The 55,972-nt window shown below is 55.5% G+C and carries 58 protein-coding genes and 3 tRNA genes (1 of these 61 cut by a window edge); 37 read left to right on the top strand and 24 right to left on the bottom strand.

Annotated elements, in window-relative coordinates:
- The 4 genes from TH5_RS07020 to TH5_RS07005 all read left to right on the top strand — a co-directional run.
- Window positions 1-374: the final stretch of an ABC transporter substrate-binding protein gene (locus TH5_RS07020; protein ID WP_114121258.1), read on the top strand. It extends 898 nt beyond the left edge of the window; only the last 374 of its 1,272 coding nucleotides appear in the window; its start codon lies beyond the left edge, outside the window; its stop codon occupies window positions 372-374.
- Between the two features lie 61 nt (window positions 375-435).
- The gene (locus tag TH5_RS07015) at window positions 436-1,344 is read left to right on the top strand and encodes a carbohydrate ABC transporter permease (protein WP_244204845.1); all 909 of its coding nucleotides are present in this window, start codon (window positions 436-438) and stop codon (window positions 1,342-1,344) included.
- The gene (locus TH5_RS07010; protein WP_062959225.1) at window positions 1,344-2,171 is read left to right on the top strand and encodes a carbohydrate ABC transporter permease; all 828 of its coding nucleotides are present in this window, start codon (window positions 1,344-1,346) and stop codon (window positions 2,169-2,171) included. Before TH5_RS07015 ends, TH5_RS07010 begins: the two co-directional genes overlap by 1 nt.
- A gap of 88 nt (window positions 2,172-2,259) precedes the next feature.
- Window positions 2,260-3,183, top strand: coding sequence for an ArsR/SmtB family transcription factor (locus TH5_RS07005; protein WP_114121257.1), 924 nt, complete (start codon window positions 2,260-2,262; stop codon window positions 3,181-3,183).
- Window positions 3,184-3,316: 133 nt separating this feature from the next.
- Here TH5_RS07005 and TH5_RS07000 read toward each other — a convergent pair whose 3' ends face one another.
- Window positions 3,317-3,781 carry a c-type cytochrome gene (locus TH5_RS07000; RefSeq protein ID WP_114121256.1) on the bottom strand — a complete coding sequence of 155 codons (465 nt, stop codon included), beginning with the start codon at window positions 3,779-3,781 and terminating at the stop codon, window positions 3,317-3,319.
- Window positions 3,782-3,998: 217 nt separating this feature from the next.
- Here TH5_RS07000 and TH5_RS06995 point away from each other — a divergent pair, with 217 nt between their 5' ends.
- From TH5_RS06995 to TH5_RS06980, 5 genes are all read left to right on the top strand, one after another.
- Window positions 3,999-5,504 carry an NAD-dependent succinate-semialdehyde dehydrogenase gene (locus tag TH5_RS06995; protein ID WP_244204844.1) on the top strand — a complete coding sequence of 502 codons (1,506 nt, stop codon included), beginning with the start codon at window positions 3,999-4,001 and terminating at the stop codon, window positions 5,502-5,504.
- Window positions 5,505-6,028: 524 nt separating this feature from the next.
- Window positions 6,029-6,187, top strand: a complete 159-nt coding sequence (locus TH5_RS25460; RefSeq protein WP_156484639.1) for an RSP_7527 family protein — start codon at window positions 6,029-6,031, stop codon at window positions 6,185-6,187.
- A gap of 167 nt (window positions 6,188-6,354) precedes the next feature.
- A complete protein-coding gene (locus TH5_RS06990; protein WP_062959223.1) occupies window positions 6,355-7,140 on the top strand; it encodes an alpha/beta fold hydrolase in 786 nt (261 codons plus the stop codon).
- Between the two features lie 13 nt (window positions 7,141-7,153).
- Window positions 7,154-7,780, top strand: coding sequence for an NUDIX domain-containing protein (locus tag TH5_RS06985; protein ID WP_114121255.1), 627 nt, complete (start codon window positions 7,154-7,156; stop codon window positions 7,778-7,780).
- Between the two features lie 28 nt (window positions 7,781-7,808).
- On the top strand, window positions 7,809-8,537 hold the full coding sequence (locus TH5_RS06980) for a class I SAM-dependent methyltransferase (RefSeq protein WP_114121254.1): 729 nt from the start codon (window positions 7,809-7,811) through the stop codon (window positions 8,535-8,537).
- A 10-nt stretch (window positions 8,538-8,547) separates the two neighbouring features.
- Here TH5_RS06980 and TH5_RS06975 read toward each other — a convergent pair whose 3' ends face one another.
- On the bottom strand, window positions 8,548-9,288 hold the full coding sequence (locus TH5_RS06975) for an SDR family NAD(P)-dependent oxidoreductase (RefSeq protein ID WP_114121253.1): 741 nt from the start codon (window positions 9,286-9,288) through the stop codon (window positions 8,548-8,550).
- A 143-nt stretch (window positions 9,289-9,431) separates the two neighbouring features.
- Between TH5_RS06975 and TH5_RS06970 the strand changes: the two genes are divergently transcribed.
- A complete protein-coding gene (locus tag TH5_RS06970; protein ID WP_147250059.1) occupies window positions 9,432-9,812 on the top strand; it encodes a hypothetical protein in 381 nt (126 codons plus the stop codon).
- Window positions 9,813-9,941: 129 nt separating this feature from the next.
- Here TH5_RS06970 and TH5_RS06965 read toward each other — a convergent pair whose 3' ends face one another.
- The 3 genes from TH5_RS06965 to TH5_RS06955 all read right to left on the bottom strand — a co-directional run bounded on the left by TH5_RS06965 (window position 9,942) and on the right by TH5_RS06955 (window position 13,319).
- On the bottom strand, window positions 9,942-11,231 hold the full coding sequence (locus tag TH5_RS06965) for a polyhydroxyalkanoate depolymerase (protein ID WP_114121251.1): 1,290 nt from the start codon (window positions 11,229-11,231) through the stop codon (window positions 9,942-9,944).
- A 666-nt stretch (window positions 11,232-11,897) separates the two neighbouring features.
- On the bottom strand, window positions 11,898-12,029 hold the full coding sequence (locus tag TH5_RS26045; protein ID WP_255356831.1) for a hypothetical protein: 132 nt from the start codon (window positions 12,027-12,029) through the stop codon (window positions 11,898-11,900).
- A 306-nt stretch (window positions 12,030-12,335) separates the two neighbouring features.
- Window positions 12,336-13,319 carry an AraC family transcriptional regulator gene (locus tag TH5_RS06955; protein WP_114121250.1) on the bottom strand — a complete coding sequence of 328 codons (984 nt, stop codon included), beginning with the start codon at window positions 13,317-13,319 and terminating at the stop codon, window positions 12,336-12,338.
- A gap of 218 nt (window positions 13,320-13,537) precedes the next feature.
- Between TH5_RS06955 and TH5_RS06950 the strand changes: the two genes are divergently transcribed.
- The 10 genes from TH5_RS06950 (at window position 13,538) to TH5_RS06905 (ending at window position 25,430) form a co-directional block, all read left to right on the top strand.
- Window positions 13,538-14,812, top strand: coding sequence for an ABC transporter substrate-binding protein (locus tag TH5_RS06950; protein ID WP_208638413.1), 1,275 nt, complete (start codon window positions 13,538-13,540; stop codon window positions 14,810-14,812).
- Window positions 14,813-14,946: 134 nt separating this feature from the next.
- Entirely contained in the window at window positions 14,947-15,870 is a 924-nt protein-coding gene (locus TH5_RS06945; RefSeq protein WP_114121249.1) for a carbohydrate ABC transporter permease, read from the top strand.
- A 1-nt stretch (window position 15,871) separates the two neighbouring features.
- Window positions 15,872-16,711 carry a carbohydrate ABC transporter permease gene (locus TH5_RS06940; RefSeq protein WP_062952569.1) on the top strand — a complete coding sequence of 280 codons (840 nt, stop codon included), beginning with the start codon at window positions 15,872-15,874 and terminating at the stop codon, window positions 16,709-16,711.
- 37 nt (window positions 16,712-16,748) lie between these two features.
- A complete protein-coding gene (locus TH5_RS06935; RefSeq protein ID WP_114121248.1) occupies window positions 16,749-18,377 on the top strand; it encodes an alpha-glucosidase in 1,629 nt (542 codons plus the stop codon).
- Window positions 18,378-18,403: 26 nt separating this feature from the next.
- Complete coding sequence (locus tag TH5_RS06930; protein WP_114121247.1) at window positions 18,404-19,534, top strand: ABC transporter ATP-binding protein; 1,131 nt, start codon at window positions 18,404-18,406, stop codon at window positions 19,532-19,534.
- Between the two features lie 146 nt (window positions 19,535-19,680).
- Window positions 19,681-21,186, top strand: coding sequence for a glucose-6-phosphate dehydrogenase (zwf, locus tag TH5_RS06925; RefSeq protein ID WP_114121246.1), 1,506 nt, complete (start codon window positions 19,681-19,683; stop codon window positions 21,184-21,186).
- A 4-nt stretch (window positions 21,187-21,190) separates the two neighbouring features.
- Window positions 21,191-21,985: a 6-phosphogluconolactonase gene (pgl, locus tag TH5_RS06920; RefSeq protein ID WP_114121245.1), complete on the top strand. Its 795-nt coding sequence runs from the start codon at window positions 21,191-21,193 to the stop codon at window positions 21,983-21,985.
- Window positions 21,986-21,990: 5 nt separating this feature from the next.
- A complete protein-coding gene (gene edd / locus TH5_RS06915; protein ID WP_114121339.1) occupies window positions 21,991-23,829 on the top strand; it encodes a phosphogluconate dehydratase in 1,839 nt (612 codons plus the stop codon).
- Window positions 23,829-24,767: a glucokinase gene (gene glk, locus TH5_RS06910; RefSeq protein ID WP_114121244.1), complete on the top strand. Its 939-nt coding sequence runs from the start codon at window positions 23,829-23,831 to the stop codon at window positions 24,765-24,767. Before edd ends, glk begins: the two co-directional genes overlap by 1 nt.
- A gap of 21 nt (window positions 24,768-24,788) precedes the next feature.
- Window positions 24,789-25,430: a bifunctional 4-hydroxy-2-oxoglutarate aldolase/2-dehydro-3-deoxy-phosphogluconate aldolase gene (locus tag TH5_RS06905; RefSeq protein ID WP_085641718.1), complete on the top strand. Its 642-nt coding sequence runs from the start codon at window positions 24,789-24,791 to the stop codon at window positions 25,428-25,430.
- A gap of 75 nt (window positions 25,431-25,505) precedes the next feature.
- Here TH5_RS06905 and TH5_RS06900 read toward each other — a convergent pair whose 3' ends face one another.
- Window positions 25,506-25,739 (bottom strand): hypothetical protein, encoded by a 234-nt coding sequence (locus tag TH5_RS06900; RefSeq protein ID WP_114121243.1) that lies wholly within the window; start codon window positions 25,737-25,739, stop codon window positions 25,506-25,508.
- Between the two features lie 150 nt (window positions 25,740-25,889).
- On the opposite strand from TH5_RS06900, the gene TH5_RS06895 reads away from it, so the two are divergent.
- A complete protein-coding gene (locus tag TH5_RS06895; protein WP_114121242.1) occupies window positions 25,890-26,759 on the top strand; it encodes a LysR family transcriptional regulator in 870 nt (289 codons plus the stop codon).
- Between the two features lie 131 nt (window positions 26,760-26,890).
- Here the strand turns inward: TH5_RS06895 and TH5_RS06890 are convergent, their stop codons facing one another.
- Window positions 26,891-27,112 carry a DUF1127 domain-containing protein gene (locus tag TH5_RS06890; RefSeq protein ID WP_114121241.1) on the bottom strand — a complete coding sequence of 74 codons (222 nt, stop codon included), beginning with the start codon at window positions 27,110-27,112 and terminating at the stop codon, window positions 26,891-26,893.
- A gap of 125 nt (window positions 27,113-27,237) precedes the next feature.
- Between TH5_RS06890 and TH5_RS06885 the strand changes: the two genes are divergently transcribed.
- The 4 genes from TH5_RS06885 (at window position 27,238) to TH5_RS06870 (ending at window position 30,082) form a co-directional block, all read left to right on the top strand.
- The gene (locus TH5_RS06885) at window positions 27,238-28,107 is read left to right on the top strand and encodes a LysR family transcriptional regulator (RefSeq protein WP_114121338.1); all 870 of its coding nucleotides are present in this window, start codon (window positions 27,238-27,240) and stop codon (window positions 28,105-28,107) included.
- A 139-nt stretch (window positions 28,108-28,246) separates the two neighbouring features.
- On the top strand, window positions 28,247-28,801 hold the full coding sequence (locus tag TH5_RS06880; protein ID WP_114121240.1) for a sigma-70 family RNA polymerase sigma factor: 555 nt from the start codon (window positions 28,247-28,249) through the stop codon (window positions 28,799-28,801).
- Entirely contained in the window at window positions 28,798-29,514 is a 717-nt protein-coding gene (locus tag TH5_RS06875; protein ID WP_114121239.1) for an anti-sigma factor, read from the top strand. Before TH5_RS06880 ends, TH5_RS06875 begins: the two co-directional genes overlap by 4 nt.
- A gap of 133 nt (window positions 29,515-29,647) precedes the next feature.
- Window positions 29,648-30,082, top strand: a complete 435-nt coding sequence (locus tag TH5_RS06870; RefSeq protein ID WP_097050751.1) for a DUF7282 domain-containing protein — start codon at window positions 29,648-29,650, stop codon at window positions 30,080-30,082.
- Between the two features lie 56 nt (window positions 30,083-30,138).
- Here the strand turns inward: TH5_RS06870 and TH5_RS06865 are convergent, their stop codons facing one another.
- The 4 genes from TH5_RS06865 to TH5_RS06850 form a co-directional block, all read right to left on the bottom strand.
- Window positions 30,139-31,245, bottom strand: a complete 1,107-nt coding sequence (locus TH5_RS06865; RefSeq protein WP_244204843.1) for a nickel/cobalt transporter — start codon at window positions 31,243-31,245, stop codon at window positions 30,139-30,141.
- Window positions 31,169-31,831 carry a DUF1007 family protein gene (locus TH5_RS06860; protein WP_114121237.1) on the bottom strand — a complete coding sequence of 221 codons (663 nt, stop codon included), beginning with the start codon at window positions 31,829-31,831 and terminating at the stop codon, window positions 31,169-31,171. Before TH5_RS06860 ends, TH5_RS06865 begins: the two co-directional genes overlap by 77 nt.
- Before the next feature lie 16 nt (window positions 31,832-31,847).
- Window positions 31,848-32,912: a zinc ABC transporter substrate-binding protein gene (locus TH5_RS06855; protein WP_114121236.1), complete on the bottom strand. Its 1,065-nt coding sequence runs from the start codon at window positions 32,910-32,912 to the stop codon at window positions 31,848-31,850.
- 265 nt (window positions 32,913-33,177) lie between these two features.
- Window positions 33,178-34,149 carry an amino acid ABC transporter permease gene (locus tag TH5_RS06850; protein ID WP_244204842.1) on the bottom strand — a complete coding sequence of 324 codons (972 nt, stop codon included), beginning with the start codon at window positions 34,147-34,149 and terminating at the stop codon, window positions 33,178-33,180.
- Window positions 34,150-34,217: 68 nt separating this feature from the next.
- Between TH5_RS06850 and TH5_RS06845 the strand changes: the two genes are divergently transcribed.
- A complete protein-coding gene (locus TH5_RS06845) occupies window positions 34,218-35,054 on the top strand; it encodes a transporter substrate-binding domain-containing protein (protein WP_114121234.1) in 837 nt (278 codons plus the stop codon).
- A gap of 79 nt (window positions 35,055-35,133) precedes the next feature.
- Here TH5_RS06845 and TH5_RS06840 read toward each other — a convergent pair whose 3' ends face one another.
- The 9 genes from TH5_RS06840 to TH5_RS25275 all read right to left on the bottom strand — a co-directional run bounded on the left by TH5_RS06840 (window position 35,134) and on the right by TH5_RS25275 (window position 45,739).
- Window positions 35,134-35,745 (bottom strand): hypothetical protein, encoded by a 612-nt coding sequence (locus tag TH5_RS06840; RefSeq protein WP_114121233.1) that lies wholly within the window; start codon window positions 35,743-35,745, stop codon window positions 35,134-35,136.
- On the bottom strand, window positions 35,742-36,365 hold the full coding sequence (locus TH5_RS06835) for a hypothetical protein (RefSeq protein ID WP_167443482.1): 624 nt from the start codon (window positions 36,363-36,365) through the stop codon (window positions 35,742-35,744). The genes TH5_RS06840 and TH5_RS06835 overlap by 4 nt, the downstream gene beginning before the upstream one ends.
- A gap of 68 nt (window positions 36,366-36,433) precedes the next feature.
- Complete coding sequence (locus TH5_RS06830) at window positions 36,434-37,978, bottom strand: ABC transporter substrate-binding protein (protein ID WP_114121231.1); 1,545 nt, start codon at window positions 37,976-37,978, stop codon at window positions 36,434-36,436.
- Window positions 37,979-37,988: 10 nt separating this feature from the next.
- Window positions 37,989-38,858, bottom strand: a complete 870-nt coding sequence (locus TH5_RS06825; RefSeq protein ID WP_114121230.1) for an ABC transporter permease — start codon at window positions 38,856-38,858, stop codon at window positions 37,989-37,991.
- Entirely contained in the window at window positions 38,859-39,797 is a 939-nt protein-coding gene (locus tag TH5_RS06820) for an ABC transporter permease (protein ID WP_114121337.1), read from the bottom strand.
- 333 nt (window positions 39,798-40,130) lie between these two features.
- Complete coding sequence (locus TH5_RS06815; RefSeq protein WP_385968206.1) at window positions 40,131-41,738, bottom strand: SpoVR family protein; 1,608 nt, start codon at window positions 41,736-41,738, stop codon at window positions 40,131-40,133.
- Window positions 41,735-43,084 carry a YeaH/YhbH family protein gene (locus tag TH5_RS06810; protein ID WP_114121229.1) on the bottom strand — a complete coding sequence of 450 codons (1,350 nt, stop codon included), beginning with the start codon at window positions 43,082-43,084 and terminating at the stop codon, window positions 41,735-41,737. Before TH5_RS06810 ends, TH5_RS06815 begins: the two co-directional genes overlap by 4 nt.
- A 147-nt stretch (window positions 43,085-43,231) precedes the next feature.
- Window positions 43,232-45,178: a PrkA family serine protein kinase gene (locus TH5_RS06805; RefSeq protein WP_097050743.1), complete on the bottom strand. Its 1,947-nt coding sequence runs from the start codon at window positions 45,176-45,178 to the stop codon at window positions 43,232-43,234.
- A 240-nt stretch (window positions 45,179-45,418) separates the two neighbouring features.
- The gene (locus tag TH5_RS25275; protein WP_147250058.1) at window positions 45,419-45,739 is read right to left on the bottom strand and encodes a hypothetical protein; all 321 of its coding nucleotides are present in this window, start codon (window positions 45,737-45,739) and stop codon (window positions 45,419-45,421) included.
- Window positions 45,740-45,837: 98 nt separating this feature from the next.
- On the opposite strand from TH5_RS25275, the gene TH5_RS06800 reads away from it, so the two are divergent.
- The 7 genes from TH5_RS06800 (at window position 45,838) to TH5_RS06770 (ending at window position 51,683) form a co-directional block, all read left to right on the top strand.
- Complete coding sequence (locus TH5_RS06800) at window positions 45,838-46,173, top strand: rhodanese-like domain-containing protein (protein ID WP_114121228.1); 336 nt, start codon at window positions 45,838-45,840, stop codon at window positions 46,171-46,173.
- Between the two features lie 300 nt (window positions 46,174-46,473).
- Window positions 46,474-47,019, top strand: a complete 546-nt coding sequence (locus TH5_RS06795; protein WP_114121227.1) for a helix-turn-helix transcriptional regulator — start codon at window positions 46,474-46,476, stop codon at window positions 47,017-47,019.
- 21 nt (window positions 47,020-47,040) lie between these two features.
- Window positions 47,041-47,580, top strand: coding sequence for a GNAT family N-acetyltransferase (locus TH5_RS06790; RefSeq protein WP_114121226.1), 540 nt, complete (start codon window positions 47,041-47,043; stop codon window positions 47,578-47,580).
- 296 nt (window positions 47,581-47,876) lie between these two features.
- Window positions 47,877-48,875, top strand: a complete 999-nt coding sequence (locus TH5_RS06785; protein WP_114121225.1) for a TRAP transporter substrate-binding protein — start codon at window positions 47,877-47,879, stop codon at window positions 48,873-48,875.
- Between the two features lie 164 nt (window positions 48,876-49,039).
- Window positions 49,040-49,528, top strand: coding sequence for a TRAP transporter small permease (locus TH5_RS06780; RefSeq protein WP_114121224.1), 489 nt, complete (start codon window positions 49,040-49,042; stop codon window positions 49,526-49,528).
- Window positions 49,525-50,793, top strand: coding sequence for a TRAP transporter large permease (locus TH5_RS06775; RefSeq protein WP_114121223.1), 1,269 nt, complete (start codon window positions 49,525-49,527; stop codon window positions 50,791-50,793). The genes TH5_RS06780 and TH5_RS06775 overlap by 4 nt, the downstream gene beginning before the upstream one ends.
- Window positions 50,794-50,801: 8 nt before the next feature.
- Window positions 50,802-51,683, top strand: a complete 882-nt coding sequence (locus TH5_RS06770; protein ID WP_114121222.1) for an isocitrate lyase/PEP mutase family protein — start codon at window positions 50,802-50,804, stop codon at window positions 51,681-51,683.
- Between the two features lie 84 nt (window positions 51,684-51,767).
- Here the strand turns inward: TH5_RS06770 and TH5_RS06765 are convergent, their stop codons facing one another.
- On the bottom strand, window positions 51,768-52,160 hold the full coding sequence (locus tag TH5_RS06765) for a RidA family protein (protein ID WP_114121221.1): 393 nt from the start codon (window positions 52,158-52,160) through the stop codon (window positions 51,768-51,770).
- Window positions 52,161-52,221: 61 nt separating this feature from the next.
- A complete protein-coding gene (locus TH5_RS06760; RefSeq protein WP_114121220.1) occupies window positions 52,222-52,614 on the bottom strand; it encodes a RidA family protein in 393 nt (130 codons plus the stop codon).
- Window positions 52,615-52,785: 171 nt separating this feature from the next.
- Here TH5_RS06760 and TH5_RS06755 point away from each other — a divergent pair, with 171 nt between their 5' ends.
- A complete protein-coding gene (locus tag TH5_RS06755; RefSeq protein ID WP_062959195.1) occupies window positions 52,786-53,382 on the top strand; it encodes a TetR/AcrR family transcriptional regulator in 597 nt (198 codons plus the stop codon).
- A 271-nt stretch (window positions 53,383-53,653) separates the two neighbouring features.
- Entirely contained in the window at window positions 53,654-54,286 is a 633-nt protein-coding gene (locus tag TH5_RS06750; RefSeq protein ID WP_062959194.1) for a LysE family translocator, read from the top strand.
- Between the two features lie 61 nt (window positions 54,287-54,347).
- On the opposite strand, the gene TH5_RS06745 is transcribed toward TH5_RS06750, so the two are convergent.
- Window positions 54,348-54,424 (bottom strand) — tRNA-Thr (locus tag TH5_RS06745).
- Between the two features lie 154 nt (window positions 54,425-54,578).
- On the bottom strand, window positions 54,579-55,457 hold the full coding sequence (rlmB, locus tag TH5_RS06740) for a 23S rRNA (guanosine(2251)-2'-O)-methyltransferase RlmB (protein WP_114121219.1): 879 nt from the start codon (window positions 55,455-55,457) through the stop codon (window positions 54,579-54,581).
- A 194-nt stretch (window positions 55,458-55,651) separates the two neighbouring features.
- Here rlmB and TH5_RS06735 point away from each other — a divergent pair.
- Window positions 55,652-55,736, top strand: a tRNA-Tyr gene (locus TH5_RS06735).
- A 36-nt stretch (window positions 55,737-55,772) separates the two neighbouring features.
- A tRNA-Gly gene (locus tag TH5_RS06730) sits at window positions 55,773-55,846 on the top strand.
- Window positions 55,847-55,972: the final 126 nt, after the last annotated feature.

The following is a 55,972-nucleotide window of genomic DNA, read 5'->3' as shown; positions in this document are numbered from 1 at the left end:
CATGGGCAGATTCTCATGCCTTCGCCATCCCGCACAGCGAAGCCAATCCGATTTCGGCTGAGAAGGTCAAGACCGTCCTGCAGATCATCGCATGGATGAACGAACACAGCCTTTCATGGGCTGATGCCGGGCATATACCGGCTTTCAAGGCGGTTGCCGAAAGCGACGAGTTCAAGAAAATGGAACCGAATGCGACCTATTCCGCACTTGCTGAAACCGCTGTTTTCGATCCTGAAATCTCGATTGCCGGTGTCGCCGGGCCGATTTACGAAGCCACGCAGAATTTCATTGTTCCTGCGCTCAACGGGCAGCTTGACCCCGAAGATGCGTTGGACATGGTGCGTGACGAACTTCAGGGCCTGGAACTTAACTGATCATCGGTGACGGCGGTGGCTGGCATTCCTCCCTTTGCCCGCCATCGCTGCCGGTGATCCCTTGCGTGACTTTCATGGCTATGGGGCGGCATCAATGCGATTGAAATCCCGAAACAGAACAGTAACGGCCTTGCTGCTGATTGCGCCATTTGTGATCTGCTATCTCGTGGTCTTTGCCTATCCGGTTTACAAAATGTTCGCGATGAGCTTTACCAACGCGCCCTTGATCGGTGAAGGTGAATGGATCGGGCTCGACAATTATATCCGGATGTTCGAACACAAGCTGTTCTACACCTCGGTCTATAATACGCTTTATTTCGTGTTGCTGACGGTGGTGCCCAATACCCTGATCGGGCTTGGCATCGCAATGATGGTCGTCCGGCTTAAAGGCTGGATACAGGCTGGCATTCTGGTGCTGTTTTTCATGCCCTATATCCTGCCGGTGACAGTCGTGACACAAATCTGGCAGTGGGTTCTTGATCAGCAGTTCGGGGTCGCTCAGCCCCTGATAGAGGCCATCATTGGCCGCCGTATCAGTGTATTCCGCGATCCGGTATGGGCAATGCCGATGGTGGCACTCGTAACCATATGGTGGACCAACGGGTTCAATGTGTTGCTGTTCATTTCAGCCCTGCGCAATATTCCCGACGATTACTACGAAGCCGCATCGCTTGATGGTGCCAGCCGCTTGCAGCAGTTCCGTCGTATCACGTGGCCTTTGCTGTGGCCGGTAACTGCGCTGGTTCTGACCCTGCAACTGATCCTGCAGCTCAAGATTTTCGATCAGATTTACCTGATGACACAAGGCGGGCCGTTCAATTCGACCTATGTGTTGTTGCAACTTGTCTATCGCGAGGCGTTCGGGCGCAATCAGGGCGGTTACGCCTCGGCGGTTGCGGTGGCGTTGTTTGTCATCATCGTGGCGGTTTCGGTCCTGCAATATCAGTTGCTTAAAGCGCGGGGGAAATAATGATGGGACGCATTTCGCCAAGCAACATCCTGCTTCTGATCTTTACCCTGATCGCTGCCTGTGCATGGGCATTCCCGCTTTACTGGGCGATTGTCACATCGCTGAAGCCGGAACCGGAAGTCGTTGGCAGTCTATCGTTCTGGCCACAGACATTCGATATTTCTTCCTATGCCTTTGCGTTATTCGATACCAATCTTGTGCGCTGGTACATCAATTCCATCGGGACGTCGGTCCTGATTACAGGCATAGTCATCATGATCAGCATGATGTGTGGTTATGCCCTGTCACAACTGGTCTTTCCGGGCCGTCGGGTGCTTTTTCTGGTGGTGCTGGCAAGCTTTATGGTGCCATCACAGGCACTGGTGGTCTCGCAATTCGTGCTGATGCATAAATTCGGCATGGTTAATACATGGGGTGGGATCATCCTGCCGCAGGTGATCATTCCGGTGGTTGTGATTGTTTATAAGCAGTTTTTTGATTCTGTGCCCCGTGAACTGCGCGAGGCTGCCAAACTTGATGGTTGTGGCGAATTCCAGATTCTGTTCAAGCTGTATCTGCCGTTGAATTGGGGGATTACAGCAGCACTTTCGATCATCACCTTTATCATGTCCTGGAATAACTTCCTGTGGCCGTTTCTTGTTACCACTTCGGAAGAAATGATGACGGTTACTGTCGGTATTACGCAGGTCGGTGATTCGTTCGGCGTCCAGTATGCGCGTGACATGGCGGTTGCCGTGATGGCAGCTATGCCAGTGGCTGTTGCATATCTGGTTTTCCAGCGCCGCGTAACACAGGCGATCATGTTGTCATCGGGGATCAAGGGATAAGTTGGCTGTCGCCATTCTTGGCTATATGCATAGTCCGCATATGCATTGGTCGATGGATCGGAAAAGCTGAAGGGAACAATAAAAAGTCATGCAGACAAAATTACTGACAGTCGATCCGGTAAAAGACGCCGACATTGTTCAGGGCCTGGCATCGAAAACCAGGATTGATATCCTGTATCTTCTGCGCAAACACGGCCCGCAAAATGTCAATGAAATCGCCGATATGATGGGATTGCCGCAATCGACTGTTGCAACCAATATCAAGACGCTTGAAAAGGCTGGATTGGTTGAAACCCAGACCATGAAGGCCAAAAAGGGCAATCAGAAAGTCTGTTCGGCAGCTTACAGTGAAATCTATATCCGCTTTGATGCGGATAAAACCAGCTCGGACGATGATCGGGTTGTCGTGAGTATGCCGATTGGCCTGTTCACCGAATTTGATGTCGGACCACCATGCGGAATGTGTTCGGCCGAACGGATCATCGGTGTGCTTGATGTGCCCAATGTCTTTCTGGATCCGCAACGGATGCAGGCGGCGCTTCTATGGTTCACGCGCGGACATGTCGAATACAAATTCCCCAACAATGCCAAGGTCACCGGACGGTTGCCAAAGCGGATTGAGATCACTGCCGAGGTTAGTTCGGAAACCCCGGAAACCAACGCCGAATGGCCATCGGATATTTCGATCTGGATCAATGGGGTGAATGTCGGCATATGGACGTCACCCGGCGATTTCGGTGATCGGCGAGGCCTGTATTCCCCCGGTTGGTGGAAGCTGGAAGGTTCGCAATATGGTCAGCTCAAGACCTGGGTGATCGATGAAAGCGGTACCTGGATCGACGGCAAAAAAATTTCCGATCAAACGATCCATACGCTGGAAATCATGGATCATCACTCGATCCGGTTCCGGATCGGGGTTGATGAAAATGCCAAAAATCCGGGCGGGGTAAATATCTTTGGTCGCGGGTTCGGCGACCATGATCAGGACATTACCATGACGCTTTATTTCTAAGGCAAATATCGCGAAAATAAAGAAATCCCCGAAAGGCTTTTCCTGTCGTGCTGCCGGGGGAGGGCAGCATGGGGGGGATGACAGGGCCTTTCGGGGACGTCCGAGCTTGCTCGTGCCCGGTATCTTCGATCTGTTACTTCGAACGATATTCGTCGTGGCAGCCTTTGCAGGATTTGCCAAGTTCGCCAAGGGCGGCACCCATTGCGCCCTTGTCACCGGCTGCGGCTGCAAGGTTCATCGCCGCGGTTTTCATTTCCGGAAAACGGCCCGAAAAATCGTCCCAGTTTGTCCAGACATCCGGTTTGGCAGTTGTTTTTACCGATGCGTCCGCAGTGTTCTGCTCGAACGCGGCCGGGGCGGCAGTGGCGGAAAACACAATGCCATTGGCAAGGTTGCGGATCACACCATCGGGCAGTTCGCACTGGCCCTTCATGTAGCAGCCAAGTGTTCCCATCGCACCACCGATGCCATCCATCAGCATCTGACGGGTTTGAACGGCTTCATTATCCATTGCCTCGTCGGCCTGTGCAGTTCCAAATGCCCCCAGACCAAGGGCGAGGGATGCGGTCATCAAACCTGCGGTCACAAAATGCTTCATGGCTCTCTCGTTGGTTGTCTCTTCGAAACTCTCTGACGGATCCGGGGCTCTGGCGTGCTGCCCCGGCTGTTTTAATTCTTATATTAAGGTCATATGCATTGTTGCCTATGACTTGCCGCTGCGCTTAGTCTCCCAATTGCGCCCCGAAATTCGGAATCACAACCGCGTGATCACCGAATAATTATTGTAAATGACGTGCACAAGGAAACGCCCCCAAATGTCCGCTGTGTCCAACGCCGCCCCCGATGCCAGCCTTTCCGAAGGCAGATCGCGCGCCCGCAGGCTGATCGCCGACTGGAACCTTGATAAGGCATTCATCAATGGCGAATGGGTACGCGCTGATTCGCGCGAAGCTATTGATGTGTATGATCCGGCAACCGGCAAGGTGATCGGCGATGTGCCCTTCATGCGCACCTCCGAGGCACGGCGTGCGATTGATGCCGCGGATGCGGCATTTCCGGCATGGTCGCGCATGCTGGCAAAGGAACGATCCGGTTACCTCAAACACTGGCGCGATCTGCTGGAACAGTATCAGGAAGATCTGGCCGCTCTGATCACGCTGGAACAGGGTAAACCCTATGATCAGGCGTTGCGCGAAGTTGTCGGCGCCATTGCCTATGCCGAATGGTATGCCGAGGAAGCCAAACGCGCCTATGGGCAAACCATGCCCGCGACCCAGCGCGACCGGCGCGTGGTGGTGCAAAAGCATCCCGTGGGTGTCGTGGCGGCGATCACGCCATGGAACTTCCCGCTGACCATGGTCGTGCGCAAATGTGCCCCGGCGCTGGCGGCGGGGTGCACAATTGTTGTCAAACCCGCTGAAGATACCCCGATTTCCGCCCTGGCCGCCGCCAAACTTGCCGAAATGGCCGGCTTCCCGGCTGGGGTGTTTAACGTCGTGACCGGCCAACCCATGCCGATTGGCGAGGCCCTGACAGGTGATCCGCGCGTACGGATGCTGTCCTTCACCGGCTCGACCGAGGTCGGCAAACGGTTGATGGTGCAATGTGCGCCGACGGTCAAGAAGCTGTCGCTGGAACTGGGCGGCAATGCGCCCTTCATCGTGATGGATGATGCCGACATCGATGCCGCCGTGGCCGGGGCCATGATTTCCAAATTCCGCAACAGCGGCCAGACCTGCGTTTGTGCCAATCGCATTTTCGTGCAGGACGGGGTCTATGAAAGCTTTGTCGAAAAATTCATCGCCGCAAGTCATGCGCAGACCATCGGCAACGGCTTCATTCCCGGTACGGATATTGGCCCGCTGATCAATCGTCAGGCGGTGGCAAAAGTTGAACGATTGATCGATGATGCGAAAAAACGTGGCGCGACCCTGCATTACGGTGCTGACCGCCCCGAAGAAGGCCATTTCATCCGGCCGCTGGTGATGACCGATGTATCCCTTGATGCCGATTGCTTTAACGAGGAACTGTTTGCCCCGGTTGCGCCGATCTATCGTTTCAGGACCGAGGCCGAAGTGATCGAACTTTCCAACCGGGTGCGTGCCGGTCTGTCGTCTTACCTTTTCAGTCGTGATATCGGCCGTATCCAGCGGATCGCCGATGGGCTTGAAACAGGGGTGGTTGGTATCAACGATGGCACCACGTCCCACGAAGGCGCGCCGTTTGGCGGGGTGAAGGAAAGCGGGCAGGGCCGCGAAGGCGGTCATTGGGGGCTGGAAGAATATCTTGAACCCAAATATCTGAATTATGCCCTGGGCTGAACCCGCAAATATTCACTGACTTTCGTGCGATAATTCGAAGATCGCAGAACGGCAATTATGCGCACCACTATTGCCGTTCTCCGATTTCTTAATCAGCCATGCAAAATTGAACGGTGTGCGGTTCCCGGAATCGAGTCTGCAATTTAAAACCGTTTTGTCGGCAAATTGCCATTTAAGACCCCGTTTGAAGCATCAGAAACGCCCTGTTTGATCTGCCTCAATCCCTTTATATGCAAAGGATAGAGGTCTAATTGATCTGGCCTGTTCGGATTGTGTTTGAACTGTGTAAAACGGGTCGGGGAAAATTTCGTTCAAGTTGAATGGCTTATTTGTCATGAGACAATCATGCGTCTTTCGCATGAAATGATTATGACAGACTTGTGTCTGTCTATGCGTCAAATGCATGGGTGAGGTGAAAAAACTCGTCTCGTAGGATCGAATAAACAGGCGTACACCGGCTTCAGAACAAATCAACGCGAAACCGGAGCGCACATAGCTCCGCCTGTTATGGAAAGGATAAAGCCATGCGTCGTTATGGTGATTACGATCTGACCACGCTGCAGCGCGAAGCCGAAAAACTCCGTGCTCAGGCGATCCGCAAAGCCGTTGTTACTTTGGCCCGCAAAATTGCTTCCCTGTTTGGCGGTAACCGCCTTCCGGGTGGCCGTCCGGCTGGTGCCTAAGCTTAACGCTTGGCGATGAATACCGGGTCGAACGACCCAAGAAACACCCCCGCATTCCTCCCATGCGGGGGTGTTTTGATTCCAATCTCCACCACAGGGCTTCACGCCACCGTCCGGTCCCGCTATTAAAGGGAATAACCAGATAACTCGATTGCGGAGCGTGCCTGATGAAACTTGCCCACTATGCCTTTGGCGAAGAAAACCGTGACAATGGCACGCTTGTGATCCTGCACGGGCTGTTCGGGCAGGCGCGTAACTGGACCGCCATCGCGCGGCGTCTGGCGGAAAAGTATCATGTGGTCACCGCAGATCTTCGCAATCATGGCCGGTCCGACTGGGACATGAACATGACCTATCCGGCGATGGCATCGGACATCGCCGAACTGATCCGGGATGTTGCCAATGGCCCGGTCCACCTGATCGGACATTCGATGGGGGGCAAGGCATCGATGGTGCTGACCCTGTCACAGGATGCGGATCTGGTGGCCGATCTGGTTGTGGTTGATATTGCGCCTGTGACCTATGATCATGACTATACCGGCTATATCAGTGCCATGAAGTCTGTGGATTTCGATGCAGTATCGCGGCGCGCCGAAGTCGAAGATGCACTTGTCAGTGGCGTTTCGGAAAAGGGCGTGCGTCAGTTCCTGGCGCAGAATGTCGCGACCGACAAGGAAACCGGCAAAATGTCATGGCAGGTCAATATTGATGCCATGGCCAACCACCTTTCCGACATTACCGGCTGGCCCGAAACGGTGGGGGGCAGTTTTGATCGCGATGTGCTGTTCATATCGGGTGCCAATTCGCATTATGTCGATCCCAAGGATCGCGATCACATCAAGTCGCTGTTTCCCAAGGCGGCCTTTACCAGCATCAAGGGCGCCGGCCACTGGGTCCATGCCGAAAAACCCGATGCAGTATTGCTGACCCTGTCTGCTTTTCTGAACCGCTGACGGATATTATGCCATGACCGACCTTCCGACCCGGCTTCCCAAAGGCTGGCAGCTTCCCGAAAGCAACGATATCCGCGTTCAGAACATCGAATGCCTGTCGGATAACTGGTATCACCTGTATCGCGTCAGCTTTGATCTGCGCCGAAGCAACGGCGAATGGCAGTCCCAGCAACGCGAAGCCTATGACCGGGGCAACGGGGCGGCCATCCTGCTTTATAACCGCGCGGCTGGCACCGTGATCCTGACACGGCAATTTCGCCTGCCATCCTTTGTGAATGGCAATGAAAACGGCATGCTGATCGAAGTTCCGGCAGGGTTGCTTGATGATCGTGATCCGGCATCCGCCGTGATTGCCGAGGTCGAAGAAGAAACCGGTTACAGGATCGGCAAACCGCAAAAGGTGTTTGATCTGTTCATGAGCCCCGGTTCGGTCACTGAACGCCTGCACCTGTTCGTGGCCGAAGTCACAAGCGATCATCGCGCGGGCGAGGGCGGTGGTTTGCATGAAGAGGGCGAGGACATCCACGTGCTTGAAGTGCCCTTCAGGGACGCACTGGCCATGATATCGGATGGCCGCATCCGGGATGCCAAAACCGTCATTCTGTTGCAGCATGCCGTGTTAAACGGCCTGTTTGACTGAGATTCCCGAGAAGCCAAAGGAGAAACAGATGTCCGGTTTTCGCAAGGATCATGTTCATTGGTCCGATATCGCTCAAAACTGGATCGCCTGGGCACGTAAACCGGGGCATGATGCCTTTTGGCAATTCCGCAAAAATTTTGCTGACTTTGTCGGCCCGGGAACCGGCATTGCACTTGATGTCGGTTGTGGTGAGGGGCGCGGTTCACGGCTTCTGGCCGAACTTGGCTATGACGTCACGGGCATTGACCCGGTAGCCGACCTTGTTCTGGCGGCGCGTGAAGCTGCCACCGACACCAGATCGTCCTATCATATCGCACCGGGCAATGATGTGCCCTTTGACAATGAAAGCTTCGATCTTGTGCTGGCCTATAACGTTCTGATGGATGTGGATGATCTTGCGGGTACGCTGGATGAAATTCGCCGTGTCTTGCGTAAGGACGGGGAATTGGTGATTTCGATTGTGCATCCATTCAGGGACCGTGGCCGCTTTGACGGGACGGCTCCTGATGCCCCCTTCGTCCTGACGGGCAGTTATTTCGGGGAACGCCGGTTTGAAGGCAGCGAAGAACGTGATGGCCTGATCATGCATTTTGCCGGATGGTCGCGGCCGCTTGAGTATTACATCAATGCGTTGGGCAAGGCCGGGTTTGGTGTATCGGCCATGCGTGAACCAGCTCCCGATCAGGCCGATCGTGACATGCTCAAACAATGGTCGCGTGTGCCACTGTTCATGTGGCTCAAGGCCCGTCCTCTTTGATCATTGCATCTCACCACGGCAACTCATTGCCATCATAGGCAAAGAATCCGCCGCTTTGTGATGGTTGCAGCCCGTCAATCACCATCAACATATTTGCCGTTGCCTGATCGGGGCTTTGCACATTGAGCCCCGATTTGGCAAACGGGCCCGAAAGGCCGGTATCGACCGTGCCGGGATGAAGGGCGATGCAGATCGCATTGCGTTTGCTGCGTGCAAGCTCGATGGCGGTGCATTTTACCAACTGGTTCAATGCGGCTTTTGCTGCCCGGTAACTGTACCAGCCGCCCATCCGGTTATCGCCAATGCTGCCAACCTTGGCCGACAGGGTGGCAAATACCGATTTGCCGTCACGTGGCAAGAGTGGCGTGAAATGTTTCATCAGCAAGGCTGGACCGATGGCGTTGATCAGAAAAGATTTCGCCATGTAATCGGCATCAATCTGGCGCAATGATTTTTCCGGCTGAAATACCTCATCATGCAGATAGCCGGTGGCATCGATGATCAGACGCACGGATTGGTTCTGTGCGGATGCCTGATCGCGAACAAAGGCAGCGGCATTTTCGATGCTGCCAGGATCGGCGAAATCGATGGCGGGTTCGGTGCCGCGCGACAGTTCGATCACACCATCAAACCGGCCACAATCGCGAAGATGTTTCACAAAGGCCCGGCCAATACCGCCGGTCGCGCCGATGACGATTGCGATGCCGGCTGTATCGAAGCTTTGCAATTTGGGTACTGGCGTTCCCTGCATGATCTGATCCCCGATCCGGTTTGATGTTCTGCCTGTTTTACGCGGGTAAAATTGCCTCGGTTCAGGGATTGTCACAGGGTCGGATACCACCCGTCTCTGATGCGTCAGTTATCTTTTATCTTTCGCAAATCAGGGACAATCCAATGCCATATGTTTTTACCCAGGCCGCCAATACCGAAGCCATTGCCGAATGTGAATGGGGTAAGGCAGCGCAGATCATGTTTACCGGCTTTTCATCGTGCATCGGGATCATAGCAATCAAGAACAATGAGGTTATCGGTGTGCATCTACCGCTGCACGATGGCAATAGTGCAGTGACCAACGGCGATATTGATACGGCAATCGGATTGCTGGACGGCGGCGCATATCCGGTCGTGATCGGATCGATCAGTGCATGGGAAGCATCGGCTGCCGCTGTCTATCAGCATCTGGTCGATACACTGCACCCGGTTGACCAATACGCCTATGGCGACGGGACCTATGGTGGCGAAATCGTCAATGGCAGGATTCAGCCGCGCTTTTGACGTCAAGCCGTCTAATGATCGGGGCGGGAACACATCCCCATATCCCCTGTCTCGGGCATCAAAGCCAAAAGCCGCCCCGGATAAGGGCGGCTTTTGAGTGTTTTATTCGCCTAAATATCGGGGTGCAGCCTATTCGGCAGCTTCGATCCGGGTCATGTCCGGCGCACTTTTGCGGCCTTTGCCCTGCTGATCGTGACGGCGGATGAAATCCTTGATCCGCGGGCTGATCTGTTCGCGCCAGCGACGGCCGTTAAACACGCCGTAATGGCCAACACCCTTCTGGATGTGATGCATGCGCATATTGTCGGGCAGATTGGTGCAAAGCTTGTGGGCCGCGCGTGTCTGCCCCATGCCGGTGATATCGTCGCGTTCGCCTTCAACCGTCAGAAGGGCGGTCTTGGTGATGGCCGATGGTTCAACCAGAACCCCCTGCCAGCGCATCGTGCCTTCGGGCAGCTGATGTTCGTGGAACACGGCTTTCAGCGTCTGAAGATAAAACTCTGCACTCATATCCATGACGGCCAGATATTCGTGATAGAAATTGCGCTTGGCATCGGCACTTTCGCCGTCACCTTCGACAAGATGGGTGAACATCTCGTGATGGGCGGAAACGTGCTTGTCCCAGTTCATGCTCATGAAACCGGCAAGCTGCATGAAGCCCGGATATACGCGGCGCATCACCCCGGCATGGGGCAGCGGCACGTGCGTAATCACATGGCGTTCAAACCAGTCGAGGCTGTGCTGCTTGGCAAAATTGTTGACCTCGGTCGGGTTTTCTCGCGTATCGACCGGGCCGCCCATCAGGGTCATCGATGCCGGCTGGCAGGGCTCGTTCCCCGCTGCCATCAGTGATACGGCGGCAACCACCGGAACCGATGGCTGGCACACCGCCATAAGATGGGTGTTCGGGCCAAGCTTGCGCAGGAACTGCATGACATAGTCGATATAGCTATCAAGGTCGAAATGCCCCTGATGCACGGGAACCATGCGGGCATCGATCCAGTCGGTGATGTAAACATCATGATCAGGCAGCAATGCCTCGACCGTGCCGCGCAGCAGCGTTGAAAAGTGACCCGAAAGCGGGGCCACGATCAGAAGCCGTGGATCATCGGGCTGATTTTTAAGGTGATCGGTTTCACGTTTGAAATGCAAAAGATTGCAGAACGGTTCGCTATGGACGATTTCCTCGGTCACGGCGACGGTTTCACCATTGATGATCGTGGTATCAAGACCGAATTCCGGTTTGCCATAACGGTGCGTGATATGGGTAAACACATCGAACGCAGCGGCGGCCGCACGGCCCTGATGGGTATAGGATAGCGGGTTGACCGGATTGCGCAGCCACTTCTTGCTCGCATCCGCTGCCATGCGCAACGGGCTGATGGTGGCGTGCTGCAATTCATAGAGATGGTACAGCATTAATCTCTTACTCCCCGGCGATGCAAAGGTTCGGTGGTGGGGTGCATCGACCGTGTTGGTCCCCGGCTGCATTTTTCCGAAAGGATTTCCGGTGGGCAGGCCTTCTGATTTTCGTAAGTCCCGCTCCCGCATATGGCCGCTTTTTGCGGGTGACCATCCGGGGATCAGATCATTGCGGGCTAAGGCTCCGCAAAATCACGATAAACAGAAATCCTGCAATTCATCAGAATCCTACGATACTTCAGGTTTCAATCAATAGCCTAAAAGTATGATGAATTTCCAAACTTTCGTTTTTCACCTTGATTCAAACCAACATTCGGGGTGCTGTCGAGTTAAATTTTGCGATGCAGCGTAAGTTGTTGCGTTGCAATAATAGTTTTTGCCCGAAAGACGGGGGGAATTCGATTTGAACTATACATTGGTCTAGTATTTTGGGGACTCGAAGCCAGCAAAGAGCCCGACAAAGAAAAACGCTGCTGTCGGGGAAACAGCAGCGTCAAGTGGCGCGGAATAACGAAAGTAATATGCAAGTTACAATTCACAGGACCCGGATCGATGGATGAGGGACGACCGACAGACGGGACAGGGTATGGGTGCGGGGTTGCCTGCCGGTCGTCACCCTGGATGGGAAGTCCATCCGGGTCTCGTAAAAGGTATGAGCTTTGATCAGATCAGACCGCGAAGGGTTTGCGCCATTCCCAGTCCGATCACGAACAGGAAAAATCCGGTGCTTCCGACCACGGCAACCGTGCTGCAAAGCTCGTTCAGGCGGTTCGGATTTTCAAGCAACTTCATCATGGCTGTATCCTCCTCAATCTGTCTGAAGAAACCATAATGATCCTGTTTTGTTCTCGCAAGAACAAAATTAGAACAAAAGCCGATAAAATATATAAGTTATTGATTTTTAATGGAATTTATATGGTCTCAATGTTCTCGTTTTTCGAAGGAAAATGAGAACATTGATGGTGCAGGGCCGGTATCAGGTTGAATGAAACCCGCAGAAAACAACGCTTTTGCACGAGTCTTACGGGATGATGGACCATAGGGGAATGGAAAACAGAACATCATCGCATTCCCGATGTTCTGTCGTACCACGTTGGTGGACTATTCGGCAGCGGATGCCGGAATGGCGGTGCGTCGGTCCGGAACACCGTCTACCTCGCTTGGCAGCGGACGGGCCGGAACGGCACCGATGCGGGCATCGGGCATTGGCGGGTGATCGGGGAACTGGCCGTGAATACGAATGTTCTCGCGATAGTCGCTGGCTGATTTTCCACGATACTGGCGAAAACGCCGGTTGAAGTTCGAAAGATTGCTAAAGCCGTTATTTTCGGCGATCTGATAGATCGGAAGATCGGTGCGCGATAGCTGCACACAGGCCCGCGAAATCCGGTATTCGTTCAGATATTCGACAACACTGCGCCCGGTATAGCGTTTGAACAGCCGGTAAAAGCTGCTTTCACTGACCCCGGCAACATCGGCAAGCGATGAAACCCGAAGCGGTTCAGCATAATGGGCATGAATGAAGGCCAGTGCGCGATCCACCCGGATAGATTCACTGTTTTTTCCGGCTTCGCCGCCGAAATTGGCCGAGGCCAGCGGTTTGTCGATTCCGGCAAGCAATGCTTCAAGCAGTTCGATCATCAGGATGAAACGCTGTCGCGGTTTGGCATCATCAAGATGCGGGCATATTTCCTGAACGCGTGCGATGGCTTTGTCGGTAAAGGAAAGGCCGCGGCGTCCACGGGCAAACAATTCGTGGAAATCGGCAAATTCAACAAAATCCCGTGTCAGGTTTTCCACCCATTCCTGCGACAGCCAAAGCACATAAACCTCTATCGGGCGCGACGGATCAATGCGTTTGCATTCCCAAAGATGGGGCAGGTTGGGGCCAACCATGGCGAAATCCAGCCCGTCAAACGCCTGCCGGTGATCGCCGATCAACCGCGATCCTTTGGCATTCAGCGTCAGGGTCATCTCATATTCGGGATGCTGGTGCCAGTTGCAGCGAAAATCATCCCAGACATAGTGAAAATAGCCCCAGCTATATCCCTGTGGATTTGTGATCCGTTCCTGGATGATCCGCATATCGTCCTACTATTCGTGTCATGATCGCCGCGAATTTGCAGAATAGTATCATCCTTTGAAGGATATGACACTTTGAAAAGGTGCGATCAGGCGTATCCTTTTTCAATCGGGTGGTTCTGTAACAGGCAGTGGGCCCGAATAAAAAGAACAACCAAAAGCAACAACAGCAGCTGCCAAAAGCTGTATGGGAAAACCGATAACATCCTAGGGAGGTCTCAATGACCTTGATGAACAGACTGCTCGCAACCGCGGGCGTTCTTGGCGCAGCTTTCGTGATGGCCAGTTCGGCCAATGCCGCAAAAATTTCTATTTCCTGTGGTGCCGTCGGGCAGGAACTTGCGCTTTGCCAGGAAGGTGTCGATGCATGGGCAAAGCAAACCGGCAACGAAGTCGCGGTGATCTCCACCCCGAATTCCACCACCGAACGACTGGCCCTGTATCAGCAGATTCTTGCCGCCGGATCCTCCGACATCGACGTATTCCAGATTGATGTGATTTGGCCGGGGATCCTTGGCAATCATTTCATCGACCTTAGTGAATATATGGCAGACGAAGCCAAGCAGCATTTCGAGGCCATCGTCACCAACAACACCTTTGAAGACCGTCTGGTCGCGATGCCGTGGTACACGGATGCGGGGGTTCTTTATTACCGCAAGGATTTGCTGGAAAAGTACGGTGAAAATGTTCCCGAAACCTGGGAACAACTGACTGAAACCGCCCGGAAAATCCAGGAAGGCGAACGCAAGGCCGGCAATGACAAGATGTGGGGCCATGTGTTTCAGGGGCGTGCCTATGAAGGCCTGACCTGCAACGCGCTCGAATGGGTGGTTTCGTTTAATGGCGGCTCCGTGGTCGAGCCGAACGGCGATATTTCGATCAATAATGATCAGGCCAAAAAGGCAATTGAGACCGCTTCAAACTGGATTGGCACCATTTCCCCCGAAGGCGTTCTTGGTTATGCCGAGGAAGAGGCGCGCGGTGTGTTCCAGTCGGGGAATTCGGTCTTCATGCGCAACTGGCCCTATGCCTGGGCGCTGGCCAATTCGGCAGACAGCCCGGTCAAGGGCAAGGTCGGTGTTGCTGCCCTGCCCAAGGGAAGCACCGATGGCCGTTCGGCAGCAGCCCTTGGTGGCTGGCAGTTGTCGGTTTCGAAATATTCGGAAAATCCCGAACTGGCGGCTGATCTTGTGAAGTTCCTGACATCTTACGAGGAACAGAAACGTCGCGCGATCAAAGGGTCCTATAACCCGACCATTGCCGACCTTTACAAGGACGAAGAAGTCCTTTCTGCCAACCCGTTCTTTGGCGATCTGTATGAAACATTCACCAGCGCGGCGCCACGTCCGTCGACGGTGACCGGTTCGAAATACAATCAGGTATCAAGCGAATTCTGGCAGGCGGTGCATGCATCCTTGTCTGGATCACAAACCGTCGATCAGGCGATCACCGGGCTTGAACGCAACCTGAAACGTGTGAAGCGTTCCGGCTGGTAAACGGGCCTTGCAGTGCCGGGGGCGATGGTCGCCCGGTACTGCCCCGATCCTGTTTTCGTGCCGGTTTGCTTTGGCCGGTTTGATGGATGGCGGTCATGGCCGATCATCCCCCTTCAAGATCAAGAGCGGTTCCCATGGCGCAAGCTTCGTCCCTGACGCGTGCAAGACGGCGTTCGGCATGGCTGTTTCTAACACCGATGCTGGTCATTCTTGCCTGCGTGGCCGGTTGGCCATTGCTTCGGACTTTCATCTTCGGCTTTACCGATGCCAATCTGTCCGATCTTGGCGGTTACAGTTTCGTCGGGTTTGAAAACTTCTATGCCGTTTATGACGGCGAGAAATTCGGCCTTCTGGCCGACCCGGAATGGTGGCAGGCAGTCTGGAACACGATTTATTTCACCGTGATTTCGGTTTCGCTTGAAACGGTGCTGGGTATCATTGTGGCCCTTGTCCTTAATCAGGAATTCAAGGGGCGCGGTCTGGTTCGGGCAGCGGTTCTGATCCCGTGGGCGATCCCGACGATTGTATCGGCCAAGATGTGGAACTGGATGCTGCATGACCAGTTCGGCATCATCAATGATCTTCTGATGTCGCTGGGGCTGATTGCATCGCCGGTTGCCTGGACGGCCAATCCCGATACGGCAATGGTCGCGGTAATCATGGTCGATGTCTGGAAAACCACGCCGTTCATGGCGCTTCTGACACTGGCAGCCCTTCAGATGCTGCCAAGTGACTGTTATGAAGCCGCCCGTGTCGATGGCATTCATCCGGTCCGGGTGTTTTTCAAGGTGACGTTGCCGCTGATCAAACCGGCATTGATGGTCGCCGTGATCTTCCGTGCCCTTGATGCATTGCGTGTGTTTGACGTGATTTATGTTCTGACGCCGAACAATCCGAACACCATGACCATGTCGGTCTATGCCCGGCAGCTTCTGGTCGATTTTCAGGAAGTCGGATATGGCTCGGCGGCGTCAACACTGCTGTTTCTGGTCATCGCCTTTTCGATCATGGCCTACATGATGATCGGTCGGGTCCGGCTTGACGAGGGGGGACATTAACATGAACCGCAATGTCAAATCCCTGATGATGAAGGCAGGGTTCTATCTTCTGGTGGCGGCCATCGTGATCTTTGCCGTTTTCCCGTTTTACTATGCGATCCTGACCGCGTTCGAAACCGGATCGGCCCTGTTTGACGTCAATTACCTGCCCGAAAGTTTCAGTTTCTCGAACTATCTGTCGGTGTTTGAAGGGCAGCCGTTCGGTCGCAATATCTTCAATTCGATCTTCGTCAGTGTGATGGTTGTTGCCCTGTCGCTTTTGATGGGAGTAACGGCATCCTATGCGCTTGCGCGGGTTAAATTCGCCGGGCGTGGCCTGTTGCTGGTGACGATCCTGTCGGTATCAATGTTCCCGCAGGTCGCCGTGCTGTCGGGCATGTTCGAACTGATCCGGGCCGTCGGGCTTTATAATTCGATGTTCGGGCTGGCAATTTCATACATGATGCTGACCCTGCCATTCACGGTCTGGATCCTGACCGCCTTCATGCGCGAATTGCCGCGCGAGCTTGAAGAAGCCGCTGTGATGGATGGGGCCAGCCCCTGGACCGTGATCACGCGCGTGTTCCTGCCGGTCATGTGGCCTGCCATGGTGACCACCGGGCTTCTGGCTTTCATCATGGCATGGAACGAATTCCTGTTTGCCCTGACCTTTACCCTGACCAATGAACAGCGCACCGTGCCGGTTGCCATCGCCCTGATTTCCGGGGCCAGCCAGTTTGAAATGCCATGGGGCAATATCATGGCGGCATCGGTGATCGTGACGGTCCCCCTGATTGTTTTGGTCCTGATTTTCCAGCGTCGCATCGTGTCCGGCCTGACGGCCGGGGCTGTCAAAGGCTGATGCGGCTTCTCGTCCCACATGACTTAAGGTGACTTAAATGGCTTTGGCCGGAAATCCTGACTGGTGGCGCGGTGGCGTCCTGTATCAAATCTATCCGCGCAGTTTCTTTGATTCGAATGGCGATGGCATTGGTGATCTGCCCGGCATTACCCAGAAACTGGATTACATTGCCGATTTGGGTGTCGATGGCATCTGGCTGTCGCCGTTCTTTACCTCGCCGATGAAGGATTTCGGCTATGACGTAGCGGATTATCGCGATGTCGATCCGATGTTCGGAACCTTGGCCGATTTCGACCATCTGGTTGAAAAGGCGCATTCGCTTGGCCTGCGCGTCACCATTGATCAGGTCCTGTCGCACAGTTCCGATCAGCATGTCTGGTTCAAGGAAAGCCGGTCATCCCGCGATAATCCCAAGGCCGACTGGTATGTCTGGGCCGATCCCAAACCGGATGGCACGCCGCCCAATAACTGGCTGTCGATTTTTGGCGGTTCGGCATGGAAGTTCGATACCACCCGGCAGCAATATTACATGCACAACTTTCTGGTCAGTCAGCCGGACCTGAATTTCCATAACCCGGATGTGCAGGCCCAGTTGCTTGACGATGTGGAATTCTGGCTGCGTCGCGGGGTGGATGGTTTCCGGCTTGATACCGCCAATTTCTATGTCCATGACGCGGAACTGCGCGATAACCCGCCATGGGTTCCGGGCACGCACCGGCCCGAAGGTGCGCCAAAGGAAAATCCCTATACCCGCCAGATGCATGTCTATGACAAAACGCGGCCGGAAAATATCGCGTTCCTGCAAAAACTGCGTGCGGTTCTCGACAAATATCCCGGTGCCACGACGGTCGGTGAAATCGGGTCGGACAATTCGCTGGCGACCATGGCGGAATATACCGCCGGGGGCGACAAGCTTCACATGGCCTATACGATCAATCTGTTGGAAAGCCCGCTTGAAACGCCGTTGATCCGCGGAATGTTGCGCAATGTGTTTGACGTTCTTGGTGATGGCTGGCCGTGCTGGGCAGTGTCTAACCATGATTTTGTCCGGGTTGCGACCCGTTGGGGCAGGGATAAAGGCGGCGATAATGATGCCCGCCTTCGCATGATCCCGGCCCTTTACACCACATTGCGCGGCACACCCTGCATCTATCAGGGGGAGGAACTTGGCCTTGAAGAAGCCGTCGTCCCCTATGAATTTCTGCAGGACCCATACGGGATTGAAATGTGGCCGGAATTCAAGGGGCGCGATGGATGCCGGACCCCGATGCCATGGATGAATGCCAATATCCCCCATGGTGGTTTCACGACAAGCGATACGCCGTGGCTGCCGGTCCCGCAGGATCATAGCGGGCTTGCCGTGGCCGAACAGATGGATGATCCCAATTCATTGCGCAGTTTTTATCGCGATCTTTTGGCCTGGCGCAAAATCCATCCGGAAATCATCGATGGCGATATCGAGATGCTCGATATCGATGACAATGTCATCGCCTATGCCCGGATGGCGGGCGTGGTCCGGACCATCTGCGTGTTCAATACGACACCCGATGCCCGGACCGTGACCTTGCCCGGGCGTTCGGATGCGAATTTCGCCCTTAACAGCGGATCGGTTACCGGCAATCAGCTTTCGCTGCCGGGCTGGGGCTTTTATTTCGGAACGATATAAATCGACAAGTCGAGGGAGGAACCCGCATGTCGGAAGTGGTTCTTAAGCAGGTTAAAAAACGTTTTGGTCCGATCGAAACCATTCACGGTGTCGATCTGAATATCCGCGATGGCGAGTTTTGCGTGTTTGTCGGCCCGTCGGGGTGCGGCAAATCGACCTTGCTGCGCCTGATTGCCGGGCTCGAAGATATTAGCGATGGGGAACTTTCCATTGGCGACGAGGTCGTCAATGACAAGGCACCCAAGGATCGTGGTGTTGCCATGGTGTTTCAGTCCTACGCGCTTTATCCGCATATGACGGTCTATGAAAACATGGCATTCGGCCTTGATCTTGCGAAAAGAACCAAGGACGAACAACGCGAACGCGTGATGGCCGCGGCCAGGGTGCTGCAACTTGAAGAATTGCTGGACCGCAAGCCAAAGGAACTTTCGGGCGGGCAGCGTCAGCGCGTTGCCATTGGCCGGGCGATTGTGCGCAAACCGAAAGTCTTCCTGTTTGATGAACCGTTATCGAACCTGGATGCCGGTTTGCGTGTGCAAATGCGGATCGAATTGACAAAACTTCATGAAAAATTGAAGTCCACGATGATTTATGTGACGCATGATCAGGTCGAAGCCATGACAATGGCTGACAAGATCGTGGTTTTGCGGGCGGGCTCGGTCGAGCAGGTCGGGACCCCGCTTGAACTCTATCATCACCCGCAAAATCAATTTGTTGCGGGCTTCATCGGGTCGCCTAAAATGAACTTTGTTCCGGCGGTTGTGATAGAGGTTTCGCAACAAACTGTTACGGTTAAACTGGATTCCGGTAAAGAGGTGACGCTGCCTGTTGATGGCAGTGGTCTTGACGCCGGAGATCGTGTAACAGTGGGCATCAGACCGGAACATTGCAGCCTTGCCGATCAGGACACGGCATTGCTGTCAGGAACGGTCGAAGTGGTTGAACATCTGGGCGAGGCGGGTCTCGTCTATGTGCAGGCCGGTGGCGATGAACTGTTCGTTGCCCGTGTCACGGGTGATACGGCAATTGTAACAGGATCATCCATTGGCATTCATGCCCGGGTGGAAGATTGCTATCTGTTCGATCAGAACGGACAAGCCAGACGGCGCCTTGATGTGGATAACGAACCGCTCAGAGCCCAGCTGGCAACAGGATAGGCGGTGACGGGGCGAAAACCCGGCGCCTGCCAACACGGTAAATACCGTGGCCCGGTCGTTTGCCAGAGCCCTTCGGGCTCGGGATCCCACCTTTACGACGGGGAGGAAACGAGTGAGAGCAGTTCGCTTGGAAGGCTTAGGGCAAGATGACACAAACGACGACGCAGCGCCAACGGCTGAAGCATCGTATCGCTGATATCGTGATTTTCGGTGGGACCGGAGATTTGGCGTTACGCAAACTTTTCCCCGCACTTTACGAAATGGAACGTACCGGGCGTTTCGATGATTCCACCCGTATTTTCGGCGCCTCGCGCAGCGAACATTCCGATGAAGACTTCCGCGCGAAGCTGGAAGAAGCCGGACAAAAATACATTCCCAAAGGCGAATTTGACGCCAAGGTCTGGAAAAAGTTTGCCGCGCGCATCGCCTATGTTCAGGTTTCCGCCGGGGATGAAACCGGCTTCAAAATCCTGCATGAAAAACTTGCCGATCAGCCGGATCGGGATCGCGTCTATTATTTCTCGACCAGCCCGTCGCTGTTTGCTGATATGGCCTTTAACCTTAAGAAGGCCGGTCTGGTAACGCCGAATTCGCGCGTTGTGCTTGAAAAGCCGCTGGGCCACGATCTTGAAAGCTGCCGTGAAATCAACGGCCAGATCGGTGAAGTCTTCGAAGAACACCAGATTTTCCGTATCGACCATTATCTTGGCAAGGAAACGGTGCAGAACCTTCTGATCCTGCGCTTTGCCAATGCCATGTTCGAACCGCTGTGGAACAGCGCGCATATCGATCATGTGCAGATCACGGTTGGCGAGGAAGTCGGCGTCGAAGGGCGCTGGTCCTATTATGACGATGCCGGTGCGATGCGTGACATGGTTCAGAACCATATGTTGCAGCTTCTCTGCCTTGTCGCGATGGAAGCCCCGCATGTTCTCGATCAGGACGCGGTGCGCGATGAAAAGGTCAAGGTGCTCAAGGCACTGAAACCGATCAATGATTCCAATATCGACAGCGCCACCGTGCGCGGCCAGTACCGCAATGGTGCCGTCGGTGGCAAGGAAGTCCCGGGCTATCTTGAAGAAGAAGGTGCCAATATCGACAGCACCACCGAGACCTTTGTTGCCATCCGGGCCGAACTGAACAACTGGCGCTGGGCCGGGGTGCCGTTCTATCTGCGGACCGGTAAACGCTTGCCGAAACGCCATTCGGAAATTGTCATCCAGTTCCGCGATGTGCCGCATCAGATTTTCCCGCTGGCAAAATCCATGACCAATTATCAGGCCAACCGCCTTGTTCTGCGTTTGCAGCCTGATGACGGCATTCATCTGGTTCTGAATACCAAGAACCCGGGGCCGGGTCTTGTGCGCCTGCGTCCGACCGCGCTGAACCTGTCCTTTGCCGAGGCCTTCGGCGGGCGCAGCCCGGATGCTTACGAGCGTCTTTTGCTGGACGCGATTGATGGCAATAACACGCTGTTCGTGCGTCGCGACGAACAGGATATTGCCTGGCAGTGGGTCGATGCCATTCAGGAAGCATGGCAAAGCAATCACATCACGCCCAAGGGGTATACCTCGGGCACGTGGGGGCCTTCGGCGGCCATTGCGCTGATCGAGCGTGACGGCCGGACCTGGAACGAAGAAGCCGGGTTCTGATGACATGCGGGTCGCCTTGCCTTTTGGTGGGGCGGCCTTGCGTGACGATGAACCGGTTCCCAATTTTCTGGACGAAGACATGACAAACGAACGCATTTTCCAAAGCGGCGATGACATGCTTGCGGCCATGGTCAAGGAAACCGTGGAACGCCTTGAATTCGCCATTGCCACCCGCGGCCATGCCAGCATGGCGGTGGCCGGTGGACGTTTTCCCAAACCGCTCTTTGAAAAACTCTCGGCCGTCAAACTGGATTGGTCGAAAGTCACCGTCACCCTTGGCGATGATCGCTGGGTGGGGCTGGATGACGATCAGTCAAACGAAAAGCTGGTTCGCGATCATTTCCTGATCAATGAAGCCCAGCATGCGCGTTTTGTGTCACTGAAAACCGGTGACGCCAATCCCGAAGACGCAATTTCAACGGTTTCAAGCCGCCTTCGCACCGATCTGAGCTGGCCGCTTGATATCGTGTATCTGGGCATGGGTGATGATGGCCATACGGCATCCCTGTTCCCGTCATCCGCGCCCGATGCCCTGCAAAAGGGACTTTATCCCGCCCATGGCGAACTGGTTGCCGCCGCGCGCCCGACCGTATCCCCGGTCCCGCGCATCAGCATGACTTTGCCCGCCATCCTTAATGCCCGGTATATTGGCATCCATATTACCGGACAATCCAAATGGTCGACCTTTGAAACCGCGAAAAACGGCACCGAGATCGAAGAAATGCCGGTTCGCGCAATCTTGCAGCAGACTGACATCCCCGTCGATCTGTGGTGGAGCGCCGAGAACCCGAAAGGCTGAACCCCATGAAACGTGAATTAGAACAGATTACCAAACGCATCGTCGAACGTTCCAAGCCCACCCGCGAGGCCTATCTGGAACGCATCGAAGCCGCCGCGTCCGACCGTCCGCATCGCTCATCCCTGTCATGCGGCAACCTCGCCCATGCGTCTGCTGGCTGCAGTGCGGCGGACAAGGAACGCATCAATGGTGACGAAGGTGCCAATCTGGGCATCGTGACATCCTATAACGATATGCTGTCCGCCCATCAGCCACTGGGCGTTTATCCCGACCGCATCAAAAAGGCCGTGTTCGAAGCCGGCGCAACCGCACAGGTTGCCGGTGGCGTGCCTGCCATGTGCGATGGCGTGACACAGGGCCGCCCGGGGATGGAACTGTCCCTGTTTTCGCGGGATGTGATTGCGATGTCGACGGCGGTATCGCTGTCGCATGATGTGTTTGATGCGGCGCTTTATCTCGGTGTCTGCGATAAAATCGTACCGGGTCTGGTGATGGGCGCACTTGCCTATGGTCATATCCCGGCGGTGTTTGTCCCGGCCGGTCCGATGCCGTCCGGTTTGCCCAACAATGAAAAGGCCCGCATCCGGCAGCTTTACGCGCAGGGCAAGGTCGGTCGCAAGGAACTGCTCGAAGCGGAAACCGCGTCCTATCACAGCCCGGGGACCTGTACCTTCTATGGTACGGCGAACTCCAACCAGATGCTGATGGAAATCATGGGCCTGCATTTGCCCGGTGCGGCGTTTGTTAACCCAAACACCGATCTGCGTGATGCCCTGACCGAAGAAGCCGCCCGTCGTGCGCTTCAGATCACCAAACTTGGCAATGATTACCGTCCGGTTGGCAAAATTCTCGATGAAAAGGCATTCGTGAACGGCATTATCGGTCTGCTTGCGACCGGTGGGTCGACCAACCATACCCTGCATCTTCCCGCGATGGCACGTGCGGCGGGTATCGAACTTCGCTGGGAAGATTTCGATGAATTGTCGCGTCTGATCCCGCTTCTGTGCCGCGTTTATCCGAACGGGCAGGCCGATGTGAACCATTTCCACGCCGCGGGCGGCATGGGCTTTGTGATCAGCGACCTTTTGAAAAACGGTCTTCTGCATCCCGATCTTCAGACCATCCATACCGGCGGCATGGCGGCCTATGGCACCGAGCCGTATCTGGATAATGGCAAATTGTCGTGGCGTGATGCCCCGGCCACCAGCCATGACGAGGAAATCCTGCGTCCGGCCGAAAAGGCGTTCAGTGCCGATGGCGGCCTTCGCATGCTGGCGGGGAACCTTGGCCGTTCGGTGATCAAGGTATCGGCTGTGAAGCCTGAAAACCGCGTGATCGAAGCCCCGGCTGCGGTCTTTACCTCGCAGGAAGAAATGATGCAGGCGTTCAAGGACGGCAAACTGCATCGCGACGTTGTCTGCGTTGTCCGTTTCCAGGGGGCCAAGGCCAATGGCATGCCGGAACTTCACAAACTGACGCCGCCGCTTGGCGTGTTGCAGGACCTTGGTTACAAGGTCGCCCTTGTCACCGATGGCCGCATGTCGGGCGCATCGGGCAAGGTCCCGGCGGCAATCCATGTCACCCCCGAAGCCATGATGAATGGGCCGATTGCCAAGGTGAAAGACGGCGATATCGTGCGTCTTGATGCCGAAACCGGCGAACTGATCCTGAATGTGACCGAGGCCGAACTGGCCAAGCGTGAATTCGCAACCTTTGATAACAAGGCCGAACATCAGACCGGTTTCGGTCGTGAATTGTTCGGTGTCTTCCGCGAACATGTCGGACTGGCCGAACTGGGTGCCAGTGCGGTGCTTCCGGGGGCAGCCGAGGTCGAGGTAGCATAATGCGGCTGGTTGGTGATATCGGCGGTACCAACGCCCGCTTTGCCTGGATTGACGAAAATGGAAATCCGCAATCACCGATGACATTGCCGGTCCGCGATTATGCGACCATCGGCGATGCCATGCGGGATTTCATGGTGAAAACCGATTGCGCAGATCTGAATGAATTTGCGGTTGCCGTGGCCTGCCCGGCATCCGCAGACATCATCAAATTCACCAATAACCCGTGGGTGTTTTCCAAGGACGCGCTCAAGGCCGAATTTGGTCTTGATCGTCTGGTAGTGGTCAATGATTTTACCGGTCTTGCGATGTCCGTGCCTTATCTTGGCGACGAAGACCTGATCACGCTGTTTGATGGTCCGGGGCGCCCGGGATTGCCATTGGCGGTGATCGGGGCTGGGACCGGGCTTGGCGTTTCGGGGCTTCTGCGCCATGACGATCACTGGATTCCGATCCAGGGCGAAGGCGGCCATGTGTCACTGCCCGCCGTTGATGATCTCGATTATGAAATCGTCAAATTCCTGACGGCTGAGCTGGGCCGTGTGTCGGCCGAACGCATCCTGTCGGGGATGGGGCTTGAAAACCTTTATCGTGCGCTTGCTGCCATTGACGGGATCGACGTGACACCGCTCAGTGCCGCTGAAATCGTTGAAAATGCCATGCAGAAAAATGATCCGCTTTGCCTTAAGGTTCTGGATCGGTTCTGTCTGTTCATGGGCGGGGTGGCCGGTGATCTGGTCCTGACGCTTGGCGCATTTGACGGCGTATTTATCGGTGGCGGTATTGGTCCGCGCATTGCCGACTTTATGAAACAAAGCGGCCTTAAGGATCGCATGATCGCCAAGGGCCGTTTCCATGATTTAATGAATGATGTGCCGGTGCGCCTGATGACGGCGAAATACCCGGCCCTGCTCGGTTGCGCCAAGATTTTGACGGCCTGACCGAAAACTGGAGGATACCTTATGAGCCTTTCGTCACGCGAAATTCTGTCCAAGGCACCGGTCGTGCCGGTTCTGGTGATCGAAGACGTCAATGATGCCGTTCCGCTTGCAAAGGCGCTGGTTGCCGGTGGTTTGCCGGTGCTTGAAATCACGCTGCGCAGTGCCGCGGCCGAAGAAAGCATCCAACGCATCATCGCCGAAGTACCAGATGCGATTACCGGTGCCGGGACCGTGATCAATGCCAAACAGATGGAACGCATGGCCGAAATCGGTTGTGCCTTTGCCGTTTCTCCCGGCCACACCGACGGTCTTCTGAAGGCCGCCAAAGATACCGGCGTTCCGTTGCTCCCCGGTGCTGGCACGCCTTCGGAAATCATGAACCTGATCGATCATGGCTATGACATGCTGAAATTCTTCCCCGCCGAACAGCAGGGTGGTGTTTCGATGCTCAAAGCCCTGTCCGGGCCACTGCCGCAGGTCAAATTCTGCCCGACGGGTGGTGTGTCTCTGGCAAATCTTGGTGATTATCTGGCTCTGCCAAACATCATCACCGTCGGTGGTTCGTGGGTTGCCCCCAAGGACGCGGTCAAGGCCGGTGACTGGGCAACCATCACCCGCCTCGCACAGGAAGCGACCGACAAGGTTGCCGAACTGCGTGGCTGATCGACCCTGATAGACGACTGTAAAAAAGGAGCCCGTAACGGGCTCCTTTTTCATTGGTGGGGCGGGGGATGTTAATCAGACAATGCGTGTAACGCGCCACTGGTTGCCATCAAATGTGCGTTGCAGCCCGACATCGCGAAGCTGATCGTCGCTCAGATGTGCCATCACTTCGCGTTCGTTTTTGCGTTTGCGGGCTTCGGCCGAATAGTTGGTGATCTTGTTGATCAGACGGCCAAACGGCACGCGGTTGGCGATCGGGTCGGTGCGGATGTCAAAGTCCTGTGCTTTGGTCGGGGGCCGATAGGTCATGGTATCCTCCTGATTTCCAAAAGGCCGTATTCTGTCGATGCCCTGATCCTCTCATATGCAAAATAAAACGGGAATTTGGTTGTTTCGCAGATTTAATGTGCAAAAATAAACGGAACTGATGATCTCTGGTCATATGAACTGGTCAAGCACATGAATTGGAACGACCTGCGTTATTTCCTGATCCTTGCCGAGGAAGGCAGCCTTTCAGGGGCTGCCCGGCGGTTGCGCAAGGAACACACCACCGTGGCGCGGCGGATCGAGGCCCTTGAAGATGCCGTGGGAACCAAGCTGTTTGACCGTCTGCCACGCGGCTGGCAATTGACCATCGCCGGGCAGAACCTTGTCCCGGTGGCCGAACGGGTCGAGGCCGAGGCGCTCGGCTTTGAACGGCAGGCCAAAGGGGACGAAGCCGCCCACGGTGTGGTGCGCATATCGGTTCCCCCGGTTGCTGGGCGGGTTTTGTTTGCCCCGCGTCTGGCGCAATTGCTGACGGCACACAAGGGGCTGGAATTTGAAATTATCGGTGCGTCCAACGTCGTCAACCTGGCCCGGCGCGAGGCCGATCTGGCAGTGCGTATGGTCACCCCGCGCGAACCCGGCCTGATCACCCGCAAGCTGGTTGAACTTGGCGTTGGCCTTTATGCCGCACGGGGATATAGCGCACGCGTGCCCGAACAGGATTGGGAATTTTGCGGCTACGAGGATACATCCTATGGGGCGGCCAAAAAGGAATGGGTGCGCAATATTATGGGGCGTGAACTGCCCTGCCGTTTCCGGGCGGACGATACCGAATCCGTGCGTCAGTTCATCGCCGCCGGGCATGGGGTGGGGGTGTTGCCGCGCTATCTGGCGGACGGGGACGAACGGCTTGAACTGATCCGGGCCGATACGACGGGCGAAAGCCGCGAAACCGCATGGCTGGTTGTGCATCCCGATATGCGCCGGTCCCCCGGTGTACGACTTGTCATGGATGCGCTGATCAAGGCTGCCGACAGCATTTCGGCAGAATTTCAGGTGTGAAAAACAAAAAGAGACCCCGTGCTGTGTATCTGCGCGGGATCTCTTTTGCTGCCTGAGGGAGGCATATCAAAGCGTGTCGATTGCCAGAATGAAAGGGTCAGGAACCCTGATCAGGCACCGCCTTGAATCTTTTAATAATTGTCGCGGGATACATACCCGCTTTCACTGCGTTCCAGTCCGATATCGCACAGTTGATGATCCGACAGCCGGTTCAGTGCCACGCGGCTTTGATGGCGTTTGTACGCGGCCAGCAGGACATCAATCGCAGTCGTCGCAATTTGCGAGACGGTGGGGCGCGAGGGGCGGTTCAGCCGGGCATTGGCATCGCATTCGATATGATGGGAGACGGCCATGTCGAAATCTCCTTGTTCGGGGGCTCGTTTGATATGGCCTGATCATGACATGCGCATAAATCTCATGTAATTCCGATAAAATGCGCTATGATTGTGCAAATTTGCGCAATCCGGGATGGGGCATCATGAACTGGAACGATCTGCGATATTTTGTCGTGTTGGCAGGTGAAGGCACGCTTTCCGGTGCCGCCCGAAAACTCGGCAAGGATCACACCACGGTCGCAAGGCGGATCGACGCCCTTGAACAGGATGTCGGGGCGCGGCTGTTTGACCGGCTTGGAACGGGATGGTCATTGACCGATGCCGGTGAAAATCTTGTGCCGGTTGCTACAAAGATCGAGGAAGACGTCCTTGCCTTCGAGCGTCAGGCGCGTGGTGATGAAACCGCGCATGGTGTAGTGCGTATCGCGGTTCCGCCGCTGGCAGGGAGGATATTGTTTGCGCCGCGCCTTGCCGAACTTCTGAAAGATCAGCGTCATCTGGAATATGAAATCCTTGGCTCCAGCGTAATTGCCAATCTGGCACGGCGGGAGGCCGACGTGGCGGTACGCATGGCAACTCCGGATCAAAGCGGGCTGATTGCACGCAAGCTGACCAACTTGCGCCATGCGGTTTACGCCATGCGGGGCTATACCGCCACTGTGCCGGAAAAGGATTGGGAATTTTGTGCCGACGGACGCAACACCTTTGGGGATTACAAGCAGGGTTGGGTATGGGAACAGCTTAACCGCAAATTGCCGATGCGGGTCAGATCGGACGATACCCATACCGTGCTGGCCTTTGTTGCCGCGGGATACGGGCTTGGCCTTCTGCCACGTTATCTGGCGGACGAGGATGACAGGCTGGAACTTGTCACCGATGATGTGACCAATGAACTCCGCAAGCCGGTCTGGCTGGTCGTGCATCCCGATATTCGCCGCTCGCCCGCGGTGCGGATGGTGATGGATGCCCTGATCAAGGCAACCGAAGCCATTCCAGACCGGTATAAATGCTGATGGGTAAAGGTTTTTCTGATCGGATAACTGATCAACCTTGCCAATCTGCACGTATCAATGAATGGCTCGGGATCAATCATCCCGGAAATGGTACATTGGCACGTCGCAGGATCGCGGCGGGCGATAATTGGCGGATGGCATGGGGACATCAACCCGGGATCTGGAACAGTTTCTTGCACGTGCGGCCGACGGCGATATGGACGCCTTCGGGCATCTTTATCATGCGACATCGGCGAAACTTTTCGGCATTGTCCTGCGTATCTTGAAAAACAGGGCCCAAAGCGAAGATATCCTGCAGGAAATCTATGTGCGGGTCTGGGAACGTGCCGGTGATTTCGAACCGGGCCGTGCGTCGATCATCACCTGGATGGCAACGATTGCGCGTAACCGGGCGATTGACGCGCTGCGCTGTGACAAACGTCATGACGCGGTGGTTGATGACTTCGATATCGATCAACTGGCCGATCACGATGATCTGTCGGTTGCCGATGAGGCCGAACGCAATGATGACCTGCGCCAGCTTGAAATCTGCCTTGGCGGGCTTGATGATGATCGCCGCACAATGGTCAGGCTGGCCTATCTGGACGGATTTTCGCGTGCCGAACTGGCAGAACGGTTTGCCCAGCCGGTCGGCACGATCAAGACATGGCTGCATCGTAGCCTGAAACAATTGAAGGAATGCCTCGGATCATGACCGACCGGGAAGATATCGACATGCTGGCCGCGGAATATGTGTTGGGAACACTTGATCCCGACATGCGCCGCATTGTCGATGAACGCCGGTCGCACGAGGATGATCTGAATGCCGCGATTGCTGATTGGGAAAAACGCCTGTCGCCATTAAACGGGCATTACCGCGATGAAATGCCGTCGCGCGACCTGTTCCCGGCCATTCGCGCCCGTATTGAAGGCGCACGCGCGCAGGCGGATAATATTGTCGAAATCGATCTGCTGAAACGCAAGCTTGCCCGCTGGCGGATCGGGACATTTGCCACCGGTGCACTGGCGGCAAGCCTGATGGTGGCGGTTCTGGTATCGGATTTTGCCAGCCCGGTTCAGGACCGGCAATTTGTCGCCGTCTTCCACCGTGACGATACCCAGCCCGCCTTTGTCATGAGTATCGATCTTGATACCCGTGCCGTGATCATCCGCCCGGTATCCGCGACCCTTCCCGAAGGCAAGACCTATCAGCTATGGATCGCATCCGATCAATTGGGCCCGGCACCAAAATCGCTGGGGCTGCTTGAAAACGCATCCGTGCCGACAACACGGTCGCTGGGGGAATTTGATCCGGCCCTGCTGCGCAATGCGACTTTTGGCATCAGTCTGGAACCCGAAGGCGGATCGCCAACCGGGCGTCCGACGGGGCCTGCCATTCATGGCCGCCTGATCCCGGTCAAACACTGATTTCAAAAAAAAGTTTCCCGATCTGAAACCCGGCCGGTCTGGCCCGCGTAGCTTCGATGCGCGCAACAAAGCGCGACACGAGCGGACGGCAGACAAACAGCCCGTCCCGGTTCAACAGACAAGGAGACTTCAAATGCTGGTGACCAAAAAGATGTTCGGTATTCTCGGCGGGGCGCTGATGGCCGGTGCCCTGACTGCCGCCATTCCGACGGCTGCCAATGCCATGGGGCCGATGGTCGATGCGATGGATCAGGATGTTTCGGGCGGAACCGTCAGTGCATCAAAAATCATGGCCGACGAAAATGGCTGGCTGGTGGTGCATCGCACCGATTCCGCGATGAAGCCGGGCCCGGTTGTCGGTTATGCGCCGCTGAAAAAGGGTGAGAACATGGATGTTACCGCCATCCTGCAGGAACCGGTCAAATCCGGTGAAATGCTGATGCTGATGATCCATTCCGAACAGGGCGGTATGAAAACCGGCTATTTCGAATACACGCTGGGTGCCAAGGAAGACGGCCCGATCAAGCCGGATGGCAAACTGGTGATGAAAGTCGTGACCGCCGAATAATCGGGTTGGTCCTTTAAATCAAACGGCCCGCAGGCAATCTTGCGGGCCGTTATCTTTTACAGCCAGCCAAGCTGCCGGGCCGCCGAAAGCAGCAGCAACAAGCCAAAAAGGGTAATCAGCGCGGCACCTGTCAGGCCGACCCCGCGGCGCAGCCAACCGGACGTGCTTTCCGAAACACTGAAAAGATGCTGGGTGCCGGTCCGAATGCCGATGGCCGCCAACCCGATCAAACTGATGGTCAGCGCCACACCGACAGCCATGGCAAAGGCCGAGGCAATCCCGATCAGGAACAATCCGTTTGCCAGCGTAAACAGCAGCACCAGTATCGACCCGGTGCAGGGACGCAGGCCGACCACAATCCCGCCCGCAATCATCTGCCAGCGGGACTTGGTGATGGCGTGGCCATGGTTATGCTCATGCTCATGCTCATGCTCATGCTCATGCTCATGCTCATGCTCATGCTTGTGATGCTGATGGTCTGCATGATCATGTTCGTGATCGTGGTCATGATGATGTGCGTGGTCATGTGCATGGTGGTGATGGTGATGGTCATGCCCGCCGTGATCGCAACAATCATCACGTCCCTGCAAAATACGGATACACATCAATCCGCCCAGCCCGGCAATCAGTGCATAGGACACGGCTTCCAGAACCAGCCCGTTCTGGGTAATCGCCGCCGGTCCAAGATTAAGGATCAGGGTCAGCGACCCGACAAGAACAATGGCCGTCACCGCCTGAACGCCGGCAATCAGGCTGCCCATGGCAACACCCTGTTTCCATCCGGCATCACGCGACAGGAAATAGGTGGTTGTGACCATCTTGCCATGGCCGGGGCCTGCGGCATGAAACACGCCATAGGCGAATGAAAGCGCGATAATAGTCAGTCCCGGCCACCATGCATCGCCGGTTTTGGCACTGCGCAATGTGGCGGTCATTTGCCGGTTAAGCTGCGTCTGGATCACCACCACCTGACCGACAATATCCGATAGCCATCCCGGCAGGCTGATCAGGCTCTCGCCGTCATTTTGTGTCGTCTGATCGGGAGTATTCGGAGCCTGCTCGCTGCTTGTGCCGCGGCCCAGAAGGTTACTGGCTTGTGCTGCGGCCTGATTGCTCGGCAGAAACGAAATCGCCAGCAGAAAGGCCATGATCAGAACCGGCATCCGCAACCTCGTTCTGGCAGGCAAGGTCGGCGCGTATTGGCGAAACCAGATCAAAATAGATGCGGTTCTTTTCATCTTCGCTCATTTCATAGTGGCATTTGAGATGGCGGTTACCCTTGAACAGGATCGGATCAACCTGGGTAAAGGCAACATCAATATAGAATTCCGCATCATATACCGACAGGGCAACGGCATCTTTTATCGGGTCAAGCGGCTCTTTAAGCGTCAGGGTGAAATCGTAACTCACCCGACGGTCATCGGTAATATCGGCCTTGAAGTCCGTTGCCCCGGCAAAGGTCACAAGCTCCTCGTTCCGGCGCAGATGCGTCAGCCATGAAACTTCGGAAAGCAATGCAAACGCATTGTCGTGAACATCGGTGTTTTCTTCATCAAAGAACCGCAAATCATGATTTTTGTCGAACTGGTCAATCAGTGTCAGGCTGAACAGATCATCAAACACCCAATGCAGCCGGATTGCGGTGATTTTGTCGTCTTCAAAAATCATCTGCGCATCTGCATCGATCCAGACATGCGGATGGGCCGATGCCGGCACGCCTGATCCGGCCCACAGGACGGATGCAAGCATACCGGCAACAAACGTCTTAGGACTGCGACAGGCAGTCAACCAGTGCTTCCACATTCTGGCGAAGGATGTTCTGATAGGCATCCGGTCCTGCCGGAAGGTCCGCCCCCAGCGGGTCAAGCGTTCCGATATGCGCGCCTGTATCGGCAACCACAGCCTCGACGATGGCCGGGCGGAATTGCGGTTCGGCAAAGACGCAGACGGCATTGCTGTCGCGGATTTTGTCTTCGATCTCATGCAGGCGCTTTGCTCCGGGTTTCTGTTCCGGTGAAACAGTGATCGAACCAACCGCATTCAGGCCAAATCCCGCTTCGAGATACTGATAGGCATCATGGAAAACGACGAACGGCTTGCTGCGCACCGGTGCGAGCTGGCTGTCCAGATCATTCCCAAGTGCATCAAGGCTTGCAAGGAACTTTTTCAGATTGTCCTGATAGGTGCCTGCGTGATCCGGGTCGATTTCACCCAGTTCGGCGGCAATCGCCTTTGCGATAGACGCACCATTGGCCGGATCAAGCCAAAGATGGGCATCAATACCGTCTTCATCATGGTGGTGATCTTCTTCACCTTCATGGGCGTGATCATGATCGTGATCGTGCTCTTCGGCATGGGCGTGCTCGTCATGGCCATGCTCATCATGACCATGCTCGTCATGATGTTCGTCTTCATGGTCCTCGTGATCATGTCCTTCGTGATCATGGCTATGCGATTCCCATGCGCCACCTTCGCGCATCGCCCGGACGGTCAGACCATCAATATCGGCCAGTTCAAGCTGATGCGCATCGCCCGAAAGGGTCGCCAGCGGTTTTTTAAGGAACCCTTCAAGAGCATGCGACACATAGATAACCAAATCGGCTTCCTGAAGCGATCTGGCTTCGCTGGGGCGCAGCGAATAGGCATGGGGTGACGATGCACCATCAATCAGAAGAACCGGTTCACCGACACCCTGCATGATCGCACTGACAATGCCGTGGATCGGTTTGATCGATACGACGACCGATGGATTCTCGGCTGCCTGTACCCCATAGGGCAGGGCAAGCAACGGCAGGGCAAGCAGGGCGCGACGAAGGGCAGAAATTGGCATGGCATCAATCCGGTTCGAAACGGGGGAATGGCTATTGGTGAGGTATTATTTGTTATGTTATATCATAACGATTCGTCAAGCGATAAATCCCCTCGTGATCCGGTTATGCCTGTTTGAACCTAATAGGGATTTTTGTTTGATCCCGATAAGCGAGTTTCGTCTCCGTAACGAAAAATCCGCATCCGTAGTTGAGTTCGGGTTTTTGGCGGATTTCGGCGCGAAACCAACGTTGGGGAATGGAAATGATATAAACGGGTCTGCACGATCAGACCCGCACACCCTTGCCGAGCTTTTTCTCGATCCGGCTTTGGATGAATTCGAAAATCCCCGAAAGCGCCCAGTAAATCAGTGCTGCTGAAATCAGCATTTCCATATATTTGAACTCGGACCGGCCATGGGTCCGCGCCAGATACATCAGCTCCCATACGCCCATCACGGACACCAGGGACGAATCTTTCAGCATCGAAATGAACTGGTTGCCGGTCGGCGGGATCACCAGCCGCAAGGCCTGTGGCAGGATCACCAGCCGCATGACCTGATAGGGTTTAAGCCCGAGTGACAGCGCGGCCTCGGTCTGGCCTTCGGGAACGCCTTCGATGCCTGCCCGGAAAATCTCGGCCATATAGGCCCCGTAACATAGCGACAGGGCGATGATCCCGGCCGGGACGGCGGAAAGAACGATGCCGACCTGCGGCAGGCCCAGATAAATCAGCATGACTTGAAGTAACAGTGGTGTTCCGCGAAAGAACGATGTGTAAAAGGTCGAAATGCCATAAAACACGCCGTTCTTCGATAAACGCCCAAGGGCTGCTGCCAGGGCCAGCACTGTCGCGCAAAAGATCGACACCAGCGAGATGAAAAGTGTCAGCACCGCACCCTGAAGAAATTCGCCTTCAAGCCTGAGTCCGAGCAGGAAGGGCAGGCGCGAGCCGATGAAATCAAAGCTGAGATCAAAGCTGTAAAAGAACAGGGCAAAACCCAAAAGCAGTTCCGCCCAGATGATCGTGGTCTGGACCCGGAAGGGCAGATTATGCAGCAGCCGAAAATTCAGCCAGATCACCCCGCCCATCACGAGGGCCACGATGACATCGCCAATCATGTTATCCATGCCGATCCAGATGCCCGGCTGGGCCGCCATCAGGATCACGCCGCAAATCCCCGAAAATAGCCCAAGCGGCCAGCCGGGGCCGGCATTCGTTCGGGGGCGGGATGCGTTTTCAGGCAGGGGCGTGGTCATCGGCGCTGACATTTTCATGAAATTGTATAAAACTGCGTCAGAACTACACAAAAAGAGAGTTTTAGGAAATGGGCTTTCACAAAACCGGGATGTTTCTGGCCGGGGTCACCTTTGCGATCATGCCGCTTGCCAACGGGATGGCGGGCGAAACCCTCGATCGCGTGATGGAAACCAGAACGCTGGTCGGTGCGACGGCCGATGGCTATCCACCTGTTGCCTTTACCGATGAAAACAATCAGCTAACCGGTTTTGATGTCGAAGTCGCGCGTGAAATCGCCAAACGGCTTGGCGCGGAATTCAAACCGGTGACGCCCGCCTGGGAGGCACAGGTTGCCGGACGCTGGGCCGGGCGGTGGGATATCGCGGTCGGTTCGATGACCCCGACAACAGCACGCGCCGACGTTCTCGATTTCCCGGCGGTCTATTATTACACCCCGGCAATTCTGGTCGCGCACAAGGACAACACAACCTATCAGTCCGCATCCGATCTGGATGGCAAGGTGGTCGGCGCCTGTGCCGCCTGTTCGTATGAAGATTACCTGCGCAAGAACCTTGTGATGGATGTCGAAGGCGTGCCGCCCTTCGAATACGAAGTCACACCGGGCCGTATCCAGACCTATGAGTCGGACGGCATGGCTTTTGATGATCTGCGTCTGGGCGATGGTGTGCGCATTGATGCGGTTCTGTCCAACGTACCAACAGTAACCGCCGCGATTGAAAACGGGATGCCGTTTCGCATGGTGGGCGAGCCGCTGGTCTATGAACCGCTCGCCATCGCAACCGACAAGGGGGATGCGGAATTCAATGCCAAAATCACCGAAATCGTCGATGCCATGCGGGCAGACGGAACGCTAAGCGCCCTTTCGGAAAAATGGTTCGGGATTGATCTGACCACGGTGAAATAGCCGATCCGACCGCCCGGTCAACAAAGCCGCCCGCAATCACCCGCAATCAAAAGTCCGGGCGGCTTTTTGCTATAACGGCTCAGGACGGCGTCATGCCCTTCAACCAGGGCAGGAACCCATCGAGAAACCTTGTGGTCGCGGGCATGAAATGGCTGCCGTGATGGTACATCGGGTCGAGCGTGGTGACGATCATCCGGCCCGACGTGGTGACCGTATCGTCATAAAGAACCGATCCCAGATCACCGACATCGATCAGCGATACCGCACCATCGGGCACGATAAGATGTCCGTGATGATGCCACGTCGCATCCGCCAGCGTGATGTGATCAAACAATGGGTGATCAGGCGCGGTTACGTGAAGGCCAAGGCTGCCGCCTTCTTTCCACCACCAGAAATTGGTCGGGGTGAAATGCCATTCGATCCCCGAAATCCATTCCGCCGGTCCGGTCGATCCCATGATCACAAGCGTCCTGCCGCTTTCAAGGAACTGCCTGAATTTTTCACGATGCGGCCGCAACACGGACGGATCGGTACGGCATGACACAATCAGCGTGTCATAATCCTCAAGCACCGTATCGCCAAGTTCACGGGTATAGATCACACCATCGAAAAAGTCGCGATAGCGCGGTTCGTAAAGCGTTCTGTGGTGGTAATAGGTCCCGCCATCAAGGGCTGCGATCCTGCTGGTCATAATGCGCCTCCCTGTCCGTTATCATCTCCCCCGGCCCATCGGCAAAGCTGCGGCACGATCCGTGCGGTGCTGTCCCCTGATCCGGCATACATCCATAAATCATTGCCTGCATGCATCAGGATGCGCCCGCCCTCCGGGCGATGATAAACCCAGTCACACGGCAGCCGGTCCGGACCAACCCCTTGCAGGGCAATCGCCCCTTTGGGCGGCGGGTTGTAACCCCGGGCATAAAACCCCGCCACACCGCGCCGGAATGTCAGGTGCTGCGTATCCACGCCTTCGAAAACCGGGTGATCGGCAAGACGATGAATGATCAGGTTTTCAAGCGACTGGCTTTCAAGCGGAACAAAAGTCTGGAATTCCGGCAACATCGGCCATGCGACATGCCCGTTAAACACAAGCGTCCCGCCCTGGGTAAGGAACCCCTCGATCTTCGTCGTCAGCGTCCCGAAAAAACGCTGATCAAGATGGGCTGGCAACATCAGGGCGGCATAGGGCGAAAGATCGATATCCGTCAGGTCGTAATGATCGATCTGTGCTATGTCGGGCGCATGATCACCCACATCGGGCAAATCATCCCCGGCCCCCTTGATCGGATTTATAAACAGGCAAAGTCCCATGGCTGTTTCCCGCAAGATAACCGTGCAAAATCCCGTCCCCGGCGATAATGCCGGGGACGGAAAGATCGTCAGTCTTTCGACACACTCTTGAAGTCATAGAAGAAGCCGGACGGATGGATGCGATAACCTTCAACATCCTTGGCCGAAGCCCCGACCGAAACCTTGTGCACCAGCGGAATGATCGGTGCATCGTCATGCAGGATATTCATCGCCCTGTGATAGGTTTCGTCCTTTTCCGCGCCGGGCGAAAGGGTCCGGCCGGTATCGACCGCCTCGTCAAAACCGGCATTGTTCCAGAACTGGTAATTCAGCCCGGCTTTGGAATGGAACTGCGATTTAAGGTGCAGGTCCGGATGGCCGGTCATCTCCGGGGTCCAGAACACGACCGAAATGTCGTATTCACCGCGCTTGACCAGATCAAGCATCCCTTCCCATGTATACATCTGCACATCGGTGGCGATACCGTTCTGGTTCAGAAGGGCGGCGAGTGCCTCGGTAATCGCGGGCATTTCGGTCCGGCTGGAATAGCTGAGGATACGAAGTGTCAACGGCGCGCCATCCTTTTCCCATTTGCCGTCATTCTGTTCATATCCGGCATCGTTCAGAAGCGACGTCGCCAAACCGGTATCAAGCTTGAAGGGGGCATCGGCCTTGGGCGCCCAACCAAATTGCGGGCCGAAAAAGTCCCACGCCGGTTCGCCAATCCCGTCAAGCGCACCCTTGACGATCAGATCACGATCAACCAGCGCATTGACTGCCTGACGAAGGCGCACATCCGAAAGCGGGCTTTTGTCCCCGGCATTGAACGCACCGTAATAAAGCCCGGCAATCGGTTTGGAATAGACCTTGAAGTTTTCATCGCGTGACAGACGTGCCACATCGGATGGCAGCATATTGTCGATGAAATCAACCTCACCGGCCTCAAGGGCCAGGGTGCGCGAATTGTGATCGGGGATGAACCGGTATTCGACTTTCGAAAGCGCCGGTTTTTCACCCCAATACCCATCAAAACGCGTCACGATGGTGCGGTCCTGTTTGCGGTATTCCTCGAACTTCCAGGGGCCGGTGCCGACCGGTTTGACGAATTCACCTGCATCATTGAACGATGCCTTGGCATAAATGCCGGTGATCGCGTCGGTCAACTGGTTGGGAAGTGCGGCAAACGGCTCGTTCGTCTCGATCGCGAGAACCAGCGGTTCGGCCACCGACATCTGCTTGATGTTCAAAAGGTCGGCGGCATAGGGCAGAAGCGCAATCACCCGTTCGAGCGAGTATTTGACTGCCCCGGCATCAAGCTTTGTTCCGTCATGGAAGACGACATTTTCACGCAGGTTGAAATGCCAGACAGTCGGTGAAACGCGTTCCCACGATGTAGCAAGACCCGGAATGGTATTCAGGTCATAATCCAGTTTGACCAGCGTATCGAGGATCTCGCTTTCATTGAAAAAGCGTGACCGGCGCGGCTGCATTGCCAGCGGAAGGGCTTCCCACATGGTGCCGACAACCAGCGTATCCTGTTCGGTTGCGGCTGCTTTCTGTGGTGCGGTTGCGATGGCACCGATTGCCAGTGTTGCAAAGGCAAAAGTGCAAAGGGTCTTCCTGAATATCGTCATAATGATCCTTCTAGTGAAGATAGTTGATCTGACTGAGCCGGAAACGATCGCCAAGCGCGTCTCCAAGCAGGTTTACGGCAATGACAAACCCGGCAATGGTCAGGCCAGGCGCAAGAACCAGCCGCGGGTAATCGCGAAGATAGTTGCGGGATTCAGCAATCATCAGGCCCCATTCCGGCGTGCCCGGTTCGACACCAAGTCCAAGGAAACTGAGCCCGGCAAAGGACAGGATCACCCATGACATGGAATAGGCGCCAAGGGTCAAAAGCGGCCCGATGATGTTGGGCAGGATATGGCGTCTTGCGATCCGGTGATGCGTTGCGCCAAGTGCCTCGGCTGCCATGACATAGGGCTTGGCCCGTTCGACAATCACCGCATTGCGAACGATCCGGGCATAGTCGGTCCAGTGAATGGCAATCAGGGCAATGATAACGGCGTTAAGTCCAAGCCCCAGCACCCCGGCGATGATCATGCTGATTGCCAATGCCGGGAAAACCGAAATACCCTCGCAGAACCGCATCAGGATGCGGTCCGGTGTCCCGCCGATCATTGCTGCAACCGTGCCAAGCAGACTGCCAAACAGGGATGACGCAATCACCACGATAATCGCCGATGCGGTGGTAAGCCGTGCGCCATAAAGCAACCGCGAAAACACGCAGCGCCCCATCGCGTCCGTACCCAATGGATAATCCAGACTTGGCGGCTGCAACCGAAACAGGAATTGCGCCTGATAGGGATCATGCGGTGCAAAAAACGGCAGGATCAGGATCGCCACCATCACCGATACGACAATGGAAGCATACATATTGCCATTCCGGCCAAGAAGGGCTGTCAGCTTTTCGTGGGCGACGGATTTGGGGACAAAGGATCGTGCCAGCATCTAGACGATCTCGCGCGTTCGGGGATCGTAAACCGATATGGTGATATCGACGACCAGATTGACCAGAATGTAGGACGCGGCAATCAGAAGGAAGCAGGCCTGTATCGCCGGATAATCACGATTAAGCAGCGATTCCACCAGATACCGTCCGATCCCCGGCCACGCAAAGAGCGTTTCAACAATGATCATGCCATCAAAAATCCGGGCAAATTGCAGCCCGGAAAATGTCAGAAGACCCGGTACGATATTGGGAATGGCATGATGCAGAACCACGCGCCGCCGTCGCCCGCCCTTGGCGCGTGCGGTGCGGATGTAGGGTTTTGATAATTCTTCCAGAAGACTGCTGCGCACGAACCGCGACAGAACGCCGGTGATGGATGTCGCAATCACAAGGGTCGGCAAAATGGCATGCTGCCATGTGCCGTGCCCCCCGGTCGGCAACCAGCCCAGCGCAAGCGAAAACAACAGGGCAAGCAGCAGCGAGTACCAGAAATTCGGGATCGACATGCCGATCACGCTGATGATCCCGGCAACCCGGTCAATCTTGCTATCGGGATAAATCGCACACAAAATGCCGATCGGCACCGCGAGTAAAAGGGCAACCGCCAGTGCACAGATCGCAAGGATCAGCGATTGTTCGATCCGTAACAGAATGTCGGTGATAATCGGCTCGCGGGTCACAAGCGAAAGGCCAAGATCACCCTGCATCAACCCGCCCAGCCAGCGCAGATACTGCACCGGCAACGGATCGTTCAGGCCATGCGTATCGGCAAATCGTGCAACCTGCGAAGCATCGGGTAGGGTGCCATCCATCTGCGCCATCAGCAGGACTTCGGCAAAATCACCGGGCATCAATCGCAGCAGGGCAAAGCCCGCAACCGAAACGGCAAGCAGCAGAACAAGAGCATGTGCAATGCGGGCTGCCAGGCGGGACGCCATCGGATCGATTTTCCATCTTGCGCTATGAACCGGGAATTCGAAACCGCACCGGGCACGGTTCGAATTAATATCGCAAGTAATATGCAGTTGCATTAAAATGATGCAACTGATTTCCATTATTAATTAAGTAACTTATGAGTATGTTGATTGTATCTGCTGATAAGACACAATCTTTGGGTGAGGCTATGCCAAAATCACGGTTTTAGATGGATAAGTTTGCTGTCTGATACAGCTTCAGGTTTTCTTTGGCGCGTAAAAAGGCAAATCCGGTTTCGCCGTGCTCCAACGAAACGGATCGGATTCTGGGGCGGCTAAACTGCGGTAATGCCAGGATCAGCTGTTGGCAAGGTCTTCGGGGGTATAGTCCATTTCATGCAGGATTTCGCCGGTCTCGTGGTCGACTGCCTGTAATGTCACACCATATCCCCACAACTGCCCGATATAGCCCAGCGTCATTTCCGCTTCGGACTTTTCAAGCCGGATACCGTCATGTTCGGTATGCTGGATGTAAAGCTGCCGGTTGCCACGAATATCAACATCCACCACCTGCATGTCCGGTTCGCGGACTGAAATATCATGCATGCGCGCCAAGGCCCGGCGCACCTTGCGATATCCATTGTCGTCATGGATGGCCGCGACTTCCAGATGCGGGCTGGAACTCAGATCCTCGATCAGGAACATCCGCATGTCGCGCATCAGTTTGGGCGACAGGAACTGCAGGATGAAGCTTTCATCGCGGTAATGCGCCCATGCTTCTTTCAGGGTTTCGATCGGCTCATTATTGCCCGCAATATCGGGGAACCATTTGCGGTCTTCCTCGGTCGGGTCGACACAGATGCGGTGAATGTCCTGCATCATGGCAAAGCCAAGCGCATAGGGATTGAACCCGGAATAGCGCGGATCATCATATTCGGCCTGAAACACGACGCGCGAATGGTAATCGATGAATTCCATCATCGCACCTTCGGAAATCAGGCCCTTGTCATACAGGCTGTTCATGATCGCGTAATGCACATAGCACGCACAGCCTTCATTCATCATCTTGGTCTGTTTCTGCGGATAGAAATACTGCCCGATATTGCGCACGATCCGCAAAATCTCGCGTTCCCAGAGCTGCATGGACGGGGCATTTTTTTCCAGAAAATAAAGCAGGTTTTCTTCTGGCAGGCCAAACTGCGCTCGGCGTTCTTCCATCCGCATTTTCCGGCGCATTTCATCAAGGTCTTCGTCGTCCTTTTCGGCCTGGGGCAGGGTGCGCCACAGATCGTTATAGGTCTCATCCTCGTATTTCGCGCGTTCGCGTTCGCGCTCAAGTTCCTCGGCCAGATTGGGTTTTTCCGGGTGCGAATACCGGTTTACCCCCTGTTCCATCAGGGCATGTGCCGCATCCAGAACCCGTTCGACCGCATCAAAGCCGTACCTGTCCTCGCACTTGGCGATATAGCGTTTGGCAAATTGCAGATAATCAAGGATGCCTTCCGCATCGGTCCATTGTTTGAACAGGTAATTGTTCTTGAAGAAATGGTTATGGCCAAATGCCGCATGGGCAATCACCAATGCCTGCATGACGATGGTGTTTTCTTCCATCACATAGGAAATGCAGGGGTTGGAATTGATCACGATCTCATAGGCAAGGCCCTGATATCCCTTGCGATACATCACATCGTCGCGCACGAACCGTTTGCCGAACGACCAGTGGTGATACATCAACGGCATGCCGATGGATGAATAGGCATCCAGCATCTGCTCGGATGTGATCACCTCCACCTGATTGGGATAGACATTCAGCTTCAGTTCGTTGATCGCGATATCCTCAATCGCGTCATAGGTGGCTTTCAGGGTGTTGAAATCCCAATCCGCACCGGAAAACAGAAGTCCGGGCGCGCTATCGGATGCGGCTGTTTTTTCCATGTCCGCTTTGGTCGTGCGTTTCTCGGTCATCCTTTGACCCCGCTTAGTTTTTCTGCACGGTTCTTGGCAAACAGTTCCCGGAAGACCGGGAAGATATCGGCGGCCTTGGTTACCCGTTTAAGGGCAAATCGCGCATTGGCGCGGGCAACCGGGGCATAGGCCTTCCAAAGGGCGGTTTCTCCTTCGGCGGACGAAAAAATCTCGGCCTCGCGCTCGTCGGTGATTTCGATATAGGCGTAATACTGGCATTTCGGCAAAAGGTCCTCGGCCAGCAACGCCGTGCATTTCGCCCCGTCATTGGAATAATTGTCCCCGTCCGATGCCTGCGCGGCATAGATGTTCCACTGATCGGTCGGGTAACGATCTTTCAGCACCCGTTTCATTTCCTCTAACGCGGTGGAAACGATGGTGCCGCCGGTTTCGCGTGAATAGAAAAATGTTTCTTCATCCACCTCGGCTGCCCGCGATGTATGGCGGATAAACACCACATCGACATGTTCGTAGCGGCGATGCAAAAACAGATGCAGCAGCATGAAGAACCGTTTCGCCAGTTCCTTCATCTGTTCGGACATCGATCCCGACACATCCATCAGACAGAACATGACGGCCTGGGTATTCGGATCGGGGATTTGCTGAAACTGGTTGTATCGCGTGTCGATGGGATCAATGAACGGGATCGCCTTCATGCGGCGCTTGGCTTCTTCAAGATCGGCCAGCAACATGTGAAGGGTATCCTCATCGGGCTTGGTCAGTTTGCCGGACGGGCGTTTTTCGGCCTTGGCCTGAAGGGCGGCGATTTTTTCTTCAAGGTCGCGGATTTCGGCGGTTTTCGGGCGGCGCAGGCCAATCCGGCGCGCCAGAGAATTGCGCATCGTGCGCACAAGGCTAAGGTTGGCGGGCGTTCCGTCCGATGAAAAACCCGCGCGCGCCGTGCGAAAGGCGGTGGTCTGTTTCAGGCTTTTTTTCAAAAGGTCGGGCAGTTCCAGATCTTCGAAAAAGATATCAAGGAACTCGTCACGCGACAGGGTGAACTGAAATTCGTCTTCACCGTCGCCATCGGGGCTGGCTTGTGATCCGCCCGCACCGCCATCACCACTTTGCGGACGCGCGATCCGGTCGCCAGGGACAAACTTTTTATTGCCGGGCAGGACATAATTACGATCCCCGCCGCGTCGCGCGTGATGGAAGCCCGGTTCATGCAGGGTCTTGCCCGGGATGGTGATGGAATCGCCGCTATTGATATCGGTGATGCCGCGGGTGCGGATGGTGTCTTCTACTGCTTTTTTGATCTGTGCTTTGGCACGCCGCATAAAGCGCTGCCGGTTGCCAAGGCTTTTGCCTTTCGGGTTCTTGCGGCGGTCGACGATATAAAGCATGGGCAATCACATCCTTGCTTGCGCATCTGTCGTTTCGAGAACCCCGGCCGGCGGCTCGTTGGAAAACCGTCGACCGGGAACTCGGTGCACCGGGCGGACAAGGGGACAAACCGCCCGGTGCGGGTCGGCAAAGCCGCAGCTTGGGGCTCAACCGGCCTTATTGACACGCATGTACCATTCGACCAGACGGCGGGTCTGACGTTCGGTATAGTTACGATCAATCATGCGTTTGACGAACTCGTTATGCTTCTTCTCGGTGTCGCTGTCTTTTTTCGACCCGAAGGAAATCACCGGCAGCAGGTCTTCGACCTGGCTGAACATGCGTTTTTCGATGACTTCGCGCAGTTTTTCATAAGACGTCCATGCCGGGTTCTTGCCCTTGTTATTGGCACGTGCACGCAGGGCGAACTTGACGACCTCGTTACGGAAATCCTTCGGATTGGCGATACCCGCCGGTTTTTCGATCTTGGAAAGCTCCTGATCGATGATTTTCCGATCCAGCAACTGACCGGTATCTGGATCCTTGAAGTCCTGATCCTCGATCCATGCATCGGCATAGGCGACATAACGGTCAAACAGGTTCTGGCCGTAATCGGAATAACTTTCTAGATAGGCCTTCTGGATTTCCGCCCCGATGAACTCCGCATAGCGCGGTGCCAGCTCGGATTTGATGAAATCCATATAATCCTTCTCGCGTTCCTCGGGATATTGTTCGCGCCGGATCGCCTGTTCCAGCACATACATAAGATGGACCGGGTCGGCCGCGACCTCGTGGGTGTCGTGGTTGAAGGTTTCCGAAAGCACCTTGAAGGCAAACCGTGTCGAAATGCCGTCCATGCCCTCGTCGACGCTGGCGGTGTCGCGATATTCCTGCATCGACTTGGCTTTGGGGTCGACATCTTTCAATGTCTCGCCGTCATAGACCCGCATCTTGGAATACAGGTTTGAATTCTCGTGTTCCTGCAAACGCGACAGGACCGAAAACTGTGCCAGCATTTTAAGCGTACCGGGCGCACATGCCCCCTGTTCCAGTTCGGACCCCTGCAACAGCTTGTCGTAAATCTGTGTTTCCTCTGTCACCCGCAGGCAATAGGGGACCTTGATCACGCTGATACGGTCGATAAAGGCCTCGTTGTTTTTATTGGCCTTGAAGGTTTGCCACTCGGCCTCGTTCGAATGCGCCAGAATAAGGCCCTGGAACGGGATCGCACCAAGGTTTTCAGTGCCGATATAGTTACTTTCCTGCGTTGCCGTCAGCAACGGATGCAGCATCTTGATCGGGGCCTTGAACATCTCGACAAATTCAAGAAGCCCCTGATTGGCGCGGTTAAGCCCGCCGGAATAGCTGTACGCATCCGGATCGTTCTGGCTGTAATATTCAAGTTTGCGGATATCGACCTTGCCGACCAGCGACGAAATATCCTGGTTGTTCTCATCGCCCGGCTCGGTTTTGGCAATCGCAATCTGACGCAGGCGCGACGGGATCAGCTTAACGACCGAGAATTTCGAAAGATCGCCACCAAACTCGTCCAGCCGTTTGACCGCCCAGGGCGACATAAGCCCGGTCAGGCGGCGTTTGGGAATGCCGTATTTGTCTTCGATCGCATCACCCATCTTGGCCGGGTTAAACAGGCCAAGCGGACTTTCGAAAACCGGGCTGATCTGATCGCCAGCTTTGAGCACATAGATCGGCTCGACTTCCATCAGTTCCTTTAACCGTTCGGCAAGCGAACTTTTACCGCCGCCAACCGGGCCTAGCAGGTAAAGAACCTGTTTGCGTTCTTCCAGGCCCTGGGCTGCGTATTTGAAGAAACCGACGATCCGTTCGATGGTTTCTTCCATGCCGAAGAAATCCTCGAAGGCGGGATATCGTTTGATGGTGCGGTTCAGGAAAATTCGGCCGAGACGGGAATCGGTCGAGGTGTCGATCATTTCGGGTTCGCCGATTGCCTTGATCATCCGCTCGGCTGCGGAGGCGTAGGCCGATGGATCATCGCGACATAGATTAAGATAGTCCCGGATGGTTAGTTCGGTTTCGCGTTTTCCGTCATAGCCTTCCGCATACAGCTCGAAGATGTCCTTGTCTTCAGCCATGGCGCGGTCTCCTTTCCAACGTTATCGCACTTCTGTCAGATGTCGTTTCCTGTATTCTTTTGATCTTGGGGCGTACCGGCCAGATGGCGGGGCCCGATCCTGTTGTATGAGTGCGGCGGATTTTGCTGCACTGCGGTGGCATTGAAAATAGCCGCCGTTCATTCTGTCTACGCCCGAAATAAACATCTCGTTTAAGCGGGCGGTGAGTAAATAAACTAATGAACTTTATTTAAGGTTCGTTTAAAGGTCTGCCAGATATTGGCAAAGAAAACGGCTTTGATGACTTTTTAGAATGGCTTGCAATATTTGCAACCAGCGATGGAAATTTTGCAGCCCCGGCATGCGGCGGCCAAAAGTCACTTTTTGTTGCGGGCAGACGTTGCCGGTGAATGCACCCGGATATGGTCTGCTCCTGTAACCTTGTCCCTTTGACGTGGGGCTTCCGGTTTCATTCCGCAATGCCCAACTTCCGAATATTGTTGGTAAAAACGCATGCGAAACGATCAATTCAAAGTGACCGGACCCGACATCGGGAATAGCTTGCCCGGGCGGGGAAAACATCCGCCGTACCCATTTTGCAATTGCACAGTCGAACAGCAAAATTATATCAGTTCTGTCTTTCTACTGTGCGCCAAACCCGCCCCGAAGGGAAGTATCGAATGACCGATGGTAGCGTGAATTTCGTCGAAAGTGGTGAACTTGATCACCTGATCGCACAGGGCAATGTGACCCTGATTGATGTCCGCGAACCCGACGAATTTAAGTCCGGCCATATCAGCGGGGCGATCAATATGCCGACCTCGAATTTCGACATTCCGGCACTTGTCGACCTTGCCGACGATAAAGAGACGGATCTGGTCTTCATTTGTGCCGTCGGACAACGATCTTTTGGCGCCGCCAACGCCGTTTTGCCCCACCTCGACTGCAAGGTGATGAACCTCAAAGGCGGCCTGCAAAGCTGGATCCGCGACGGATTTGACCTAACCCAAGCCTAACAAACGCCACGCGCCTTTCCCTCTATCCGCCATCGTATCCACAGCCCGAACACCAAGAATCGCAAACCAAACTGGAACAGGTCCTCTAGGCCAACACGCCTACCCACAGACCCTCTCCCTTCCTCATCCTCATCCCTTCCTCGTATTCTCCCTTCCTTGTTCTCGTTCTCGTTCTCGTTCTCGTCCTAGTCCCCCCACTCCCGCTCCATACGCCACCTCCTCCAACAACCACATCGATTCTCGTTGACGATTTCTCATATATGGGATTAATTCCCATGTTGTCGAATTTGAGGTGATGGGATGATGGATCGGAGGATTGCGGAGCGGTTGGGGGCGTTGCGGGCGGAGCGGGGATGGTCGCTTGAGGAGCTGGCCGCACGCAGTGACGTCAGCCGGGCCAGCCTGTCGCGGCTTGAGAATGGCGAGGTCAGTCCGACAGCGCATGTTCTGGGCAAGCTTTGTGCCGCCTATGGCCTGCCGATGTCGCGCCTGATACAGATGGTCGAGGACGAGTTCAAACCGCTTGTTTATCGCGGTTTGCAGCGGACCTGGGCCGACCTGGAGACCGGTTTTTTCCGACGGACGGTTTCGCCACCCGCGCAGGGGCTGATGGCGGAAGTCATCGAATGCGAACTCGATCCCGGCGCACGGATCGAATACGAGGGATCACCACGCCCAGGGCTTGAACATCATCTGGTGATGCTGGCAGGGCAACTGCATATCACGGTGGAAGGCAAGGCCTATGTGCTGAATGTCGGGGATTGCCTGCGATACCGGCTTTCAGGCCCCAGCAGCTTTGAAGCCCCCGCCGATAAAGGCGCGATCTATCACCTTTTCATCGTATGAAAGTATGAGGCCCCCAAAAAAATGAGCGACAAGATCACCATTGCAAGCTTTGACGCCGATCAGCTTGAAAGCCACCTGGAGGCGTTTGGCGAGATGCTGCATGCCTGCGTGCATGACGGGGCCAGCATCGGATTTATCGAGCCGTTTGATGCCGCCGCCGCAATTGGCTTCTGGCGCGACATGGTTCTGCCTGCGATGCGGGGCGGCAGACGCGATCTGTTCGTGGCGCTGTTAGACGGCAGCAAGGTGGTCGGAACCGTGCAGCTTGATTGCGCCACCATGCCCAATCAGGTCCATCGTGGCGAGGTCTGCAAACTGATGGTGCATCCGCACTATCGCCGCATGGGCATTGCGCGGAAACTGATGGAGGCGCTTGAGAGCCGGGCGTTTGAACAGAGGCGTCACCTGCTGACACTTGATACGAGAACAGGCGACAGTGCCGAGCCGCTTTATGCCTCGCTCGGTTTTGAAACGGCGGGCGTGATCCCGGCCTATGCCCGCGATCCGTTTTCCGAAAAGCTGAGCGCAACGACGGTGATGTATAAGCGGCTTGCCAATTAACGCGCAGGTGAACGATTCCCGTATTCTGTATTCAAAACCGCTTTTCTGGCATGCCAGATTGCGTAGAAAAAGTGAATAATCAGCCCGATTATTCACTTTTTGCATTGCAGCATGTGATTGCCGGGCAGGGCGCTTTCCCCCGGAACAGAAGACCTTCATGCTGCTGTGCAGCGCACTAAGGGTTAATGCGTGTGACAGTGGTATGACCAAAACATCTTGAATGCCAAACCGGGTTGAGCGCATCTTTGCGCCTGAAAGCTTTTGTATAAAATAAAAAACCCCGGAGGACGTTCGTCATGAAGAAATTTGCCCTTGCGGCGGCCCTGATGGCTGCCGTTGGTTTTACCGGCATGACCCATAGTGCCATTGCAGCCGATCTGACATTGCGGATTTCGCTGCAACTGCCGATGAAAAGCCACCTTGGTCAGAACCTTTTGATGTTCAAGAACGAGGTCGAGGAAAAATCGAACGGCGAGATCGCGGTCGAGATTTATGACAGTGCGCAGCTTTACAAGGACAAGGAAGTTCCCGCCGCCGTCGGTTCCGGGGCGATTGAAATGGGTGTGGCATCGCTGACCCGTTATGTCGGTGATGTTCCGGCGGTCGACGTGTTCTATCAGCCGTTCCTTCTTGATTCCGAAGAGAAAGTCCGTGCCGCGGTTGCCAAGGGATCGCCGGTGCGTGGCCCGCTTGACGAGGCGATTGCCGATACCGGCGCGACCGTCCTGTGGTGGCAGGCATATGGCGGATCGATCATGCTGTCGAACGGTGGCCCGATCAAAGGCCCCGAAGGTCTTAAAGGTCAGAAAGTCCGCGTATTTTCCAAAACCCAGGGCGATTTCATTTCAGCGGCTGGCGGTGCGCCGACCCTTATTTCCGGGTCCGAGCAGTATATCGCCTATCAGCGTGGCACGGTTGATGTCGGCATGACCGGCATGTCGGGCGTCAAATCCCGCCAGCTTTGGGAAGTCATGGATACCGTGACCGCCACCAACGATGCCGATGTTGAATTCATCGTGGTGATCAATACCGATTTCTGGAACGGCCTTTCGGATGCGCAGCGCGACATCATTTCGACCGCGGCAATGAATGCGGAAAAAGACGTGCGTGATCGAATGTCATCGATCGAAGCCGAAGCCTATGAAGAAGCCAAAGCCAACGGCATGACCGTCTATACCCCGACCGAAGAGGAAATGGCGGCATGGCGTGAAGTTGCCAAACCGGTTTACGAGGAATTCCTCAACCATACCGGTGATCTGGGCAAGCAGGTCTTTGATGCGGCCAGCAAGCTTTAAGCCTTGCCGGTGATTGCAAACTGAACTGCCAATAAAGAAGACATCATCGCATTTTCGGCGGCCCCGCCGTTGCGGTGATGTCTTTTCATCTATTCACCAGTCTCTCATTTCAGGAGGCGGTCGCGACCGGAGGCCACCATCCCGGCACGGCCAGGATTTTTATCATGTTTGATCGTTTGATGCTTTTGCTGGCCTGGATCGCGGCCCTGCTGTTTGTCGCAGCGGGCGTGATGCTGACCTATGAGGTCGTGGCCCGTTATTTCTTTATTCGTCCCACCATCTGGGCGGCAGAGCTTTCGCAGCTTTGCCTGATCTGGGGATCACTGCTTGGCATGCCCTGGGCATTGGCGGCACGGCGGCATATTTCCGTCGATGCGGTCACCCGGCTTTGCAAGCCGGGGATGCGCCGTTTGCTTGAAATCATCGCGATGGCGGTGGTTCTGGTGTTTTCCGTTCTGGTGACGATCAAGGGCTGGGACATCTTTTTTGAAAGCTTCGAGCGCGGCCGCACCAGCGGCACGATGCTTGACCTTCCGGCGTGGGTTGCGGAAATCCCGGTCGTGATCGGTTTTGCGCTTCTGGCTGTTCAGGCCGTCATTGAAATTGTCGGCGTGATTCGCGGCAAGGATATTCCGGAAGGGGCGCACGAATGACGATTATCCTGACACTTGCGGCAATGTTCGCCTTGCTGCTGATCCGTGTGCCGGTGGCCTTTGCGCTGGGCGGGCTTGGTCTTGGCATGCTGATTATTGGCGGCTTTTCGCCGCTGATGGCCCCCCAGGCGATCTTGTCGACACTGGATGGTTTTATCCTGCTGTCGGTGCCGCTGTTCCTTTTGATGTCCAACATCCTGCTGCGTGCCGGGGTCGGCAATGACCTGTTTGCCGCGGTCAGCGCATGGGTCGGTCATTGGCCGGGCGGGCTTGCGGTGGCGACCATCCTGTCGTGTGGCGTGTTTGCCGCAATTTCAGGATCGTCGGTGGCAACCGCAGCCACGATTGGCACGGTCGCCATCCCGGAAATGGTCCAGCGCGGCTATAACAAGCGTTTCGTCTATGGCCTGATGGCGGCGGGCGGCACACTTGGCATCCTGATCCCGCCATCAATCCCGATGATCATTTATGGCTTTGTCACAGAAGAATCGGTGATTGCGCTTTTCCTTGCCGGGGTCGGGCCGGGCATTGCGTTGCTGTTGCTGTTTATCGTTTATTCGATGATCTATGCCCGGTTTGGCGGGCAGGAACGCGAACCCAAACGTGGATGGGATGAACGCAAGCGCGCCACGTTAAAGGCCCTGCCTGCCGTCCTTCTGGCGGTGCTGATCATATCGGGGATCTATTCCGGGGCCTTCACCCCGACCGAGGCCGCGGCCATCGGCTTTGCCGCTGCCCTTCTGATTACGGCGGCGATGCGGGTTCTGACCTGGAAGGCGTTGAAGCTTGCGATTTTTGATACCATGGCGACCACGGTTGCGATCATCCTGATCATTGCCGGGGCCAAGGTGTTTGGCAAGGCGATCACGCTGTATCGTATCCCGCAGGATATCTCGATGATGATCACCCAGGGGATCGATACCGAACTTGGCTTTATCCTCGTCGTGACGGTCGTATTGCTGATCATGGGGCTGGTGTTTGAAGCGCTTTCGATGGTGCTGATCATGACCCCGGTTCTGTTGCCGGCGGCCCTGGCACTTGGCTTCGATCCGATCTGGTTTGGGGTCTATATGGTGATCATGGTTGAATGTGCGTTGATCACGCCACCGGTGGGGCTCAACCTTTATGTCATTCAGTCGGTGGCGAAAACGCGATTGGGCGAAGTGGCGCGCGGTGTGTTGCCATTCCTGCTTCTGATGTTCCTGACCGCGGCCATTCTGTATGTCTGGCATGATCTTGCCCTGTATATTCCCTTTAAACTGTGAAGTTACCAATGATCAAACAAACGTCACCCGCCGATAAACTCCGTGCGCTTCTGGCAACCGGCGATCTGATCACCATGCCGTGCTGCTTTGATGCGTTGTCGGCGAAACTGATCGAACAGGAAGGTTTTGGCCTGACTTTCATGTCGGGCTTTTCGGCCGCTGCATCGCGGATCGGCGAACCTGATCTTGGCCTGATGTCTTATGGTGAAGTCCTTGATCAGGCACGCAACATCACCGATGCGGTTTCGATCCCGGTAATCGGTGATGGCGATACCGGATATGGCAATGCGATGAATGTGAAACGCACCGTGGCGGGCTTTGCCAAGGCAGGCTGTGCCGCGGTGATGATCGAGGATCAGCTTGCGCCGAAGCGTTGCGGCCATACCAAGGGCAAGGAAGTTGTTGGCCGGGACGAGGCGTTTGATCGTATCAAGGCCGCCGTCGATGCACGGGAAGCCGGGGCGGATATCCTGATACTCGCGCGTACCGATGCCCGTCATCAGCATGGTTTGAGCGAGGCGATTGACCGGGCCGCGAAATTTGCCGAACTGGGGGCGGATATCCTGTTTGTCGAAGCCCCGAAAACGGTTGCGGAAATGCGCGAGCTTTGTGCCGCACTGCCGGGGCCGAAAATGGCCAATATCGTCGAGGGCGGCGAAACCCCCGATCTGACACCCGAAGAACTGAGTGATATCGGCTATCAGATCGCGGCCTATCCATTATCGCTTATGGCAGCCGCGATGAAGGCGATGGTCGAAACCCTGCAATTGATGAAGGCGGGCAAGCCGCGCACCGATATGTTGATGGATTGGGGCCAGTTGCGCAATCGCATCGGCTTTGATGCCTATTACGAGGAATCGGAACGCTATGCGACGTCGAAACGCGGGTAGGGGACGAGAAGTAATCTGATATTACGTCAAACGGCGCGCGAGAACCCCCTCGCGCGCCGTTTTGCGTTTTGAGTCCGGTGATCATCAGTCCGGAACACGGGCGATGACCTTGATTTCGAAATCAAACCCGGCCAGCCAGTTCACCCCGATTGCCGTCCAGTTCGGATAGGGGGATTCGGGGAAGACGTCACCTTTCACCTTCATGATCGTTTCAAACTGATTTTCGGGATCGGTGTGGAAGGTCGTGACATCGACGATATCGTCAAGCGTGCAGCCACCTGCCTTAAGCGTTGCTTCAAGATTGGCGAATGCCAGACGAACCTGTGCCTCGAAATCCGGTTCTGGGGAACCGTCGGTTCGGCTGCCGACCTGACCTGAAACGAACAGAAGGTCGCCCGATTTGATCGCCGCGGAATAGCCGTGTTCGGCATAAAGGGCGTGCCGGTTGGCGGGGAAAACGGCGTTACGCTGTGCCATGTGGATTATCCTTTGTGTCTGTATGGAAAATGTTGATGCCGGTTTTATCCGGTTCAGGTCTTCAGCCCGGAATGCGGGCAATGACCTTGATTTCAAAGTCGTACCCGGCCAACCAATTGACACCGATTGCCGTCCAGTTCGGATAGGGGGCTTCGGGGAAAACCTCGCCCTTTACCTTCATGATCGTTTCGAACTGATTTTCGGGATCGGTGTGGAAGGTCGTGACATCGACGATGTCGTCAAGCGTGGCACCACCTGCCTTAAGCGTTGCTTCAAGGTTGGCAAATGCAAGGCGGACCTGTGCCTCGAAATCCGGTTCGGGTGAGCCATCAGAGCGGCTGCCGACCTGACCGGAGACGAAAAGAAGATCGTCCGATTTGATCGCGGCGGAATAGGTTTGATTTTCGTAAAGGTCATGCCGACCGGCGGGGAAAATGGCGTTACGCTGTGCCATCTGGATTTCTCCTTTTATGTGTGTCTGAAAATGCTGCCGACGGAGTTGTATCCGGCGTGCAATTTCACATACGATGCGTATATAAAAATCAGATACACGGCGTATGTCAAGTTTTATATACGTGACGTATGTGAAATGATATATGTCAGGCAATCAAAAAGGAGACATGCAATGGCTGTACGACGTCGCCAGGAAACGATGGAAGAAAACCGCGAAAAGCTTATTTCCGCGGGGCGCAAGGCATTCGGATCACAGGGATTTGCCGCATCATCGATGGATGAGATGACGGCATCGGTTGGTCTGACGCGGGGCGCGCTTTATCACAATTTCGGTGACAAGAAGGGGCTGCTTGCGGCCGTGGTGGCGCGGGTCGATGGCGAGATGGTCGCACGCGCCCAGGCCGCCAGTGCTGATGCCGGGGACGAGTGGGAACAGCTTCTGGCCGAAGGTGCGGCCTATATCGCGATGGCGCTTGATCCCGAGGTGCGCAGGATCGTGCTGCTGGATGGTCCGGCCTTTCTGGGGGATCCGTCGCACTGGCCGAGTCAGAATGCGTGTCTGGAAGCAACGAAACAGGTGGTCGGGAAATTGATCGCGGACGGCGTTATGAAGCCAGTTGATATCGATGCGGCTGCGCGTCTTCTTTGTGGTGCCGCGCTGAATGCGGCCTTGTGGGTCGCAGACAGCGATGATCCGAAATCAGCCTTGCCCAAGGCGGTTGATGCCTTCAGCCTTATGGCCGAGGGGTTTCTGGTCGAGAAACGATAGTGTCCCCTGGCGGTAAGACGACAATGCCAACGTATTGAGTTTGTCGTACCGCTGACTGGATGCCCGCCTTCGCGGGCATGACGTTTGGGGGCCTTTACAAATCTGCCCGTCGCTCCCGCGGAAGCGGGGGGCGATCGTGCCGCGGTTTCGATGCCGGGGCAGGGAGAGATTGCACGGGATTCCCGTTCCCGTGTTACCGAAAAACTGGCACTATCGCGCAAATCCCGCATGACGGTCCAAACCGCCAGCCACCATAAAATCCGAGGACGCGATGGAATATGTCCCCTATCTTCTGACCGCCTATGCGATTTTTGCCATGGCGGTAATGTCGCCCGGTCCGAATTTTCTGGCGGTGACAAGCGCCTCGATGACGGTGTCGCGCCGGGCGGGACTGGGGATTGCGCTTGGCATCGGGACGGGTACGATCTGCTGGTCGACGATGACGGTTCTGGGCCTGACCGCGATCCTTGCCGCGTCCGAGGAAGTGGCGATTGCCCTTCGCTGGATCGGCGGTGGGTATCTGATCTATATGGGGTTCATGGCGCTTCGCAGTGCCTATAAAAGCCGGGGGCAGGGGCTTGAGGTTCCGGTGTCGGATGCGAAGGCGGATCGCCCTTTGTGGCGCTATGTCCGGCGCGGACTTCTGGTGCAGATGAGCAATCCCAAGGCTGCCCTTTTCTGGTTTTCGATCATGTCGATTGTGCTTCGGCCCGATGCACCGGGCTGGGTCGGGCTTGCGATTGTGCTGGGCACGACGACGTTTTCATTTGGTTGGCATCTAGCGCTGGCGTGGTTCTTTTCAACCGAGGCCGTCATGCGCGTTTATCGCCGCGCCTACCGCGCCATTCAGGGCGTGATGGGGACGGCGTTTGTTTTGCTGGGTGGGCGGATGATCGCGAACTAGATCATCCATCAGCCAAAAGAAAACCCCGCAGCCAAAAAGGCGATGCGGGGTTTTCTTTTAATGGTGCCGGCAGAGAGACTCGAACTCCCAACCTTCGGATTACAAATCCGCTGCTCTACCAATTATAGCTATGCCGGCCAAGCGGCGCGAAACATAATCCGGGCCGTTCGCGAATGCAAGACTTTGAAACAGGGAAAAGATCAGAAAATTGCTTCCCTGAAAATCACGGTCCTGTCGCGGTTGTCCGCGCGCTGTGATGCCGGTTTGGCATCACGGGATTCGCCAAAGGTTTTCAGCCGCGTGTCCGGTACAGTTCGTAAAGGGCAACCGCGGCCGCGTTCGATACGTTGAGGCTTTCGATACGGTCCGACATCGGCAGTTTGACGAGGAAATCGCAATTTTCGCGCGTCAGGCGGCGCAGGCCGTCACCTTCGGAGCCCATGACGATTCCGACACGGCCCTTCAGCTTGGCCTCTGCCAGGGTCTGTTCGGCATAACCATCCATGCCCGCCAGCCAGAAGTGGGCGGCTTTGAGTTTTTCGATGGTGTGGTTGAGGTTGCCCGCATGAATATAGGGCACGGTTTCCAGCGCGCCGCTGGCCGATTTGGCCAGAACGCCGGTTTCCGGCGGGGCGTGACGGTCGGGCACGATGACGGCAGCCGCACCAAAGGCGGCCGCACTGCGGAGAATCGCACCGACATTGTGCGGGTCAGTGACCTGATCAAGGATCAGGACCGTGCATTGTTCTTCATCGCGGGTATCGGCGATCAGTTCTTCGACGGAAATCTGGGGCAGGGGGGCGCAATGCATGGCCATGCCCTGATGGACGGTGCCCGGCGGCAGCATTTCATCAAGATCTGTGCGCCCGGCGGCGTCCAGCTGGACATCGGTGCGTTCGGTATCGGCGAGGGCGGCAACGATTTCGTCGCGCACGGCCTCGGACGCCCAGATTTTGTGAATCGTGCGTTGCGGATTGTAAATCGCGTTCAGAACCGGATGACGGCCAAACAGAATCAGGCGCGAAGCGTTGCTTGCATTGCCGCCGTCACGACCGCGTTTTCGTCCGCGACGCGAATTGCCGTCACGTTTATCATCGTCTTGCGGGAAGCTGTCGCCCGGACCCGTTCCGGTCGAACGGTTGGCAGAACGTGAATTGTTGCGACGCGACATAATGGCGGAAACCTCCGGACGGTAAGGGTGTGAATGCACTTTGTTTCGCTTTGGAACGAAAGCATGGGGAACATATAGGAAAGGAAATACGATTTCGTGTTTTTTTTGCTGTTGACAAGGAAGGGCCCTGCAACGTATTCCCTCCCTCGCCGAACGAAGCCGGGGGTTAACCCCGACAACGTTTTGACCCTGATGGAGGGGTGGCAGAGCGGTCAAATGCAGCGGACTGTAAATCCGCCGACTTAGTCTACGCAGGTTCGAATCCTGCCCCCTCCACCATTCTCTCGCCCTCGCGAGAGCTCGCAAAGAGAATATGCGGGTGTAGCTCAATGGTAGAGCAGAAGCCTTCCAAGCTTACGACGAGGGTTCGATTCCCTTCACCCGCTCCAGATTTTATATGATCCCGTCGGCTCGTGCGGTGGGTTCTTACGTGTTTTTTTTGGTTCGGATTAGGATCTGAGTGTAATGGCTAAAGAAAAGTTTGCGCGTACAAAACCGCACGTGAACGTTGGCAC

This window comes from Thalassospira xianhensis MCCC 1A02616 (assembly GCF_003326475.1).
In the GTDB taxonomy this organism is placed as follows: domain Bacteria; phylum Pseudomonadota; class Alphaproteobacteria; order Rhodospirillales; family Thalassospiraceae; genus Thalassospira; species Thalassospira xianhensis.
This window is presented reverse-complemented; position numbering and strand designations above follow the sequence as displayed.

Bases quoted from the DNA above. Each gene is read 5' to 3' on its own strand.
- TH5_RS06775 (WP_114121223.1), top strand. From the start codon at position 49,525: ATGACGATTATCCTGACACTTGCGGCAATGTTCGCCTTGCTGCTGATC.
- TH5_RS06790 (WP_114121226.1), top strand. From the start codon at position 47,041: ATGAGCGACAAGATCACCATTGCAAGCTTTGACGCCGATCAGCTTGAA.
- TH5_RS06855 (WP_114121236.1), bottom strand. From the start codon at position 32,912: ATGCCAATTTCTGCCCTTCGTCGCGCCCTGCTTGCCCTGCCGTTGCTT.
- TH5_RS06770 (WP_114121222.1), top strand. From the start codon at position 50,802: ATGATCAAACAAACGTCACCCGCCGATAAACTCCGTGCGCTTCTGGCA.
- TH5_RS06950 (WP_208638413.1), top strand. From the start codon at position 13,538: ATGACCTTGATGAACAGACTGCTCGCAACCGCGGGCGTTCTTGGCGCA.
- TH5_RS06985 (WP_114121255.1), top strand. From the start codon at position 7,154: ATGACCGACCTTCCGACCCGGCTTCCCAAAGGCTGGCAGCTTCCCGAA.
- TH5_RS06940 (WP_062952569.1), top strand. From the start codon at position 15,872: ATGAACCGCAATGTCAAATCCCTGATGATGAAGGCAGGGTTCTATCTT.
- TH5_RS06895 (WP_114121242.1), top strand. From the start codon at position 25,890: ATGAATTGGAACGACCTGCGTTATTTCCTGATCCTTGCCGAGGAAGGC.
- TH5_RS06835 (WP_167443482.1), bottom strand. From the start codon at position 36,365: ATGGGACTTTGCCTGTTTATAAATCCGATCAAGGGGGCCGGGGATGAT.
- TH5_RS06860 (WP_114121237.1), bottom strand. From the start codon at position 31,831: ATGCTTGCATCCGTCCTGTGGGCCGGATCAGGCGTGCCGGCATCGGCC.
- TH5_RS06875 (WP_114121239.1), top strand. From the start codon at position 28,798: ATGACCGACCGGGAAGATATCGACATGCTGGCCGCGGAATATGTGTTG.
- TH5_RS25275 (WP_147250058.1), bottom strand. From the start codon at position 45,739: ATGTTTTCCCCGCCCGGGCAAGCTATTCCCGATGTCGGGTCCGGTCAC.
- edd (WP_114121339.1), top strand. From the start codon at position 21,991: ATGAAACGTGAATTAGAACAGATTACCAAACGCATCGTCGAACGTTCC.
- TH5_RS06955 (WP_114121250.1), bottom strand. From the start codon at position 13,319: ATGCGGATCATCCAGGAACGGATCACAAATCCACAGGGATATAGCTGG.
- TH5_RS06825 (WP_114121230.1), bottom strand. From the start codon at position 38,858: ATGCTGGCACGATCCTTTGTCCCCAAATCCGTCGCCCACGAAAAGCTG.
- rlmB (WP_114121219.1), bottom strand. From the start codon at position 55,457: ATGTCGCGTCGCAACAATTCACGTTCTGCCAACCGTTCGACCGGAACG.
- zwf (WP_114121246.1), top strand. From the start codon at position 19,681: ATGACACAAACGACGACGCAGCGCCAACGGCTGAAGCATCGTATCGCT.
- TH5_RS06780 (WP_114121224.1), top strand. From the start codon at position 49,040: ATGTTTGATCGTTTGATGCTTTTGCTGGCCTGGATCGCGGCCCTGCTG.
- TH5_RS06755 (WP_062959195.1), top strand. From the start codon at position 52,786: ATGGCTGTACGACGTCGCCAGGAAACGATGGAAGAAAACCGCGAAAAG.
- TH5_RS06930 (WP_114121247.1), top strand. From the start codon at position 18,404: ATGTCGGAAGTGGTTCTTAAGCAGGTTAAAAAACGTTTTGGTCCGATC.
- TH5_RS07005 (WP_114121257.1), top strand. From the start codon at position 2,260: ATGCAGACAAAATTACTGACAGTCGATCCGGTAAAAGACGCCGACATT.
- TH5_RS06900 (WP_114121243.1), bottom strand. From the start codon at position 25,739: ATGACCTATCGGCCCCCGACCAAAGCACAGGACTTTGACATCCGCACC.
- TH5_RS07000 (WP_114121256.1), bottom strand. From the start codon at position 3,781: ATGAAGCATTTTGTGACCGCAGGTTTGATGACCGCATCCCTCGCCCTT.
- TH5_RS06945 (WP_114121249.1), top strand. From the start codon at position 14,947: ATGGCGCAAGCTTCGTCCCTGACGCGTGCAAGACGGCGTTCGGCATGG.
- TH5_RS06935 (WP_114121248.1), top strand. From the start codon at position 16,749: ATGGCTTTGGCCGGAAATCCTGACTGGTGGCGCGGTGGCGTCCTGTAT.
- TH5_RS06830 (WP_114121231.1), bottom strand. From the start codon at position 37,978: ATGACGATATTCAGGAAGACCCTTTGCACTTTTGCCTTTGCAACACTG.
- TH5_RS06840 (WP_114121233.1), bottom strand. From the start codon at position 35,745: ATGACCAGCAGGATCGCAGCCCTTGATGGCGGGACCTATTACCACCAC.
- TH5_RS06820 (WP_114121337.1), bottom strand. From the start codon at position 39,797: ATGGCGTCCCGCCTGGCAGCCCGCATTGCACATGCTCTTGTTCTGCTG.
- TH5_RS06850 (WP_244204842.1), bottom strand. From the start codon at position 34,149: ATGACCACGCCCCTGCCTGAAAACGCATCCCGCCCCCGAACGAATGCC.
- TH5_RS06905 (WP_085641718.1), top strand. From the start codon at position 24,789: ATGAGCCTTTCGTCACGCGAAATTCTGTCCAAGGCACCGGTCGTGCCG.
- TH5_RS06880 (WP_114121240.1), top strand. From the start codon at position 28,247: ATGGGGACATCAACCCGGGATCTGGAACAGTTTCTTGCACGTGCGGCC.
- TH5_RS06785 (WP_114121225.1), top strand. From the start codon at position 47,877: ATGAAGAAATTTGCCCTTGCGGCGGCCCTGATGGCTGCCGTTGGTTTT.
- TH5_RS06810 (WP_114121229.1), bottom strand. From the start codon at position 43,084: ATGCTTTATATCGTCGACCGCCGCAAGAACCCGAAAGGCAAAAGCCTT.
- TH5_RS06760 (WP_114121220.1), bottom strand. From the start codon at position 52,614: ATGGCACAGCGTAACGCCATTTTCCCCGCCGGTCGGCATGACCTTTAC.
- TH5_RS06965 (WP_114121251.1), bottom strand. From the start codon at position 11,231: ATGCTGTACCATCTCTATGAATTGCAGCACGCCACCATCAGCCCGTTG.
- TH5_RS25460 (WP_156484639.1), top strand. From the start codon at position 6,029: ATGCGTCGTTATGGTGATTACGATCTGACCACGCTGCAGCGCGAAGCC.
- TH5_RS06980 (WP_114121254.1), top strand. From the start codon at position 7,809: ATGTCCGGTTTTCGCAAGGATCATGTTCATTGGTCCGATATCGCTCAA.
- TH5_RS06990 (WP_062959223.1), top strand. From the start codon at position 6,355: ATGAAACTTGCCCACTATGCCTTTGGCGAAGAAAACCGTGACAATGGC.
- TH5_RS06845 (WP_114121234.1), top strand. From the start codon at position 34,218: ATGGGCTTTCACAAAACCGGGATGTTTCTGGCCGGGGTCACCTTTGCG.
- TH5_RS06995 (WP_244204844.1), top strand. From the start codon at position 3,999: ATGTCCGCTGTGTCCAACGCCGCCCCCGATGCCAGCCTTTCCGAAGGC.
- TH5_RS06890 (WP_114121241.1), bottom strand. From the start codon at position 27,112: ATGGCCGTCTCCCATCATATCGAATGCGATGCCAATGCCCGGCTGAAC.
- TH5_RS06750 (WP_062959194.1), top strand. From the start codon at position 53,654: ATGGAATATGTCCCCTATCTTCTGACCGCCTATGCGATTTTTGCCATG.
- pgl (WP_114121245.1), top strand. From the start codon at position 21,191: ATGCGGGTCGCCTTGCCTTTTGGTGGGGCGGCCTTGCGTGACGATGAA.
- glk (WP_114121244.1), top strand. From the start codon at position 23,829: ATGCGGCTGGTTGGTGATATCGGCGGTACCAACGCCCGCTTTGCCTGG.
- TH5_RS26045 (WP_255356831.1), bottom strand. From the start codon at position 12,029: ATGATGAAGTTGCTTGAAAATCCGAACCGCCTGAACGAGCTTTGCAGC.
- TH5_RS06870 (WP_097050751.1), top strand. From the start codon at position 29,648: ATGCTGGTGACCAAAAAGATGTTCGGTATTCTCGGCGGGGCGCTGATG.
- TH5_RS07010 (WP_062959225.1), top strand. From the start codon at position 1,344: ATGATGGGACGCATTTCGCCAAGCAACATCCTGCTTCTGATCTTTACC.
- TH5_RS06795 (WP_114121227.1), top strand. From the start codon at position 46,474: ATGATGGATCGGAGGATTGCGGAGCGGTTGGGGGCGTTGCGGGCGGAG.
- TH5_RS06885 (WP_114121338.1), top strand. From the start codon at position 27,238: ATGAACTGGAACGATCTGCGATATTTTGTCGTGTTGGCAGGTGAAGGC.
- TH5_RS06865 (WP_244204843.1), bottom strand. From the start codon at position 31,245: ATGCCGGTTCTGATCATGGCCTTTCTGCTGGCGATTTCGTTTCTGCCG.
- TH5_RS06815 (WP_385968206.1), bottom strand. From the start codon at position 41,738: ATGACCGAGAAACGCACGACCAAAGCGGACATGGAAAAAACAGCCGCA.
- TH5_RS06975 (WP_114121253.1), bottom strand. From the start codon at position 9,288: ATGCAGGGAACGCCAGTACCCAAATTGCAAAGCTTCGATACAGCCGGC.
- TH5_RS06800 (WP_114121228.1), top strand. From the start codon at position 45,838: ATGACCGATGGTAGCGTGAATTTCGTCGAAAGTGGTGAACTTGATCAC.
- TH5_RS06765 (WP_114121221.1), bottom strand. From the start codon at position 52,160: ATGGCACAGCGTAACGCCGTTTTCCCCGCCAACCGGCACGCCCTTTAT.
- TH5_RS06805 (WP_097050743.1), bottom strand. From the start codon at position 45,178: ATGGCTGAAGACAAGGACATCTTCGAGCTGTATGCGGAAGGCTATGAC.
- TH5_RS06970 (WP_147250059.1), top strand. From the start codon at position 9,432: ATGCCATATGTTTTTACCCAGGCCGCCAATACCGAAGCCATTGCCGAA.